The following is a 57,671-nucleotide window of genomic DNA, read 5'->3' as shown; positions in this document are numbered from 1 at the left end:
CCGGCGGTGGAGATATGACGCGCCACAGAACGCGAATAACCAGCCCCATCATTAACAAAATGCCGATGCTTTTATGTAGTTCGGGTGCTTTGTGATACCAGCCATCGTAATAACTGAGCGTGACCATCCACAGACCTAAAGCAAACATGCCGTAGACAATTATTGCGCTTAGCCAATGTAAGGCCACAGATATAACACCATAGCGTTCAGGGGTATTTGTGAATGACATAAGTACATCCGAAACGAATTTGCAAGAGAAATAAGATGGCGTGTTGGAGAATGAATTGCAACACAAAAATAACAAACAAAATGATATTTATTGTTATTTTCAATAATTTTGAATTAATAATGAAAGAATCTTCATAAGTTTAGTGGGTTCAGCATCAGGGATGTCTGATGAATGCTGTAGAGGCAGGAAGAATCTTATTCAATTTTTCACGACAAATGAAAGGGAGGTTAAATATTTGTCAGTTTATGTCAGTTCTGAAGGACTAAAAATAAAACACGTAGATCAGGTCCATAATTGCCAACAATCCCCAGAGAAAAAGATAAAGCATCAGATGCTCGCGAATATTATTGATGAGATAGTTCACTAACCGACGCATTAAATACCCTTGTAAAAATGGCCTCATTCTGGAGGCCGTAATGATGATTATTGAAAGCGGGAAAGCCTGAATGGCGTCAAATCAAAATCGCTTTTTTTGTCTTGCGCAAAATCGGCGGCTATTTCCCCTAAAACTGACGCAAATTTAAAACCGTGCCCACTCAGACCAGTAATGAGTAGTGTATTATCGTGGCCGGGTAAGGTATCGATAATAAAATCTTCATCAGGCGAATTATCATAGGTGCAGGCAGCGCCGTACAGGCAGCAGCCGATACCCGGCAACACATTGCGCAAGAACGGGAAGGCTTCCGACCCATCACTGGCCACTTCCGCAAACGGAACACGTTCATCCGCTGAATGGATAACCTGGCCTCCGTTATGTTTGCCAATCTTCAACGCGTCGTTTTCTGCCGGAAAACCATAATATTGATCGCCATTGGGCAGTTCACCGGTAAACGCCGGGAATTTATTTTTCACGCTATAGCGGCCATCGGCCTGATACCAGGCAAATACTTTGCGTACGGGCTGGACAGGCAGCTCCGGGAGCAGGTCTTTTACCCATGTTCCCGCGCAGACGATCGCTTTTTTCGCCTGGTACTCACCGTCAGCCGTTTCAATAGTTACGCCATCATCGTCATGACGAATTGCGGTGACCGGGCAGTTGAACAGCTGCGCACAGCCAGCTTCCTGCGCCAGTTGGATCCAGGTTTTAATCGCCAGTTCGCTGCGTAAAAAGCCGGAATCAGTCTCAAATAAGCCGATGTAGTTGTCCGGTACGCGTATTTCTGGCCAGCGGGCCATAATCCCTTGCGCATCGAGCTTTTCAATGTTGAGTTGCCACTGTTCTGCGCTGTGGGCGACGTTGGTGAGAAATGCGGAGTCAGCCGGGCCAAGGTTAATGACGCCAGAGCGTACAAAAATGGGATCATCTTCGTTGTGGCGGGCGAGCTCATCCCACAGCGCTTGTGCGCGGAGGACCAGCGGGACATACTTTTCGCCTTCACCATAAGCATGGCGAATTAATCGCGTATCGCCGTGGTGGCTGCCGTGTTGATGCGGTGGCATATGGGCGTCGGTCATTAGCACGTTTAAACCGGCGCGGGTGGCATAATACCCGGCGGCAGCGCCTACGGAACCGCTGCCAATAATGATGAGATCGTATTTCATTTTTTTCTCTCTGCTCTCATGGTTTAAGCAGAGTAATTAACTGAATGCAGATATACAACCCAGAAATGGTAAAGGCACCAGTGAGGTGCCTTTTGGGTGGATGGTCATGTCATGTTAATGACGCCGATACTCGTTTACCTGGAAATCACCGGATTCAATTTTGGCGATTCCTGCTTCTAATATCGAAATAAATTGTCTGGCAACATCAGTGGTTAACCAGAGTGTCTGACCAACTTCAGTCCCTTCCTGCTCGGACTTATTTGGGGTCTGGTAGTGCAAACGCAACATCAGCGCATCATAGCTATCAACGGTGCTGATGTCCCACCCTACGAGCGGATGAGTCTGAATGACTTCATTATTTTTTTCCATCATGGCCCCCTAAATCGTGTTACTAGACAACGTTATTCGAGGTTCAATGCGTTTTTATCTGAAGCAACTTCAGTATACCAACAAGTAAGGGTATTCACCGAATTTTTAAAGAGGGGAGCAGATAAATTTCTGCTTTTAAGATTTATATGAACAATAAAACAGCATGTTATTCATATTTTTTTAGCATATTGTACAATTATTTTGTGGAAGTGTAGAAATTTTGTACTCACACTTATTAAGTCAAATAAAAAAGCCGGGGCGACCCGGCAAAAACAAAAATTACTGCATATTATTCGCTGACAAACCAGTCATCGGCGCTTTCCCAGGTTTCCTGGAGAATTTCGCTAATGCGCTGTTTATCTTCTTTGGTCGCGCCAATAACCGATAAATTATTCGCTGCGGCATAACGTACTGATACGTGGCCTTCATTATCAGGAAACGCATACTGAATACGGCGGGAAAGTTCACCTGCCAGGGCGTCAATAGCCCCGGCTGGTAATGGAGAAGTTTTCGCTATGGTGACTTCAATTCGCATAATAGCCCCCTGTTGAATATACTGGTTATTTATACAGGTAAAATAGCCTAATGACAACAGGTAGCTACGATTTTTATTGTTTAACGGACCAGCGTACCGTTTCTCCGGCGAGGAATGGCACTAGCGTGTCATCAGTCAGTGCAATGCTTTCAGCAACCTGCTGCTCTTCGCGTACCAGTTCGATGAATGTGTCGTTGACCGGCAAACCATAGAACTGCGGGCCGTTTACAGAACAGAATGCTTCAAAGTGCTGCAGAGCATTCATCTCTTCAAAGACGGTAGCGTAACTGCCCAGCGCGGTTGGAGCATTGAAGCAGCCCGCGCAGCCGCAGCTGCTCTCTTTGCGATGACGTGCATGTGGCGCAGAATCCGTTCCGAGGAATACACGATTAAAACCGCTGGCGACCAGTTCACGCAATGCCTGTTGGTGAATATTGCGTTTGAGGATTGGTAGACAATACAGATGCGGACGCACGCCACCAACCAGCATATGGTTGCGGTTGAACATCAGATGCTGCGGAGTGATGGTGGCAGCCAGCCGTTCATTTCCGTCACGGACATAGTCGGCAGCATCTTTGGTGGTGATGTGCTCAAAAACGACTTTCAGCGCAGTCAGGCGCTGGCGCAGCGGTTCCATCACGCTTTCTATAAAGCGCGCTTCACGATCAAAAATGTCGATATCTGCATGTGTCACTTCACCATGCACCAGTAGCGGCATACCGATTTTTTCCATGCGCTCAAGTACCGGCATGATTGCGTCCACCGACGTCACGCCATGGCTGGAGTTAGTGGTTGCGTTTGCAGGGTAAAGTTTTGCAGCGGTGAACACGCCTTCGTTAAATCCACGCTCCAGCTCATCAGGGTTCAGCGAATCTGTTAAATAACAGGTCATCAGCGGGGTGAAATCATGCCCGGCAGGTATGGCGTCAAGAATACGCTGGCGATACGCCATAGCAGCCTCAACCGTTGTCACGGGGGGAGCCAGGTTGGGCATTATGATAGCCCGTCCATAAATTCCGCTGGTATACGGCACGACAGTTTTTAACATGTCGCCATCGCGGAGGTGAAGGTGCCAGTCGTCTGGGCGGCGGATCTTTAATACCTGGGATGGTGTAGTCATTAATCTCTATGCTCCGGCTGAGGGGTGTTTTTGCCGGACACAAAGGATAAGCGGAAACGTTTTCCTTTGCACGAAAAATAAGGGGCGCGAATGCGCCCTCGTGATTAATCAGTAAACGGAATGACGATTTCGCCTGGCTTCACTTCAATACCTTTCGCCAGTTTCTTCGCCATTGCTTCCCCCTTGCTGCCATCTTCGCGCAGGACGTAAGCAGGTTGTTGGTTAAAGTAATTGCGTAAAGCCTGGTTCAAATAGGGGAGCAACGTTTGTATCAGTGTTTGCATTTTTTCCGGTTGTACCGTCGCATCGACTACTTCCATCTCTTTCAGGAAGATCGCGCCTTTTTCTTTATTAAACACGGGCAGCGCTTTCAGCTTCAGTTTCATGGTCGCTTTCTGGCTACCGAACAGGGAGTTCATGTCCAGATTGGCGTCTCCGGTTAGGGTAACCTTATTCGGCTCTTCGCGACCAATTTGGCAGGCCAGGTTTGTCAAAACAATATGGGCGTCAGCCACGCCGGGCAAACCGATATCTTTTGAGAAATTATTATGTTTCGCAAGCGACTGGTTAATTTCTTGTTCGGTGATGGTGTATTGGGTGAGTTGATTACAGCCAACGAGCAGACCACTGATGATCAATGCAGCGGCAAATAAAAACTTGTTCATGGTAGTCCTCGACATGAAATCTGCGTCAATATCCTGACACAACGCAGCATGTGTCATCAGCGATAAACTCGCCAGCAGAAAAAACTGAAAACGGCGGCAACCTGCGAATACAGGCTGCCGCGGCGGGTCAGGATTAAATCGCCATAGACGATAACAAATTGATTTGTGTTTGTTTCGCCATGTTATCGCGGTAATCAGCAACGCGGCTTGGCCAGTTAATTCCGGCTACCAACGTCAGATTTCGTAGCAGTGGAAATAGTTGGATATCATCTTCCGAAAGTTCGCCATTCACGGCGTTCGGTTTGACGATAAGTTTGTCCAGCATACGTAAATCATCGCTGATATTCTTAATCAGACCGTCAGAGTGGGCCAGCAGGTCGGCAAAATTACCCGCGCTGGCCTCTTTCTTGTCAACGAAATATTTGTGCGCGGCGGGAGTGGAAAACTCATCAAATGCCGATTTGGCAAAACGCGGCAACAATAGTTTGTTGGCGTAGCCATTGACCTTGCGCAGCCATTCTTCAATGGCAGGGGAACGTTTGCCGGTCAGTAACGGTTTGCCGTCGAGTTTATCGACATAGTGAACGATGTCCATGCTTTCTGGCATATAGCGGCTGTCATCTTTTTGCAGAATGGGAACCTGTTTTTGACCGATCATCCGGGTGGGTGTTTCTGCGTCGTCGTTGAGCAGAACATGTAATTCGACGGGGATATTTTTCAGGCCGAAAATCATGCGGGCTTTGAGGCAGTAAGGGCAGTGATCGTAAATGTATAGCTTCACGTGACTCCTCCATTTGGCTGTCAGTTCACTTTCAGTATGGAGGAGTCAGAGGGGAGTATCAAATCAGGCGTCGCGTTCCAGCAAACGACGCGCGGCGCGTTTCTGGCTAAACTGCCAACCCAGCGTAAGGAAAGTGAAGATGCCAATAATGCCCAGCATCATCCACGGAAGCTCTGGTTGGTGCGCCGATTTGCCCAGGTCAAACAACCAGCCGCCACCGATATAACCAATAGCGCCGCCAATCGCCAGACCCAGACGGCTAAACCCCATATAGCTGCCGCGTGCTTTTGCGTCTGCCAGCGAAGCACTTAAGGTTTCACGCGCAGGCTCGGCAATGATTGACCCGATATAAAACAGACAAATCAGGGTGAAAAGTTGTTGCAGGCCGCTGACCATGCCCACCGGCATCATGCTTAATGACATTATCAACAAACCAGTCATCAACCGATGTTCCAGACGAAAATGCTTTTCACTCCAGCGGGCGATAGGGTAGAGCAACGTTAACGACAGACACGCTTCAATGGCATACATCCATTTAACGGCAGAGGGGGCGCCTGCGACGTCGTTGACCATAATTGGCAGCATCAGCATCACTTGTACAGCCAGCATGTAGTAACCCGCCAGTGTCAGGACATAGGTGACAAAACGCTTGTCACGCATCACGCGGGTCATGCCTTCGCGAACGGGCGTGCGTATGGTGGAGAGTTTCCATGCCGGTAACAGCCAGGCATTAAACGCCGCACACAGCACAAACAAAACTGCCCCTGTGGCGCAGACCAGGCGAAAGTCGTATTGCAACAGCCAGCTTCCCAACAATGCGCCAATGACCGCACCGGCACTGTCCTGCATCATCAACAGCGAGAAAAAACGACCACGCTGCTGTGGACGGATTAATTTTACCACCAGCGCCGAACGCGGAGGGTCAAATAACGTGCCGCCGAGTCCCGAGAGCAGGCAAGAAAACCACAGCAGCCACGGTTCGTGGGCGATACCCATCGTGGCGAATCCGGCGGCTCGCATTAGCATACCGATGACAATCATCGGTTTGGCGCCAAAGCGGTCGGCAATTGCGCCGCCGAAAATACCCAGACCTTGCTGAATAAACTGGCGTAGACCAAGGGCAATACCAACCATGACGGCGGCCCAGCCCATTTGATCGACGAAGCGGATAGAGATCAGCGGGAAGACAACAAAGAACCCCAGCACGACCAGCATATTATCGATGAGCAGGAAATATTTACCCAGGTTCCTCGCCTGCGACACGCGGGACATTTCCCCTCCCGGGAAATAAAAGATGAGCACTTTCTATTCTGCATTGCCGCTACGACTTTTCCCATCACTTTGGGGACAATATTTTTTTATCAAAACGTCGCTTTGATAGAGAGTTTTTATCAAATATGTGAATAATGCAGGAAATGGCATTTGGGACTTTTCACAGGGTCTGGTTGCGCAGGTATAGTAATACTTACAGCGTATTAAAGACGTTATGGGAAGGAGTAGGTATAGAATGTTTGGCTATCGCAGTAACGTGCCAAAAGTGCGCTTAACCACAGACCGACTGGTCGTGCGTCTGGTGCATGATCGTGATGCCTGGCGTCTGGCGGATTATTACGCAGAGAATCGCCATTTCCTCAAGCCCTGGGAGCCAGTGCGCGACGAAAGCCACTGCTATCCATCAGGCTGGCAGGCCAGGCTAGGGATGATTAACGAATTTCATAAACAAGGCTCAGCTTTCTACTTTGGCTTATTCGACCCGGAAGAAAAAGAGATTATTGGCGTTGCCAATTTTTCCAATGTTATTCGCGGCTCTTTTCATGCCTGCTATCTTGGCTATTCGATCGGGCAAAAATGGCAGGGCAAAGGACTCATGTTTGAAGCCCTGACCGCTGCCATTCGTTATATGCAACGCACCCAACATATTCATCGTATTATGGCCAACTATATGCCGCACAATAAACGCAGTGGCGATTTGCTGGCGCGGCTGGGTTTTGAAAAAGAAGGCTATGCGAAAGACTATCTGTTGATTGATGGACAATGGCGCGATCACGTACTGACGGCATTAACCACCCCAGACTGGGCGCCTGGCCGCTAAGGAGAATCTCATGAAATATCAACTTACTGCTCTGGAAGCCCGCGTGATTGGCTGCTTGCTGGAAAAACAGGTGACCACGCCGGAGCAATACCCGCTCTCAGTCAATGGTGTAGTAACGGCCTGTAATCAGAAAACGAACCGTGAACCGGTTATGAATCTGAGTGAATCTGAAGTGCTGGAGCAGCTGGATAATCTGGTCAAACGTCATTATCTACGCACGGTGAGCGGTTTTGGTAATCGGGTCACCAAATATGAGCAACGTTTTTGTAATTCAGAATTTGGCGATCTGAAACTGAGCGCCGCAGAAGTGGCGTTAATCACTACGTTGTTATTGCGTGGTGCCCAGACGCCGGGTGAACTGCGCAGCCGCGCCGCACGAATGTATGAATTCAGCGATATGGCTGAAGTTGAGTCGACGCTGGAACACCTGGCGAATCGCGAAGATGGTCCTTTTGTGGTGCGTCTGGCCCGAGAACCAGGTAAGCGCGAAAGTCGCTACATGCATCTTTTCAGTGGTGAGGTTGAGGATCAGCCGACGGTAACGGATACGTCAAACGCGGTTGACGGTGATTTACAGGCACGCGTCGAAGCTCTGGAAATCGAAGTGGCTGAACTGAAACAGCGTCTTGATTCGTTGCTGGCCCATCCGGGAGATTAAAGTGAAAAAATTACGTATCGGCGTAGTGGGATTGGGCGGTATTGCACAAAAAGCGTGGTTACCGGTGCTGGCGGCAGCATCTGACTGGACGTTACAAGGTGCGTGGTCGCCTACGCGTGCGAAAGCCCTGCCAATTTGTGAAAGCTGGCGCATTCCTTATGCCGATTCGTTATCCAGCCTTGCTGCCAGTTGCGATGCGGTTTTTGTGCATTCCAGCACCGCCAGCCACTTTGACGTGGTCAGTACGTTACTCAATGCAGGGGTACATGTCTGTGTCGATAAACCGCTGGCAGAAAATTTGCGCGATGCTGAACGGCTGGTGGAACTGGCGGCGCGGAAAAAACTGGCGTTGATGGTCGGTTTTAACCGTCGCTTCGCACCACTCTACGGTGAGTTAAAAACGCAACTCGCACCCGCTGCCTCGCTAAGAATGGATAAACATCGTAGCAATAGCGTCGGGCCACACGATCTTTATTTCACGTTGTTGGATGATTATCTGCATGTGGTGGATACCGCGCTATGGTTGTCGGGCGGCAAAGCCTCTCTGGATGGCGGTACGCTATTGATTAACGACGCTGGTGAAATGCTATTTGCCGAGCACCATTTTTCGGTCGGCCCTTTGCAGATCACCACCTGTATGCATCGCCGTGCCGGAAGTCAGCGTGAAACTGTGCAGGCCGTGACTGATGGTGCGCTCATCAACATTACGGATATGCGTGAATGGAGTGAGGAGCGCGGGCAGGGCGTAGTACATAAACCAATTCCAGGTTGGCAGAGTACTCTTGAGCAACGTGGATTTGTCGGATGTGCGCGGCACTTCATTGATTGCGTGCAAAATCAGACCGTTCCACAAACCGCCGGAGAACAGGCAGTGCTGGCGCAGCGTATCGTTGACAAGATCTGGCGCGATGCGATGAGTGAATAAACCCTGTAACATCTGGCGGTAGCAATTCATCATAATCTAGGTAGACTATTCGCCTCTTTCAGTGCCTGCCTTGCAGGCGTTTTGCTCGTGGGTCTGGATTAGAACACCGATGAATTTATTAAAATCGCTGGCCGCCGTCAGCTCGATGACCATGTTTTCGCGTGTGCTTGGCTTCGCACGTGACGCAATTGTCGCCAGAATCTTTGGCGCAGGGATGGCAACCGACGCCTTTTTCGTCGCTTTTAAACTTCCTAACTTGTTACGCCGTATCTTTGCCGAAGGGGCATTTTCCCAGGCATTTGTACCGATTCTGGCAGAATATAAAAGCAAGCAGGGTGAAGACGCCACGCGGGTCTTTGTCTCTTATGTTTCTGGTCTGCTGACACTCGCGCTGGCGGTTGTGACGGTCGCTGGCATGCTCGCCGCACCGTGGGTGATCATGGTGACTGCGCCAGGCTTTGCTGACACTGCCGACAAATTTGCCCTGACCAGCCAGCTACTAAAGATTACCTTCCCCTATATCTTGCTGATCTCCCTGGCGTCGCTGGTGGGAGCGATTCTGAATACGTGGAACCGCTTCTCGATCCCCGCGTTTGCACCAACACTGCTTAACATCAGCATGATTGGTTTCGCGCTGTTTGCCGCGCCGTATTTTAATCCTCCGGTGCTGGCTCTGGCATGGGCCGTAACCGTGGGTGGTATCCTGCAACTGGTTTATCAACTGCCACATCTGAAGAAGATCGGCATGCTGGTTTTGCCACGCATTAACTTTCACGATGCCGGGGCAATGCGGGTAGTGAAACAGATGGGACCGGCGATCCTTGGCGTCTCTGTGAGCCAGATCTCCTTAATCATCAACACCATTTTTGCCTCGTTTCTTGCCTCTGGCTCTGTATCGTGGATGTACTACGCCGACCGCTTAATGGAGTTTCCGTCCGGTGTCCTGGGCGTGGCACTTGGCACTATTTTGCTGCCGTCGCTGTCGAAAAGTTTTGCCAGCGGCAATCATGATGAATACAACCGTTTGATGGACTGGGGGCTGCGCCTTTGCTTTCTATTAGCGCTGCCGAGCGCGGTGGCGTTGGGCATTCTTTCAGGTCCGTTAACCGTTTCGCTGTTCCAGTACGGTAAATTTACCGCCTTTGATGCGCTGATGACCCAGCAGGCATTAATTGCCTACTCGGTGGGGTTGATTGGCCTGATTGTCGTGAAAGTGTTGGCTCCAGGCTTTTATTCCCGCCAGGACATTAAAACGCCAGTGAAAATTGCCATCGTTACGCTGATTTTGACGCAATTGATGAACCTGGCGTTTATCGGTCCATTGAAACATGCCGGACTGTCGCTCTCCATTGGCCTGGCGGCGTGTTTGAATGCCTCGCTGCTTTACTGGCAGTTGCGTAAGCAGAAAATCTTTACCCCGCAACCGGGCTGGATGGCGTTTCTGTTGCGTCTGGTGGTGGCGGTAGTGGTGATGTCTGGCGTGCTTTTAGGGATGTTACATATCATGCCGGAGTGGTCATTGGGGTCCATGCCCTGGCGTTTACTGCGTCTGATGGCGGTTGTTGTTGCGGGTATTGCTGCCTATTTTGCCGCACTGGCGGTGCTGGGCTTTAAAGTCAAAGAGTTTGCCCGCCGGACGGTGTAACAATGCATTCCGGCCTGCACTGCAGGCCGGAGATAATTTTTAGATCGAAATCTTTTTACTTCCACGATGGGGTGTTGATGTCTGATCGTTCGCCCCGTACAGCGTCGGTTCCTGATGCGGCTTCAACATTTCCAGCGCCTGTTGATTGCGCTCAATCTGTCCTTCCAGTAACCAACCGTTATGTTGATTCATTTGGCGTAGTTGCTGCGTTTTTACAGTAATTTCCTGCCAGCGTTGGTTTATATCAACGCTATTTGCTGCATTGGGGGCTTTTCTGCGTAACGGTTCGAGGTAATCCAGCGTAGCCAGCAGGGCGCTTTTATTTATCGGCAAGGGGGCGGGGAGTGGTTTATAAGGATATTTTGGCTTTGCCATAAAAAACTGCACCTTAATCAGTTGGGTGTCCAACTTTTGGGGGGCAGTCCAGTTACCAGGGCTTTTTTACTTTGAGCTAATTATCACTCAACAGGTTGCGGGCGCGCAGGAGCGGCAGAGGCATGATGCGTTGCTGTATGACCACCTGCGGCACCTTTACCTTCGAAGGCAAAAGTAGGGCGCTGCCAGTCACTGTGACGCGGTGCTTCGGGAACATATTCCGGAGCAGGAGCGCGTGTCATTGGCGAGGTAGCATGGTTATGCTCGACAGCTATCTCAGGTTCAATAGCGGCTACCGTTTCAACTTCTGCTGCGACTTCAGCAACGACTGGTGCGGCAGGTTCAGCAACCACAACCTCGGTAGTTTCGGCAACTTCTTCAATATCTGCCGTCTCTTCCTGTGGTTCAACCACTGGTTCTACGTGTTCTGCAACTTCCTGGGCTACGGCAACATCAGCCTCGGTAATCACCTGTGGCTGTTCAGTTACCGAGGTGGCAATCACTTCAGGATGCGTCGTTTCAACCACTTCTGGTTGCGGTTCGGCAACCTGAACGGGGGCTTCTACGACTTCAGCCACTTCTTCAACAACCGGTGCGCTAATCACAGGTTCGACAGCTGCGACGACAGGAACCTCAGTCACCATCGGCAGCGCTTGTACTTCTTCCTGTTCGCGCAGCACTTCAACCTGTACATCTTGTGGACGTACAATTGGATAGCGGATACAGACTTTGCCAGAGGCCAGTTCCGGAGACGCGCACGCTACGGTCAACGGCATGGGTGACTGGGTAGGATAACGCTCGTCACGATAACGACGACGACGCTGACCACTCACGCGCAGGTGACGAGGTGAGCGGCGAGAACGACGCGGCATGCCACCGTTGTCACGGTTATCGGCATTGTGCTCTTCTTGCTGTTCCGGCGCAGTTTGCGCTATGACTGGCAGCGGGACTTTCACCAGTTCTGTGCGCGGGGCTGGCGCTTCCTGGACAACTGGTTCGGCAGCGGCAGTTTCTTCAACCACTGGTGCGGCTACCGCTTCTTCGGCTACGCTTTGCTCGTAACGCACTTTCTGATTGAGCTGACGCTGTTTACGACGCGGCTGAACTGGACGTACACGTTCTTCCTGGTCGTTTTCCTGAACAGATTGCTCTTCAACATTCAGCGCCTTCGCTTCTTGTTGCACCTGACGTTTATCATCGTTACGGCGGCGGCTACGTTCACGACGCGGCGCTTGCTGCTCGTCGGTGGTACGTGCTTTTTCTGTTACCTCAGCCTGCTGACGGCTCTCACGCGTCTCAGTCGTCTGCTGCTGTGCCTGGCGACGATTACGACGGTTTTCTTCGCGATTATCGCTGCCTTCAGTACGTTCGCTACGGGTGTCGCGGCGCTCATTACGGTCACGGCGATTGTTCTGACGAGGCTTGCGACGATCCTGTTGACGTTCCGGTTTCGCTTCTGCTTTCGGTGCTGGTTGCTCGATCGGTTTGGTTTCTTCATCACCGCTGAACAGCGCTTTCAGTGCGCCGAAGAAGCGGCTCAACAGACCTGGTTGTGCAGGAGCTGCTGGTGTTGCTGGTGCAGCTTTAGGCGCTGGGGCTACGACAGGCGCGGCAGGTTCTGTTGGGGTTGGCGCTGGCGGCACATCCGGCATGGCAAAGGTTGCCAGTGCAGGCTGTTCCGGACGCTTACGTTCAGCGAACTCTTCTTCAGACGGCAGCGCCATCGCTTCTTCATGCAGCTTCGGCAGCATGTAGCTTAAGGTTGGAGTTTCTTCCCCTTTACGCACGCGCAGCACATGGTAGTGCGGGGTTTCCATCTGATCGTTTGGCACAATCACACAGCGCACGCCGTCCTGACGAGTTTCAATCGCATTCACCGCTGAACGTTTTTCATTCAGCAGGTAAGACGCGATTGGCACAGGAACAATGGCGTGGACCTCCTGAGTGTTCTCTTTCAGCGCTTCTTCTTCGATCAGACGCAGAATAGAGAGCGACAGGGATTCGTTGTCACGCACGGTGCCAGTACCGGAGCAGCGCGGGCAGACGTGATGGCTGGACTCGCCCAGAGACGGACTCAGGCGCTGACGAGACATTTCCAGCAGGCCAAAGCGGGAAATATGGCTGATTTGAATACGCGCACGGTCCTGACGCACTGCTTCACGCAGACGGTTTTCTACCGCACGCTGGTGGCGTACTGGCGTCATGTCGATGAAGTCGATAACAATCAGGCCGCCGAGGTCACGCAGGCGAAGCTGACGAGCAATCTCATCGGCAGCTTCGAGGTTGGTGTTAAACGCGGTTTCTTCGATATCGCCGCCGCGAGTCGCACGTGCGGAGTTGATGTCGATGGCCGTTAACGCTTCGGTGCTGTCGATAACAATGGAACCACCGGACGGCAGGCGGACTTCACGCTGGAAGGCAGACTCGATCTGCGATTCGATCTGGTAGTGGCTGAACAGCGGGATCTCACCAGTGTACAGTTTGATTTTGCTGCTAAAATCCGGGCGACCTAATGCAGCGATATGCTGACGCGCCAGTTCGAGCACTTTCGGGTTATCAATCAGGATTTCGCCGATGTCCTGACGTAAGTAATCGCGGAATGCGCGAACGATTACGTTGCTCTCCTGATGAATCAGGAACGGAGCAGGGCGGCTTTCAGCGGCTTTTTTGATGGCTTCCCAGTGTTTCAGACGGAAGCTTAAATCCCATTGCAGCGCCTCAGCGGATTTGCCGACGCCAGCGGTGCGCACGATAAGCCCCATGCCTTCCGGCAGTTCAAGGCTTGCCAGTGCTTCTTTTAATTCGGTACGGTCATCGCCTTCGATACGGCGAGAAATGCCACCTGCGCGCGGGTTGTTCGGCATCAGAACCAGATAGCTACCCGCCAGGCTGATAAAGGTGGTTAATGCCGCGCCTTTGTTGCCGCGCTCTTCTTTATCGATCTGAACAATGACTTCCTGACCTTCACGCAACACATCTTTAATGTTGGGACGACCATGAGCACTGTAGTTAGCAGGGAAATATTCGCGGGCAATTTCTTTTAGTGGGAGGAAACCGTGACGTTCAGCGCCATAATCAACAAAAGCAGCTTCCAGACTCGGTTCAATGCGGGTGATTTTACCTTTGTAGATGTTTGCCTTTTTCTGTTCGTGTCCTGGACTTTCGATATCCAGATCATACAGACGCTGCCCATCTACAAGGGCAACGCGCAACTCTTCCTGCTGAGTTGCGTTGATTAACATTCTTTTCATCGTAACTTACTCATTATTCTTACATTGACGACTAAGCTGCGGGCAAAGTGACGCCTTTCCGGGTGTGAACCGATGGCCTCGTGTCTAGTCGCGTCGCCAACCTCACGGTTATCGTCAGCTCAAAGAGGCGCAGAGTGTCGGTTGCCCGTTTTTCATGCGGAAAAACAGCGCAATTATCAAAGAAACAGACTGGGTATTACTCTCCAGAAATATTTCCATCTACCGGTAAGGACTGCAACCCGCAGCCCGCTAACTGCCTGAAAGATCAATACGTCTTACGCCATTGCTGCGTGGATGATCGGTCGGGCAAAATGGGTTATTCCGTAAAATTTCTTGTTTTAACAAGGATGGACACGGAAACGCTCTCATTATTCCACTGCAAGCCTTGTCATAGCAAGATGACTTTTACCATTTATCACCCGCTTACTCACGGTTTTTTCACTTCTTGCTGGTGATTGGTTTAATAACCATCAATAAAGTGATCACGTAGTGAAGTAATAAGGTGCAAAACTAAATATAAGCATAGAAAAATGAGTGGCGCGAATCCTGTTGGCTAATTAGAATCGCCCACCATGAAAACAGAGACTCCATCCGTAAAAATTGTTGCTATCACTGCTGACGAAGCGGGGCAACGTATCGACAACTTTTTGCGTACCCAATTGAAAGGCGTACCAAAAAGTATGATTTACCGTATTTTGCGTAAAGGCGAAGTGCGGGTGAACAAAAAACGTATTAAGCCTGAATATAAGCTCGAAGCAGGTGATGAGGTGCGTATACCACCGGTTCGCGTTGCTGAGCGGGAAGAAGAGGCTGTTTCGCCACATCTGCAAAAGGTGGCGGCGCTGGCAGACGTCATCTTATATGAAGATGACCATATCCTGGTGCTGAATAAACCCTCCGGCACGGCGGTACATGGTGGTAGTGGTTTAAGCTTCGGTGTTATCGAAGGTTTACGGGCGTTGCGCCCGGAAGCGCGGTTCCTCGAACTGGTACATCGTCTCGACCGGGACACGTCAGGTGTGTTGCTGGTAGCAAAAAAACGTTCGGCGTTGCGTTCTCTGCATGAGCAATTACGTGAAAAGGGGATGCAAAAAGATTACCTGGCGCTGGTGCGCGGTCAGTGGCAGTCGCATGTGAAGAGCGTACAAGCGCCGTTGCTGAAAAATATTCTGCAAAGCGGCGAACGTATTGTGCGTGTGAGTCAGGAAGGTAAACCGTCGGAAACACGCTTTAAAGTGGAAGAACGCTATGCATTTGCCACCCTGGTGCGTTGTAGCCCGGTAACTGGGCGTACTCATCAGATCCGTGTGCATACACAGTATGCGGGGCATCCGATTGCCTTTGACGATCGCTACGGTGACCGTGAATTTGACAGACAGCTCACTGAAGCTGGCACGGGGTTAAATCGTCTGTTCCTGCACGCCGCAGCGTTGAAATTTACCCATCCGGGAACCGGTGAGGTGATGCGCATTGAAGCGCCGATGGATAACGCACTGAAGCGTTGTTTGCAGGTGCTGAGAAATACGAAATAACCCCCTCGGCGGATTCACTTCCGCCGTCTAATCTCCCCCTCATCGTTTTTTCCCCGTCGCTGCTTCGTGTAGTTAAGGTGACCCCGCGCATAGTTTGCCAAAAATAGGGAAGACTCCCTATGCAAAATAGTAAGAACGCCTGCTTTCCCTCACCATGTTTTTTTGTTACATGTTTGATAAATAAGGAATTATTTTTTATGTTCACTCTGCCATTGAAGAAGCAGTAGAGGCAAAGATGAACAAGATCAAAGGATAACCCTCGTTCATCAGGTTTTTTTTATCCTGAAAGCTGAATCGTTTTGGCTATGAGCGAATGCACAGAGATCAGGTGATGAATAACTTTCGGCGTTTATTGCTCATTCTCTTAGGCCCGACAATTTTTGTCGCCTCGGTCCTGCTGTTCTCGCATGATCTGAGCGTGTCGGGTGCCCAAGCGATTGGCATATTGCTGTGGATGATTTTCTGGTGGGTGACCAGGCCGGTCCACGTTGCTGTGACCAGCTTGCTGCCGATAGTGATTAACGCACTGCTGAATATTGTGCCGATGAGCAGCATCACGATGCAGTATTTTTCAGATAGCATCATCCTGATTCTTGGCTCGGGGCTACTGTGCCTGCCTTGGGCACTCGTCGGTCTCGACCGCCGGGTGGCGTTAAAGGTGTTGTCGTTGATCGGTCCATCGATGAAATCGCAGGTAACGGTGTGGTTTTTAGCCAGCATTGTCACTTCGACCATCTTTCCTAACGTGATGGTATGTGCGCTGTTTACCCCCATTGCCGTCGCCATGTTGGCGGCCTCAGGCTATGACGATATTTCCAACTGTAAACCGGCGGTTCCGATTTTGCTGGCTATCGGCTGGGGTGTCGGTATTGGCGGTGTAGGTAGTCCGCTGGGTGGAGCGATGAATCTGGCGGCGATTTCAATTCTGCAAGACAAAATTGGTCACGAGTTTATGTATATAGACTGGCTGATTCGCATGGGACCGTTCTTTATTCTGATCTCGCTGGTGAGCCTCGGCTGTATGCTGCTGATGCCACTGGAGATCAAAAGACTGGATGGTACGCGTGACTGGTTTCAGAAACAGTATCATCAACTAGGACCGATGACGCGGGATGAAAAAATATGCGCCGTGCTATTTTTTATTGGGCTGCTGGGCGCGTTTACCCGCCCACTGTATGCCTCGTTATTTCCTGCACTGTCGCCTGCCTACCTTTATCTGATCCTCGGATCGATCTGTTTTGTGATTACCTCAGCAAATAAAGGACCGTTGTTGACATGGGAGCTTGCAGAAAAAGAGACCATGTGGGGAATGCTAATCCTCTTCGGTGGAGGACTAGCCTTGGGGAAACTGATTAATGACTCCGGTGCCAGCGTTGGTATCGCTAACCTGATTACCCGCCTGTCGCTGGACGGCGGGTTACTGACCATCGTGGCGTTCGCCATTCTGGGGCGTCTGCTGTCGGAAACCACCAACTCCACGGCATCAGCGGCGGTGATTCTGCCAATAGTGTTGGGGTTTACCAGTGCGCAGGGGCTTAACCCGATTCCGTACTGGTTTATCACCGTGATGGCGTTTAACGCAGAGTTTATGTTGCCGATTAGTGTAAGGGCGATTCCGGTCTCCTACGGTCTTGACGCACGGAAGATGCTTAAAGGCGGCTTCGTGATGGCAGTGGTGCATATCGTGATGGTGGTTGTGGTCGGTTATGCCTGTATGACTTGGTGGCCAACTTTTAGCCATCTCAACGATTTTGTGGGTTAAAACATTTAATAATACAGTAAGGTGAGGGGATGTGATGAAAGGCTTTAACTTTAAAATTCCGCAAAATATCGAGTTCGGTATCGGCAGCTTAAAAAAACTGCCGACTATTCTGGCAGAGAATAATTCCGACCATGTTTTTTTGATTTCCGACCGCGGGCTGGCGAGCTTGGGGGTGGTCAAAAAAATCGAAGATATTATTGCGGCGGCGGGGATTCGCTATACGTCGTGGCTTGACGTGCTACCGAACCCGACCGTGGATATCGTTAATAACGCGACCGCAGCATACCAGCAGTGCGGTGCCACTAGTATTGTCGCGCTTGGTGGCGGCAGCTCGATGGATGTCGCTAAAGCGGTTGGCGTGCTGGCGAACTACGGCGGTAGTATTACCGACTATGAAGGCAGCAATAATGTTCCTGGTCCGATTGTGCCAATGATTGCCATTCCGACCACTGCGGGGACCGGCAGCGAAGTCACTGCTTCGTCGGTGATTACCGATGAAGCGCGAAACTATAAGCTGTCGGTTATCAGCTATGAGATCCTGCCGAAATATGCGCTATTAGATCCAGAATTGATCATGACTGCGCCAGCTTCAATTGCCGCCGCCTGCGGGATCGATGCGCTGATTCATGCTATTGAAGCCTATCTTTCGACCAACGCGTCGCCGTTTACCGATGCGATGGCAGAAAAAGCAATGCAACTGATCGGCGGCAGTCTTCGTCGGTTTATCGCCAACCGTAAAGATGAGTCTGCAGCCTGCGATATGATGTTGGGTAGTACTTTCGCTGGGATTGCCTTTGCCTGGGCGCGTTTGGGTAACGTGCATGCTATGAGCCATCCGGTGAGTGCTTTTTTCCACGTTCCACACGGTGTCGCTAATGCGATTTTATTGCCAACTGTGTTGGAATATAACGCGTTGGCCGATCGTGGCCGTTATAAAACTATTTTTAATTATATTCGCGAAGGTCATGAACTCGTCGCTGAATTCACACCACAAATGCTTGTTAACGAAGTCCGTAAATTAAATAAAGATTGCGGTATTCCACCATCATTATCTGCCGTTGGTGTAAAAGCCGACGCGATTGCGGATATGGCCAGAGACGCCATGAAAAGCGGTAACGTACTTGTAAACCCCCGCCAGTCAACGTTAAATGATATTATTCATCTGTATAATGAAGCGTTGTAATTATTCGATGTGAATTTAACAAGTGGCCGCTTAAATAGATTAAGCGGCTTTAAACATAATCAGATTGTAAACCATGTAAAATGTTATATCTTTACTGAAAAATGAATAGCGCAGGAACGGCGATTATGTTTAATCTGAAAAGGAATGCCATATATTCATTAAGGAAATGGCTATGAGTGATTATCAAAATGTGGATCAGGTGGACTTTTTTTCTGAAATGTCCGAACGACAAATTTCAGCGCGTGAATTTTTCAGTAGCGTCCTTATTGATGCGATTGAACGGAATTTCGGCTTTAAAAAAATACTCATCTCCTATTTTGATACTCAGGGTAAATTTCTTTCATGGGTAAACTGGAATGGTGTAATGCCCGACAGCGAAGAGCACCCTTATCGCAAGTTTGTTGCCAATGATGTGGTTCGCCATGTTTTGCACCAGGATGCGGTGGACGATCACCTTACCTATTTCAACGTGATACCTCGATTGTATAAATCAACTATAGTGATTAACAGCTTGGACTATGAATACTCGGGCTACGTTCGCTTTCTGGAGGAAAATTTTCAACAGCACTACAGCGTCACCATGGCGTTTGGTATCAATGCCTATATTCAGGTGGCTTTTTTTAAGGGCCGCGATGCGGGGGATTTCAGTGAAGAGGAAATGGCAACACTAAATAAAATCTATGTTTACGTGGCTAATTCATATAAAAACTTCAAAAAGCATGAACAGGTGCGTATCATTTCGAACATTCAAAATGAAATTATATCTTCAGGCGAGAAAGCCTATCTGGTGACGGATGATTTTATGCATATCATGAGTTACAACGTGGTAGCGCAGGAGTATCTCAAAGATATTCTCGGGTCTTCAATTACTGAGCAAATTAGCAGCAATAAACCTTGTAACTGGTTGCCCTTTTTATTGGGCAATGAAAGCGAAAGCACAATAACGAATCGTGTGCAAACGCGAATAATAAAAAATTACATCTTTAAAATATACACCTATGATCAGCGATATTCTAACGGTATCATCGATACCTATCATTGGATCACGATTTCAAAAAAAGAGGAGGGCAAGACGACAGACTACGGTAGAGTAAACTTACCCTTAACGCAGGCCGAACAAAAAGTGGCCGCTTTGATGTATAATGGCATGACCTATCAGGCCATCGCTGATGAGCTGGTAATAAGCTATCACACAGTGAAAAAACACATTCAAAATATCTATGTGAAGTGTGGCGTAAATAGCCGATTCCAACTCTATAAGTGGTTGGAAGATAAATAGGAAAAATAGGGAGAACTCCCTATAAAAATAGTAAGAGTAGCCGCTTTTTTTACACGTTCATTCTACGATACCCTATATTCATAGGGATGCTGAAAGTAAATATTAGTGCATGTGAATAATATTTTGCATGCGTGATGTTATTTTATATGAATATTTCAGGATGACGGGTATGAATCAGTTGCCAGTTGAGGGTATTATTTTTAATGTCCAGCGTTTCACGATCCATGATGGACCGGGAATGCGCACTGAATTATTTCTGAAGGGCTGCCCACTGCGCTGCGATTGGTGCAGCAATCCTGAAAGTTTGAAACCCTATGTGCAGTTAGGTGTTTATAAAACGAAATGCGTTTCGGTGAAAAAATGCGGCGCATGCTTAGAGGTTTGTCCTCAGTCCAATGTATTAAACTTCACACGTGGTAAACTCACGACGATCAACCGTAGCCTGTGCGATAATTGCATGGCTTGCCAGGAAGTTTGCCCTTCAGATGCGATAAAAGTTTGGGGTAAACCCATGTCCGTCGCCGCCTGTATGGATGTCATTCGTAAAGACAAAGGCTATTACGAACGCTCTGGCGGTGGCGTCACCGTATCCGGTGGCGAGCCTCTGCTACAAACAGAATTTGTCATAGAGCTGTTTAAAACCTGCAAAAGCGAGGGCATTCAAACCTGCCTTGAATCCTCTCTATTTGTTGACTGGAAAAAGGTCAGCTCGGTTCTACCCTATACTGACATTATTATTTCCGATATTAAGCATATGGACTCACAAGTCCATAAAATGTACACGCATGCGCCTAATAATAAGATCCTCTCTAATCTAAAAAAACTCGCCGCGCAGCAACGGGAGATTATTTTACGTATTCCCGTCATTCCCCATGTCAATGACGATATGGGGAATATTGAAGCCACAGCTGATTTTATTCTTAATGAAATGAACGGACGCATTCGCACCTTACAGTTGCTCAGTTTTATGCGTCTTGGGGAAGAAAAATACCAATCATTAGGCATTCCTTACGAAATGCAGGACGTGAAACTCAACCGTCGTTCATTCCAGAAACACATCCAGAAAATAGCCGAATATTTTAACCAGCGCGGCATTCATTGCGTGGTGGGGACAAAGGAAAAATAACTGTTTTTATTTTAAGCTTATAAAGGATAACCGTTATGAAAGAGCATCATACCACAGCCTGTGGTACGCAGGCGTTTGACCAGACCTATAGCTTGGGGTATCAGGTTAATCACGAAGACTGGTCGCCGTTTCCGCGCGTTAATCATTTGCGCCAGACGTTCCTCGACAGACCGTATGAAATTGACGTTGAACGTCTGCGTTTGGTCACTGAGGCGTATAAGCAGCATGAAGATGCGCCGCGCAAGTTAAAATGCGCCTACGCATTTGAAAATATTCTGCTGAACAGCAAGCTGTATATATATGACGAAGATTTGATCCTCGGTGAAATTGCCGCTCCGGCTAAAGCGTCGCCGATTTATCCTGAGTTTTCGGTCAGTTGGATCATCAATGAAATTCTGCACTCACCATTTGAAGAACGCGCTAACGATCAGTTTTATATCCGTAACGACGAAGAGCGCCAAGAAATTGTCGAGCTGTGCCGTTACTGGGAGGGCAAAACGGTTGACGACCTGATCAACAGCCGTCTCGAAAAAGATCAAACCAAAGGCTCTGAGGTGGGGGAGAAAATCTTTCAAACCAACCTTTACCACTATGCTGGTGCCGGACATCTGGCAATTGATTATGCGTGTTTGATGAAAGTGGGCTACAACGGGCTGATTGCCAACGCTGAGGCTGGGCTGCAAAAGCTGAGCAAACGCGATCCGGAATATGGTGATAAGCGTGATTTTTATCAGGCGATGATTATTGAGCTGGAGGCGGCAAAAAAATACATTCTCCGCTACGCTGCGCTGGCGCACCAATATGCTGAAAAAGAGGCTAACCCGCAACGTAAGCAAGAACTGACTACCATGGCGCTCAACTGCCAGCAGATCGCAGGCGGCGCACCGCAAACCTTCTGGCAGGCGTTACAGTTGTTTAATTTCGCTACCACCCTGATTCAGATCGAAAGTAACGGTCACTCTATCTCTTATGGTCGTATGGACCAGTGGCTGTATCCATGGTATGCGGCGGATATGCAGAACAACACTATCAGCAAAGCGTTTGCGCTGGAGCTGATTGAAGTGCAGTACGTCAAAATGAACAACCCGACCAAGCTGAAAGACAAAGGCACAGTGGCGGTCCGTAATGGTCGTGGCTTTGGTGGTGAGAGTTTGACGCTGGGTGGCGTTGACCGCGATGGTAACGATGCTACCAACGATCTCACCATGCTAATGCTGGAAGGTTCGGCGCATACGCGAATGATGAATCCGTGGGTGTGTGTGCGCATGCACGAGAACACGCCTTACGAGTTAAAAATTAAGACCGTGGAATGTATCCGCGCAGGTTATGGGCATCCGAAGATTTTCAACGATGCACCGTCGATCAAAGGCATGATGCGCAAGGGCATGACGCTGGAAGAGGCGCGCGATTACTGCGTTGTTGGCTGTGTTGAGCTGGACCTGGCAGGTAAAGAGTACGGCTGGCATGACGCTGCTTACGTTAACACACCGAAAATGATGGAGATGGTACTTAACGGCGGCCGTAGCCTGAGTACCGGCGAGCAGTTGGGGCCAGATACTGGCAGCCTTGACACCTATCAGAACTTTGATGAGGTGCTGGTCAGTGTCGATAAACAGTTTGAGTACTGGACAGATCAAATGTGCAGCAGCCTGAACATTATCGATAACGCCCACCGTACGTTAAAACCGGTGCCGTATGTCTCTGCATTCTATGAGGACTGCATGGCTTCAGGGAAAGACCTGACCGAAGGTGGCGCTAAATACAACGGTATTGCGCCGCAAGCGGCGGGTATGGCGACCTGTGCCGACAGCCTGGCGACCATCAAACAACTGGTGTTTGATGAGCAGCGCCACAGCGGCGCACAACTGCTGCAAGCGGTAAAGGATAACTGGGTCGGTCACGAGAAATTGTACGCGCTGGTCAACAGCTCTAAAGTACATCACTACGGCAACGATGTTGATTATGCCGACGATCTATTCAAGTTTATGTTCGAGTGCTATTGCCGTCACATCAGTGGGCGTAAAACGCCGCGCGGTGGCGAGTTTAGTCCTGGTGTGTATTCGGTGAACGCTAACGTTGGCATGGGGTTGAATACCAATGCTTCCGTTGATGGACGTAAGAAGTTCGAACCTATCTCCGACAATATGGGGCCGGTACACACCGACGGCGGCTCCCATGATATCAATGGTCCGACGGCCCTGGTCAATTCCCTGACTAAAGTCGATCACAGTCTCGCAACTAACGGCACTCTAATGAACCTTCGCTTCCCCCAAGAAGCCGTCGCTGGCGTCGAAGGGCGGGATACCCTAGTGAGCTTTATTGACGAGTACATCGCCAAGCAGGCTATGCACGTCCAGTTCAATATCATGAGTTCGGCGACGATGCGCGCAGCGCAGAAAAAGCCGGAGGATTACAAAGATATGCTGGTGCGTGTAGCCGGATACAGTGCCTATTTTGTTGAACTGGGCAAACCTCTGCAAAAAGATCTGATTCAGCGTACTGAGCTGCATTTCTAAGACTTTTGTTGCTAACCAAAGCGGGCGCAGAGCGTTCGCTTTCTAGTGCCTGGTTGGCCTAGGCGAGATATCCAGGGCGGATAGAATGACTTTTAATCTTGATTTTGTACTTGTCGGTTTGATGCAAATTGTTGGCTTTTTTGTTCAAGGGTGCACCGGTTTTGGTTGTACGGTGATTGCGGCATCGGTGACCAACGGCTTGTTGGGCACTTCAGTTGGGGTGCCGTATGGCACGGTGATCACACTGCCGTTCCTCTATTTTCTGGCGGTGAAAACGTGGCGTGACGTTTCTTGGCGCGATCTCGGAAAAATTGTGGCACTGTGCGTGCCGGGAATTTTAATCGGCAACTACCTGTTTTACACCATTAGTCCCAACGTGGCGAAGATATGCATTGGCGCAATGGTGACGATTATTGCGGTGATGAATATTTATAAGCATATCGTCAACCCGATGATTTTTAAAAAGGTTGAGGCGGCTAACGCTCCTGATACGCTGGCGAGTAAGTGCTTTCGCTACGGCTGCCTGATTCTAGGCGGCATCGTCCACGGCGCGTTCACCATCGGTGGGCCGCTGATTACCGTCTATACTATTGAGGCTGTTAAGGAAAAAGAGAAATTCCGTAATACCATGAATATGGTTTGGGTGGTCTTTAATACCTGGAACGCCTTCAATCAGTACCGCAATGGGGCATTTACGGCGCACCTGGGCAGCGCGTTGACCATTGGTTTTCCGATGGCGGCTATCGGCTTCTTCCTCGGAATGGCCTTTTTGCAACGCATCAAAAAAGAAACCTTCCTGCGCATTGTCTACCTGGTGCTGTTGTTCGTTGGCGGCAATATGCTAATCACCAGCCTGATGGCAGTTGCTTGAGTTAACTCCCCCTCGGGTACTATGTGCTGAGGGGGAGGACTCTTTTGTGCTATCAGCAATGTCATGTACTGTACTCACACAGCGGGTTAACCCCTTCCTGACGCAGCATTTGGCACAGTGCAATCAACGGTAGCCCAACCAACGTATTCGGGTCGCGGCCTTCGAGACGCTCAAACAGCGAGATGCCTAACCCCTCGCTTTTGAAACTGCCTGCGCAATTTAGCGGGCGCTCTTTCCGAACGTAGTGGTTTATTTCTTGTTCAGTCAGATGGCGAAAATGGACGTCGAAAGGCTCGCATTCAGTTTGTAACTGACCGGTAACAGAATTATAAAGTGCCAGGCCGGTATAAAAGGTCACAATATTGCCACTGGCTTTCTTTAATTGTTTACGCGCATTTTCTTCCGTGTGCGGTTTACCCGTTATTTCGCCATCCAGTACGCAAACTTGGTCAGAACCAATAATCAGGTGATGAGGATAACGTTCGGTCAGCGCCTGCGCTTTCGCTTGCGCCAGACGTAGCACCAGATGGCGCGGTGATTCAGTGGGGAGGGGGAGTTCGTTTACCTCGGGCGCGACGCAGGTGAAAGGCATGCCGAGTTTCTCTAACAGCATGCGGCGGTATGGCGAAGTTGAAGCTAGAATAAGTTCAGGCATAATTTTTTAAGTAAACTATAGCGAATTAGATTGCGACATTTTAAACTACACGCCGCAATGTGTGCGAATTATTGGCAAAAGGCAACCACAGGCTGCCTTTTTCTTTGACTCTATGACGTTACAAAGTTAATATGCGCGCCCTATGCAAAAGGTAAAATTACCCCTGACTCTCGATCCGGTTCGTACGGCTCAAAAACGCCTTGATTACCAGGGTATTTATACTCCTGATCAGGTTGAGCGCGTCGCCGAATCTGTAGTCAGTGTGGACAGTGATGTGGAATGCTCCATGTCGTTCGCTATCGATAACCAACGTCTCGCGGTGTTAAACGGCGATGCGAAGGTGACGGTAACGCTCGAGTGTCAGCGTTGCGGGAAGCCGTTTACTCATCAGGTCTACACAACGTATTGTTTTAGTCCTGTGCGTTCAGACGAACAGGCTGAAGCACTGCCGGAAGCGTATGAACCGATTGAGGTTAACGAATTCGGTGAAATCGATCTGCTGGCAATGGTTGAAGATGAAATCATCCTCACCTTACCAGTAGTTCCGGTGCATGATTCTGAACACTGTGAAGTGTCCGAAGCGGACATGGTCTTTGGTGAACTGCCTGAAGAAGCGCAAAAGCCAAACCCATTTGCCGTATTAGCCAGCTTAAAGCGTAAGTAATTGGTGCTCCCCGTTGGATCGGGGATAAACCGTAATTGAGGAGTAAGGTCCATGGCCGTACAACAGAATAAACCAACCCGTTCCAAACGTGGCATGCGTCGTTCCCATGACGCGCTGACCGCAGTCACCAGCCTGTCTGTAGACAAAACTTCTGGTGAAAAACATCTGCGTCACCACATCACTGCCGACGGTTATTACCGCGGCCGCAAGGTCATCGCTAAGTAATCACGCATCTGCGTGATGAAGCTTAGTGAGGATTTTCCCCAGTTCCCTGGGGAAAGACCAAACCGGGCGGCGACGATACCTTGACACGTCTAACCCTGGCGTTAGATGTCATGGGAGGGGATTTTGGCCCTTCCGTGACAGTGCCTGCAGCATTGCAGGCACTGAATTCTAATTCGCAACTCACTCTTCTTTTAGTCGGCAATCCCGACGCCATCACGCCATTACTTGCTAAAGCTGACTTTGAACAACGTTCGCGTCTGCAGATTATTCCTGCACAGTCAGTTATCGCCAGTGATGCCCGGCCTTCGCAAGCTATCCGTGCCAGTCGAGGTAGTTCAATGCGCGTGGCCCTGGAGTTGGTGAAAGAAGGTCGAGCGCAAGCCTGTGTCAGTGCCGGTAATACCGGGGCGCTGATGGGGCTGGCAAAATTATTACTCAAGCCCCTGGAGGGGATTGAGCGCCCGGCGCTGGTAACGGTATTACCGCATCAGCAAAAGGGTAAAACGGTGGTCCTCGACTTAGGGGCCAACGTCGATTGTGATAGTACAATGTTGGTGCAATTTGCCATTATGGGCTCGGTCCTGGCTGAAGAGGTGGTGGAAATTCCCAATCCTCGCGTGGCGTTGCTCAATATTGGTGAAGAAGAAGTAAAGGGTCTCGACAGTATTCGGGATGCCTCAGCGGTGCTTAAAACAATCCCTTCTATCAATTATATCGGCTATCTTGAAGCCAATGAGTTGTTAACTGGCAAGACAGATGTACTGGTTTGTGACGGCTTTACAGGAAATGTCACGTTAAAGACGATGGAAGGTGTTGTCAGGATGTTCCTTTCTCTGCTGAAATCTCAGGGGGAAGGGAGAAAACGGTCGTGGTGGCTACTGTTATTAAAACGTTGGCTACAAAAGAGCCTGACGAGGCGATTCAGTCACCTCAACCCCGACCAGTATAACGGCGCCTGTCTGTTAGGATTGCGCGGCACGGTGATAAAAAGTCATGGTGCAGCCAATCAGCGAGCTTTTGCGGTCGCGATTGAACAGGCAGTGCAGGCGGTGCAGCGACAAGTTCCTTTGCGAATTGCCGCTCGCCTGGAATCTGTATACCCAGCTGGTTTTGAGCTGCTGGACGGTGGCAAAAGCGGAACTCTGCGGTAGCAGGACGCTGCCAGCGAACTCGCAGTTTGCAAGTGACGGTATATAACCGAAAAGTGACTGAGCGTACATGTATACGAAGATTATTGGTACTGGCAGCTATCTGCCCGAACAAGTGCGGACAAACGCCGATTTGGAAAAAATGGTGGACACCTCTGACGAGTGGATTGTCACTCGTACCGGTATCCGCGAACGCCACATTGCCGCGCCAAACGAAACCGTTTCAACCATGGGCTTTGAAGCGGCGACACGTGCAATTGAGATGGCGGGCATTGAGAAAGACCAGATTGGCCTGATCGTTGTGGCAACGACTTCTGCTACGCACGCTTTCCCGAGCGCAGCTTGTCAGATTCAAAGTATGCTGGGCATTAAAGGTTGCCCGGCATTTGACGTTGCCGCAGCCTGCGCAGGTTTCACCTATGCATTAAGCGTAGCCGATCAATACGTGAAATCTGGGGCGGTGAAGTATGCTCTGGTCGTCGGTTCCGATGTGCTGGCGCGCACCTGCGATCCAACAGATCGTGGGACTATTATTATTTTTGGCGATGGTGCGGGCGCTGCGGTGCTGGCTGCCTCTGAAGAGCCGGGAATCATCTCCACCCATCTGCATGCCGACGGTAGCTATGGTGAATTGCTGACGCTGCCTAATGCCGACCGTGTGAATCCAGAGAATTCAATTCATCTGACGATGGCGGGCAACGAAGTCTTCAAGGTTGCGGTAACGGAACTGGCGCACATCGTTGATGAGACGCTGGCGGCGAATAATCTTGACCGTTCTCAACTGGACTGGCTGGTGCCGCATCAGGCGAACTTGCGCATCATCAGCGCAACGGCGAAAAAACTCGGCATGTCGATGGACAATGTCGTGGTGACGTTGGATCGCCACGGTAATACCTCTGCGGCCTCTGTCCCGTGCGCGCTGGATGAAGCTGTACGTGACGGACGCATTAAGCCGGGGCAGTTGGTTCTGCTTGAAGCCTTTGGCGGTGGATTCACCTGGGGCTCCGCGCTGGTTCGTTTCTAGGATAAGGATTAAAACATGACGCAATTTGCATTTGTGTTCCCTGGACAGGGTTCTCAAACCGTTGGAATGCTGGCTGATATGGCGGCGAGCTATCCCATTGTCGAAGAAACGTTTGCTGAAGCTTCTGCAGCGCTGGGCTATGACCTGTGGGCGCTGACCCAGCAGGGGCCAGCTGAAGAACTGAATAAAACCTGGCAAACCCAGCCAGCACTGCTAACTGCATCTGTTGCGCTGTACCGCGTATGGCAGCAGCAGGGTGGTAAAGCGCCAGCGATGATGGCAGGCCACAGCCTGGGGGAATACTCCGCGCTGGTTTGCGCTGGGGTGATTGATTTCGCTGATGCGGTGCGTCTGGTTGAGATGCGCGGGAAGTTTATGCAAGAAGCCGTACCGGAAGGAACGGGTGCTATGGCGGCAATCATCGGTCTGGATGATGCGTCTATTGCGAAAGCGTGTGAAGAAGCGGCAGAAGGTCAGGTCGTTTCTCCGGTAAACTTCAACTCTCCTGGACAGGTGGTTATTGCCGGTCATAAAGAAGCGGTTGAGCGTGCTGGCGCGGCCTGTAAAGCTGCGGGCGCAAAACGCGCACTGCCGTTGCCAGTGAGCGTACCGTCTCACTGTGCACTGATGAAACCGGCAGCCGACAAACTGGCAGTAGAATTAGCGAAAATCACCTTTAACGCACCAACAGTTCCTGTTGTGAATAACGTTGATGTGAAATGCGAAACCAATGGTGATGCCATCCGTGACGCACTGGTACGTCAGCTGTATAACCCGGTTCAGTGGACGAAGTCTGTTGAATACATGGCAGCGCAAGGCGTACAACATCTCTATGAAGTCGGCCCGGGCAAAGTGCTTACTGGCCTGACGAAACGCATTGTCGACACCCTGACCGCCTCGGCGCTGAACGAACCTTCAGCGATGGCAGCGGCGCTCGAGCTTTAAAAGAGGAAAATCATGAATTTTGAAGGAAAAATCGCACTGGTAACCGGTGCAAGCCGCGGAATTGGCCGCGCAATTGCTGAAACGCTCGCAGCCCGTGGCGCGAAAGTTATTGGCACTGCGACCAGTGAAAATGGCGCTCAGGCGATCAGTGATTATTTAGGTGCTAACGGCAAAGGTCTGATGTTGAATGTGACCGACCCGGCATCTATCGAATCTGTTCTGGAAAAAATTCGCGCAGAATTTGGTGAAGTGGATATCCTGGTTAATAATGCCGGTATCACTCGTGATAACCTGTTAATGCGAATGAAAGATGAAGAGTGGAACGATATTATCGAAACCAACCTTTCATCTGTTTTCCGTCTGTCAAAAGCGGTAATGCGCGCTATGATGAAAAAGCGTCATGGTCGTATTATCACTATCGGTTCTGTGGTTGGTACCATGGGAAATGGCGGTCAGGCCAACTACGCCGCGGCGAAAGCGGGCTTGATCGGCTTCAGTAAATCACTGGCGCGCGAAGTTGCGTCACGCGGTATTACTGTAAACGTTGTTGCTCCGGGCTTTATTGAAACGGACATGACACGTGCGCTGAGCGATGACCAGCGTGCGGGTATCCTGGCGCAGGTTCCTGCGGGTCGCCTCGGCGGCGCACAGGAAATCGCCAACGCGGTTGCATTCCTGGCATCCGACGAAGCAGCTTACATCACGGGTGAAACTTTGCATGTGAACGGCGGGATGTACATGGTCTGACCGCGATTTGCACAAAATGCTCATGTTGCGCGCAGTCTACGTGGTTATGAGTAATAATTAGTGCAAAATGATTTGCGTTATTGGGGGGTAAGGCCTCAAAATAACGTAAAATCGTGGTAAGACCTGCCGGGATTTAGTTGCAAATTTTTCAACATTTTATACACTACGAAAACCATCGCGAAAGCGAGTTTTGATAGGAAATTTAAGAGTATGAGCACTATCGAAGAACGCGTTAAGAAAATTATCGGCGAACAGCTGGGCGTTAAGCAGGAAGAAGTTACCAACAATGCTTCTTTCGTTGAAGACCTGGGCGCGGATTCTCTTGACACCGTTGAGCTGGTAATGGCTCTGGAAGAAGAGTTTGATACTGAGATTCCGGACGAAGAAGCTGAGAAAATCACCACCGTTCAGGCTGCCATTGATTACATCAACGGCCACCAGGCGTAAGTGAACATCTCCAGGCGGTCGTTCGACCGCCTGAGTTTTATCTTTTTGTCCCACTAGAATCATTTTTTCCCTCCCTGGAGGACAAACGTGTCTAAGCGTCGTGTAGTTGTGACCGGACTGGGCATGTTGTCTCCTGTCGGCAATACCGTAGAGTCTACCTGGAAAGCTCTGCTTGCCGGTCAGAGTGGCATCAGCCTAATCGACCATTTCGATACTAGCGCCTATGCAACGAAATTTGCTGGCTTAGTAAAGGATTTTAACTGTGAGGACATTATCTCGCGCAAAGAACAGCGCAAGATGGATGCCTTCATTCAATATGGAATTGTTGCAGGCTGGCAGGCCATGCAGGATTCTGGCCTTGAAATAACGGAAGAGAACGCAACCCGCATTGGTGCCGCAATTGGCTCCGGGATTGGCGGCCTCGGATTGATCGAAGAAAACCACTCATCTTTGATGAACGGTGGTCCACGTAAGATCAGCCCATTCTTCGTTCCGTCAACGATTGTGAACATGGTGGCAGGTCATCTGACTATCATGTATGGCCTGCGTGGCCCAAGCATCTCTATCGCGACCGCCTGTACTTCCGGCATGCACAACATTGGCCATGCTGCGCGTATTATCGCGTATGGCGATGCTGACGTGATGGTTGCAGGTGGCGCAGAGAAAGCCAGTACGCCGCTGGGCGTTGGTGGTTTCGGCGCGGCGCGTGCATTATCTACCCGCAATGATAACCCGCAAGCGGCGAGCCGCCCGTGGGATAAAGAGCGTGATGGTTTCGTACTGGGCGATGGTGCCGGTATGCTGGTACTTGAAGAGTACGAACACGCGAAAAAACGCGGTGCGAAAATTTACGCTGAACTCGTCGGCTTTGGTATGAGCAGCGATGCTTACCATATGACGTCACCGCCAGAAAATGGCGCAGGCGCAGCACTGGCAATGGTAAATGCTCTGCGTGATGCAGGCATTGAAGCGAGTCAGATTGGCTACGTTAACGCGCACGGTACTTCTACGCCGGCTGGCGATAAAGCTGAAGCGCAGGCGGTGAAAACCATCTTCGGTGAAGCTGCAAGCCGTGTGTTGGTAAGCTCCACGAAATCTATGACCGGTCACCTGTTAGGTGCGGCGGGTGCAGTAGAGTCTATCTACTCCATCCTGGCGCTGCGCGATCAGGCTGTTCCACCGACCATCAACCTGGATAACCCGGATGAAGGTTGTGATCTGGATTTCGTACCGCACGAAGCGCGTCAGGTCAGCGGAATGGAATACACTCTGTGTAACTCCTTCGGCTTCGGTGGCACTAATGGTTCTTTGATCTTTAAAAAGATCTAAATTGTCATTACCCACCCTTATAAAAGGTCCGCTTGCGGGCCTTTTTTCTTAGTTTTTATTCCGACTTGTTCCGTAGTGAACATGCTGCCACACTAACAATCCTCTGATAAGGAGCCGGTATGTTCTTAATTAACGGTCATAAACAGGAATCGCTGGCAGTTAGCGATCGGGCAACGCAGTTTGGTGATGGTTGTTTTACTACCGCCAGAGTCATCGACGGTAAAGTCAGTTTGTTATCGGCGCATCTCCAGCGACTACAGGATGCTTGTCAGCGGTTGATGATTTCCTGTGACTTCTGGCGTCAGCTTGAACGAGAGATGAAAACGCTGGCAGCAGAACAGCAGAATGGTGTGCTGAAAGTCGTGATCAGTCGCGGTAGCGGCGGGCGAGGGTACAGCACATTGAACAGCGGACCGGCAACGCGGATTCTCTCCGTTACGGCTTATCCTGCACATTACGACCGTTTGCGTAACGAGGGAATGACGTTAGCGCTAAGCCCGGTGCGCCTGGGGCGCAATCCTCATCTTGCAGGGATTAAACATCTTAATCGACTTGAGCAAGTATTGATCCGCTCTCATCTTGAGCAGACAAACGCCGATGAGGCGCTGGTCCTTGACAGCGAAGGGTGGGTTACGGAATGCTGTGCGGCTAATTTGTTCTGGCGGAAGGGCAACGTAGTTTATACACCGCGCCTGGATCAGGCAGGTGTTAACGGCATTATGCGACAATTCTGTATCCGTTTACTGGCACAATCCTCTTATCAGCTTGTCGAAGTGCAAGCCTCTCTGGAGGAGGCGTTGCAGGCAGATGAGATGGTCATTTGTAATGCGTTAATGCCAGTGATACCCGTACGTGCCTGTGGCGATGTCTCCTTTTCGTCAGCAACGTTATATGAATATTTAGCCCCACTTTGTGAGCGCCCGAATTAGTCATGAAAAAAGTGTTATTGATTATCTTGTTATTGCTGCTGGTACTGGGTATCGCCGCTGGTGTGGGCGTCTGGAAGGTTCGTCATCTTGCCGACAGCAAATTGCTTATTCAAGAAGAGACGATATTTACCCTGAAGCCAGGGACCGGACGTCTGGCGCTCGGTGAACAGCTTTATGCCGATAAGATCATCAATCGGCCACGAGTTTTTCAATGGCTGCTGCGTATCGAACCGGATCTTTCTCACTTCAAAGCCGGGAGCTACCGCTTTACACCACAGATGACCGTACGCGAGATGCTGAAGTTGATGGAAAGCGGTAAAGAGGCACAGTTCCCGCTGCGGCTGGTAGAAGGGATGCGTCTGAGCGATTACCTCAAGCAATTACGTGAGGCCCCGTATATCAAGCACACGCTGAGCGACGATAAGTACGCTACCGTGGCACAGGCACTTGAACTGGAAAACCCAGATTGGATTGAAGGTTGGTTCTGGCCAGACACCTGGATGTATACCGCCAACACCACAGATGTCGCGTTACTCAAGCGAGCGCACAAGAAAATGGTGAAAGCGGTCGATAGCGCCTGGGAAGGGCGTGCGGATGGTCTGCCCTATAAAGATAAAAACCAGCTGGTGACGATGGCATCAATTATCGAAAAAGAAACCGCCGTTGCCAGCGAACGCGCTCAGGTTGCCTCGGTATTTATCAACCGTTTACGTATTGGTATGCGTCTGCAGACCGACCCGACAGTGATTTACGGGATGGGAGAGCGTTATAATGGCAAACTTTCTCGTGCAGACCTGGAAACGCCGACAGCGTATAACACCTATACCATTACCGGTTTGCCGCCAGGTGCGATAGCTACGCCGGGGGCAGATTCGCTGAAGGCTGCTGCGCATCCGGCAAAAACGCCGTATCTCTATTTTGTGGCCGATGGTAAAGGTGGCCACACGTTTAATACCAATCTTGCCAGTCATAACAAGTCTGTTCAGGATTATCTGAAAGTGCTTAAGGAAAAAAATGCGCAGTAAGTATATCGTCATTGAGGGGCTGGAAGGCGCAGGCAAAACTACCGCACGTAATGTGGTGGTTGAGACGCTCGAGCAACTGGGTATCCGCGACATGGTTTTCACTCGGGAACCTGGCGGTACGCAACTTGCCGAAAAGTTAAGAGGCCTGGTGCTGGATATCAAATCGGTAGGCGATGAGGTCATTACCGATAAAGCCGAAGTTCTGATGTTTTATGCCGCGCGCGTTCAACTGGTGGAAACGGTTATCAAACCTGCGCTGGCTAACGGCACCTGGGTGATTGGCGACCGCCACGATCTCTCCACTCAGGCGTATCAGGGCGGTGGACGTGGTATTGACCAACATATGTTGGCAACGCTGCGTGATGCTGTTCTCGGGGATTTTCGCCCCGACTTAACGCTCTATCTCGATGTTACCCCGGAAGTTGGCTTAAAACGCGCCCGCGCGCGCGGCGAGCTGGATCGTATTGAGCAAGAGTCTTTCGATTTCTTTAATCGCACTCGCGCCCGCTATCTGGAACTGGCAGGACAAGATAAAAGCATTCATACCATTGATGCCACCCAGTCGCTTGAGGCCGTCATGGATGCAATCCGTACTACCGTGACCCATTGGGTTAAGGAGCAGAACGCATGAGATGGTATCCATGGTTACGACCTGATTTCGAAAAACTGGTAGCCAGCTATCAGGCCGGAAGAGGTCACCATGCGCTACTCATTCAGGCGTTACCTGGCATGGGCGATGATGCTTTAATCTACGCTCTGAGCCGTTATTTACTCTGCCAACAACCGCAGGGCCATAAAAGTTGTGGTCACTGTCGTGGATGTCAGTTGATGCAGGCTGGCACACATCCCGATTATTACACCCTGGCTCCCGAAAAAGGGAAAAATGCGCTGGGCATTGATGCGGTACGTGAAGTCACCGAAAAGCTGAATGAGCATGCACGCTTAGGTGGTGCAAAAGTTGTTTGGGTAACCGATGCGGCATTACTGACCGACGCCGCGGCTAACGCATTGCTGAAAACGCTTGAAGAGCCACCAGCAGAAACCTGGTTTTTCCTTGCTACCCGCGAGCCAGAACGTTTACTGGCAACATTACGTAGTCGTTGTCGGTTACATTACCTCGCGCCGCCGCCAGAACAATACGCCGTGACCTGGCTTTCACGCGAAGTGACAATGTCACAGGAAACATTACTTGCTGCACTGCGCCTAAGCGCTGGTTCGCCGGGCGCGGCACTGGCGTTGTTTCAGGGCGATAGCTGGCAGGCTCGTGAAACATTATGTCAGGCTCTGGCATATAGCGTGCAATCGGGCGACTGGTATTCGCTGCTGGCGGCCCTTAATCATGAACAAGCTCCGGCGCGTTTGCACTGGCTGGCAACGTTGCTGATGGATGCGCTAAAACGCCATCATGGCGCTGCGCAGATGACCAATGTTGATGTGCCGGGCCTTGTCGTCGAACTGGCAACCCCGCTTTCTCCTTCGCGCCTGCAAGCTATACTGGGGGATGTTTGCCACATTCGTGAACAGTTAATGTCTGTCACAGGCATCAACCGCGAACTTCTCATCACCGATCTTTTACTGCGTATTGAGCATTACCTGCAACCGGGCGTTGTGCTACCGGTTCCTCATCTTTAAGAGAGACATCATGTTTTTAGTCGACTCACACTGCCATCTCGATGGTCTGGATTATGAATCTTTGCATAAGGACGTGGATGACGTTCTGGCGAAAGCCGCCGCACGCGATGTGAAATTTTGTCTGGCAGTCGCCACAACATTACCGGGTTATTTACACATGCGGGATCTGGTAGGCGAACGTGACAACGTCGTATTTTCTTGTGGCGTGCATCCGCTCAACCAGGATGATCCCTACGATGTAGAAGATTTACGCCGTCTGGCGGCAGAAGAGGGTGTTGTTGCGCTGGGTGAAACCGGGCTGGATTATTATTACACGCCGGAAACTAAGGTACGTCAGCAAGAGTCCTTCATCCATCATATCCAGATTGGTCGTGATCTGAACAAGCCGGTTATCGTCCACACCCGTGACGCCCGCGCCGATACGCTGGCAATTCTGCGCGAAGAAAAAGTGACGGATTACGGTGGCGTACTACACTGTTTTACAGAGGACAGAGAAACGGCGGGCAAATTACTGGATCTTGGATTTTACATCTCCTTTTCCGGCATAGTGACCTTCCGTAATGCGGAGCAACTGCGCGATGCCGCGCGTTATGTCCCCCTGGATCGGCTACTGGTCGAAACTGACTCGCCTTACCTTGCACCGGTACCTCATCGAGGAAAAGAGAATCAACCTGCGATGGTTCGTGATGTTGCAGAGTACATGGCTGTGTTGAAAGGTGTTGCCGTTGAAGAACTGGCGCAGGTAACCACCGATAACTTCGCCCGTCTGTTTCACATCGACGCTTCCCACCTACAATCCATCCGTTGAATGAATTTTTTTAAAGCTCGTAATTAATGGCTAAAACGAGTAAAGTTCACCGCCGAAAATTGGGCGGTGAATAACCATGTTTGAAATATTGTGACATATGTTTTATCAAAATGTGCAACTTCTCCAATAACCTGAAGTTGAAACGTGATAGCCGTCAAACAAATCGGTACTGAATTATTTTACTCTGTGTAATAAATAAAGGGCGCTTAGATGCCCTGTACACGGCGAGGCTCTCCCCCCTTGCCACGCGTGAGAACGTAAAAAAAGCACTCATACTCAGGAGCACTCTCAATTATGTTTAAGAATGCATTTGCTAACCTGCAAAAGGTCGGTAAATCGCTGATGCTGCCGGTATCCGTACTGCCTATCGCAGGTATTCTGCTGGGCGTCGGTTCCGCGAATTTCAGCTGGCTACCCGCCGTTGTATCGCATGTTATGGCAGAAGCAGGCGGTTCCGTCTTTGCAAACATGCCATTGATTTTTGCGATCGGTGTCGCCCTCGGCTTTACCAATAACGATGGCGTATCCGCGCTGGCCGCGGTTGTTGCCTATGGCATCATGGTTAAAACCATGGCCGTAGTTGCGCCACTGGTACTGCATTTACCTGCTGAAGAAATCGCCTCTAAACACCTGGCGGATACTGGCGTACTCGGGGGGATCATCTCCGGTGCGATCGCAGCGTACATGTTTAACCGTTTCTACCGTATTAAGCTGCCTGAGTATCTTGGCTTCTTTGCCGGTAAACGCTTTGTGCCGATCATTTCTGGTCTGGCTGCCATCTTTACTGGCGTAGTGCTGTCTTTCATCTGGCCACCGATTGGTACTGCAATCCAGACCTTCTCTCAGTGGGCTGCTTACCAAAACCCGGTAGTTGCGTTTGGCATTTATGGTTTCATCGAACGTTGCCTGGTACCGTTTGGTCTGCACCACATCTGGAACGTACCTTTCCAGATGCAGATTGGTGAATACACCAACGCAGCAGGTCAGGTTTTCCACGGCGACATTCCGCGTTATATGGCGGGTGACCCGACTGCGGGTAAACTGTCAGGCGGCTTCCTGTTCAAAATGTACGGTCTGCCAGCTGCTGCAATTGCTATCTGGCACTCTGCTAAACCAGAAAACCGTGCGAAAGTGGGCGGTATCATGATCTCCGCGGCGCTGACCTCGTTCCTGACCGGTATCACCGAGCCGATCGAGTTCTCCTTCATGTTCGTTGCGCCGATCCTGTACATCATCCACGCGATTCTGGCAGGTCTGGCATTCCCAATCTGTATTCTTCTGGGGGTGCGCGACGGTACGTCGTTCTCGCACGGTCTGATCGACTTCATCGTTCTGTCTGGTAACAGCAGCAAACTGTGGCTGTTCCCGATCGTCGGTATCGGTTATGCGATTGTTTACTACACTATCTTCCGCGTGCTGATTAAAGCACTGGATTTGAAAACGCCGGGTCGTGAAGACGCGACTGATGATGCAAAAGCGACAGGTACCAGCGAAATGGCACCGGCTCTGGTTGCTGCATTTGGTGGTAAAGAAAACATCACTAACCTCGACGCATGTATTACCCGTCTGCGCGTCAGCGTTGCTGATGTGTCTAAAGTCGATCAGGCTGGGCTGAAGAAACTGGGCGCAGCGGGCGTAGTGGTTGCTGGTTCTGGTGTTCAGGCGATTTTCGGTACTAAATCCGATAACCTGAAAACCGAGATGGATGAGTACATCCGTAACCACTAATCCGTAAGGCGTTGGGGAGACTAAGGCAGCCAGATGGCTGCCTTTTTTACAAGTGTTATTCAGAATTGATACGTGCCGGTAATGCTGAAATTACGCGGTGCGCCGTAGACGATAGAACCTTCCACGTTGGTATCGTAGGTTTTGTCAAACAGGTTATTGACGTTTCCCTGCAACGAGAAGTTTTTCGTCACCTGGTAGCGGGTGAAGAGATCCACCAGCGCGTAGCTACCTTGCTCGGCGCGGAAGGTGCCATACGGTGTCACTGTGTCGGTATACACGCGATTTTGCCAGTTAACACCACCGCCAACCGTCAACTCGGGCATGACAGGCAACCGATAGCTGGTGAACATTTTAACTGTGGTGCGTGGCAGATTAGGATTAACGGCGTTTCCTTCGTTATCTTCTGCAATATAGCGCGTTGCGCCAAACGTCAGCTGCCAGTTGTCGGTAATTGCACCGTTGAGTTCAAATTCCACACCTTTACTGACTGTCCCATCCACCGCTTTATAGGCGGTTTCTCCGTTGCTACCGGGGATAGGTGTACCGGTGGACTGGGCGACGTTATCCTGCTCAATACGGAAGATGGCTAACGTGGTGGTCAGACGGCTATTCATCCAGTCCGATTTCAGACCCAGCTCGTAGTTGTTACCGGTGATCGGCGCCAGATATTTGCCCGAACTGTCGCGATCTTTTTGTGGCTGAAAAATAGAGGTATAGCTGGCGTAGGTCGACCAGTTGTCATTGATGTCAAACACCAGACCAGCATAAGGCGTGGTGTGATTTTTCTCCATACTGTAAGTCAGCGTATCAACCCGCCAGTTGGTATAACGTGCGCCGAGGATCAGGTGCAATGGATCGGCAAGGGTGACACGGGTGGCGGCATATACCGATTTCATATGGGTGGTATCGTCCTGCGCCAGGCTCTGTGGTGACCAGTTGGTTTGTGGAAAATTGCCATTAAAGTTGTAGAAACTGCCAATTTCATCCGAGAAGATGTTGGCCCATGAGCTGAAGTAACGATTGTTTTGTTTGCTGTAACTGCCACCAAACATTAGATTGTGCTGACGACCAAACAATTCATAACTACCGTCAGCGAACAAATCCAGCGCATCAACTTTACGTTTGCCACTGTTCCAACCGGTGCCGCCGACATAATCAAAACCTGGCCCATAATTACTGTATGGCCCGACCAGCATACCATCCGCTTTGTTTACATAGGCATCGACATACATCATTTTGCTGTCAAATTCGACTTCGGAGTGGGTGGCATTCAGCGTCGCTTGCCAGGTCTCAGCAAACCGCTGCTTCAGGGTCATAAAGACCTTGTTGATCTCTTTATCGTTGTACGCCCAGTCAGGTGCGGTACTGCGCGCGCGATCGTAACTGTTGCTGCTGCCATCAGTATTCCAGCGCGGTAAACCGCCCCAGGTTGGGCTATTAACATCAATGCGCTGATATTCGTAACCGGCTGAAAGCGTTGTAAGATCGCCTAAATCAGCATCGACAATGCCGGAGAAGAAGGTTTTTTCACTGTTGTAGCGATCCAGCCATGAGTCGTTATTCTGGTAGCCGCCGACAATTCGTGCGCGGATTTTACCATCTTCGGTTAGTGGGCTTTGTAAATCCACCACATACCGTTCTTTGTTCCAGCTACCGTATTCTGCTGAGATATCGCCTTTAAATTCACGACTGGTCGCGTGTTTTCGCACCATATTAATTGCCGCAGATGGATTACCCGTACCTGTCATGAGTCCTGTCGCGCCACGCACCACCTCTACACGTTCAAATAGAGCCATATCAGAAAGTGCGTCGCCCAGATTCCAGCGCGATTCAAAATAGGTGGGGATACCATCAACCATATAGTTATCGATCTGGAATCCGCGGGAATAATAAAGAACGCGATCGGAATCTGCCTGACTTTTGCTGATCCCCAGCGTGTTTTCCATCACTTCGCCCAGCGTTTGTAACTGCTGATCTTCCATCCGCTGCTGGCTAACAATGGTGACCGACTGAGGAATATCACGTTGAGTCATCTGCATTTTGGTACCCGCAGAGGTAGACGTTACGCTGTAATCATTTTCGTCATCATCTGGAGCAGTTGCTGACCCCTCAACAATCACCGTTTCTTCAGTGGCTGGTGCGGCAAAAGCGGTGGAAGGTAATAGTGCCAGTGCTATGCAGGCGGCAAGCAGTGACGGTTTGGTGGTAGCTTGATGTTGATTATCCCTGCTAAATTGTGTCGAAAGCATTTGAAATCTCTTGGTTTATATTGTCGTCAGACTCACTCCGGAAGGGGGGATGAGTGGTTATATTTAGTGTGCTAATAGTTTTGCACGCAAACGCAAATGAGAAATATACGCATTCATGTTTATTGTGTAAACCAAACAAAGAATGTCTTTTCAGCGCATTCGAAGGCAGAAATGGAAATAATGGCGATATATGCGGCAGCAAAACGATTTTTTGCTTAAGAAATCGTGAGTTAAGGTTGAAAGAGCAGGTTTAACTCGACCATACTCTATACTCGCAGTGTGGCGCGGCGTAGCATGGCGCAACGCATGGCTATTTGAAAAAGGAAAATGTCGTGGCAGAAGAAACTATATTTAGCAAAATTATTCGTCGTGAGATCCCCTCCGATATCGTCTACCAGGATGATCTGGTAACGGCGTTTCGCGATATTTCGCCGCAAGCGCCAACGCATATTCTGATTATTCCGAATATCCTCATTCCTACCGTGAACGACGTGTCAGCTGAGCACGAGCAGGCGCTAGGGCGTATGATCACGGTAGCAGCAAAAATCGCTGAGCAAGAAGGCATTGCCGAAGATGGCTATCGTCTGATCATGAACACCAACCACCATGGTGGACAAGAGGTGTATCACATCCATATGCACTTGTTGGGTGGCCGTCCGCTGGGGCCAATGCTGGCGCATAAAGGTCTGTAACGATGAGAAAAGGATGCTTTGGGCTGGTGTTTCTGGCGCTGTTACTGCTGGTAGGTTGTCGTTCACATCCGGAAATTCCGGTGAATGATGAACAATCGCTGGTGATGGAGTCATCTTTACTGGCTGCGGGCATCAGTGCAGAAAAGCCTGTGCTTTCGACGTCTGATATTCAACCTTCAGCATCCTCAACGCTTTATAACGAAAGGCAAGAACCCGTTACCGTTCATTATCGTTTTTACTGGTATGACGCCAGAGGGCTGGAGATGCATCCTCTGGAAACGCCACGCAGCGTTACCATTCCCGCACATTCGGCGGTAACGCTGTATGGCAGCGCCAATTTTCTGGGGGCGCACAAAGTCAGACTTTATCTATATTTGTAAGGGGTGAATCTTGATGACTAAAATGAGTCGCTACGCCTTGATTACTGCGCTGGCGATGTTTCTCGCCGGGTGTGTGGGGCAACGAGAGCCTGCTCCGGTAGAAGAAGTGAAACCCGCGCCGGAACAACCTGCCGAGCCACAACAGCCTGTACCTACGGTGCCATCGGTGCCGACGATCCCGCAGCAGCCAGGGCCAATTGAGCACGAAGATCAAACAGCACCGCCTGCGCCGCATATTCGCCATTATGACTGGAATGGCGCAATGCAGCCGATGGTCAGTAAGATGCTTGGGGCTGATGGCGTGACTGCAGGTAGCGTCCTGTTGGTTGATAGCGTTAACAACCGTACTAACGGTTCGCTGAATGCCGCAGAAGCGACCGACACGCTGCGAAATGCACTGGCTAATAACGGTAAATTTACCCTGGTTTCTGCCCAGCAGCTGTCGATGGCTAAGCAACAGTTAGGTTTGTCGCCGCAGGACAGTTTAGGCACCCGTAGTAAAGCCATAGGCATTGCCCGCAATGTCGGCGCTCATTACGTGCTGTACTCCAGCGCCTCTGGCAACGTCAACGCTCCGACCCTACAAATGCAGCTGATGCTGGTGCAGACGGGCGAAATTATCTGGTCAGGTAAAGGTGCCGTTTCGCAGCAATAATTCCATCACGCGCGATGAATTGCTGTCGCGCTTTTTCCCGCAGTTTCATCCCGTTACGACGTTTAATAGTGGGCTTAGCGGCGGGAGTTTTCTCATTGAACATCAGGGTCAGCGTTTTGTTGTACGTCAGCCGCACGATCCTGATGCGCCGCAGTCCGCATTCTTACGCCAGTATCGGGCTTTATCACAATTACCCGTATGCATTGCACCGAAGCCACATTTATATCTCCGTGAATGGATAGTGGTTGACTATCTGCCCGGCGAGGTAAAAACGCATTTGCCGGATACCAACGAACTGGCAGGCTTGCTGTATTATCTACATCAACGACCGCGTTTTGGCTGGCGAATAACGCTGTTGCCGTTACTGGAACTGTACTGGCAGCAAAGCGATCCGGCGCGGTGGACCGCGGGGTGGCTGCGAATGTTAAAACGTCTGCGCAAAGCGCGGGAACCACGGCCTTTACGTTTAAGTCCATTGCATATGGATGTCCATGCCGGAAATTTAGTGCATAGCGTGTCAGGGTTAAAACTCATCGACTGGGAGTATGCCGGAGATGGTGATATCGCGCTGGAACTGGCGGCGGTGTGGGTGGAAAATAGTGACCAGCACCGGCAATTGGTCAATGACTATGCCGTGCGCGCGAAGATTAATCCGACGCAATTATGGCGTCAGGTCAGGCGCTGGTTTCCCTGGCTGCTGATGTTGAAAGCAGGGTGGTTTGAGTACCGCTGGCGACAAACCGGCGATCAACAATTTATCAGGCTGGCCGATGACACCTGGCGGCAGCTATTAATAAAACAATAAGGAGAGCAGTGTGGGTCCAGTAATGTTGGATGTCGAAGGTTACGAACTGGACGCGGAAGAGCGTGAAATACTGGCGCATCCGCTGGTGGGAGGGCTGATTCTCTTTACGCGTAACTATCATGATCCTGCCCAGTTACGTGAACTTGTGCGCCAGATCCGCGCAGCTTCGCGTAATCATCTGGTGGTGGCGGTGGATCAGGAAGGTGGACGTGTGCAGCGTTTTCGTGACGGTTTTACCCGCTTGCCGGCGGCGCAATCATTCGCTGCGCTGTCAGGAATGGAAGAAGGTGGCAAGCTGGCGCAGGAGGCAGGTTGGTTGATGGCCAGCGAAATGATCGCCATGGATATTGATATCAGCTTTGCGCCAGTGCTGGACGTTGGGCATATCAGCGCGGCGATTGGCGAGCGTTCTTATCATTCCGATCCCGAAAAAGCCCTGGCAATCGCCAGGCAGTTCATTGATGGTATGCATGAAGCCGGAATGAAAACTACCGGCAAACACTTCCCTGGACACGGCGCAGTAACGGCAGACTCACACAAAGAGACGCCGTGCGACCCACGTCCGCAAGCGGAGATTCGCGCTAAAGATATGTCGGTCTTCAGTTCCTTAATCCGCGAAAATAAACTCGACGCCATTATGCCTGCACATGTGATCTACAGTGATGTTGATCCGCGTCCGGCGAGCGGCTCTCCTTACTGGCTGAAGACCGTTTTACGTCAGGAACTGGGTTTTGACGGCGTGATTTTCTCTGACGATTTATCGATGGAAGGTGCCGCGATTATGGGTAGTTATGCCGAACGCGGGCAGGCATCACTGGATGCGGGTTGCGATATGATCCTGGTCTGCAATAATCGTAAAGGGGCCGTCAGCGTGTTAGATAATCTGTCACCGATCAAGGCAGAACGTGTTACACGTTTGTATCATAAAGGTTCATTTTCGCGACAGGAACTGATGGACTCGGCTCGCTGGAAAGCGATCAGCAGCCGTCTGAATCAGTTACATGAACGCTGGCAGGAAGAGAAAGCAGGTTACTAACCCTGGCTTATGTGAGGAAGCGATGATTATCTATTTACACGGTTTTGACTCTAACAGTCCGGGTAACCACGAGAAAGTCTTACAATTGCAGTTTATTGACCCGGATGTACGCTTGATAAGCTACAGTACGCGGCATCCGAAACATGATATGCAGCATCTGCTCAAAGAAGTGGACAAAATGTTGCAACTGAACGTCGATGAGCGTCCGCTGATTTGCGGCGTTGGTCTGGGTGGATACTGGGCAGAGCGGATTGGTTTTCTTTGCGATATTCGTCAGGTGATCTTCAACCCTAATTTGTTCCCTTATGAGAACATGGAAGGCAAGATTGATCGCCCGGAAGAGTATGCCGATATTGCCACTAAGTGTGTGACCAACTTCCGCGAGAAGAATCGCGATCGTTGTCTGGTGATTTTGTCGCGTAATGATGAAGCGCTTAACAGCCAGCGGACATCTGAAGAATTGCATCATTATTACGAGATTGTCTGGGACGAAGAGCAGACGCACAAATTCAAGAATATTTCCCCGCATTTGCAGCGCATTAAGGCGTTCAAAACCCTCGGGTAAATGCCCTCGTCGCATCAGGTAACCTTGCCGTACCTGATGCGCCCCGGATTCTGTCGCTCGGAAAAGGCATTCACGCCGCATCCGACAGTCGTGCATTAATAGCTGATGCGCATCTTATCAGGCCGACCAAACGCCCTCGATATACGCTGCACCCTGTATCTCTCTTCCTTGGTTGCACAAATAATAAACAATAAATTCTGTTTTTTGATCTCACTCGGTAAAACAGCCTATCTTTTCAGCAACAAAACTTGATTAGCATCAATTTTGGTATGACCAATGCACCATTCATGTTATTCTCAATAACGAAGAACATTTTCATTGCTGTAACCTGTTGTTAATTAAGAGCTATGATGATAACTATTAATTAACAATTGGTTAATAAATTTAAGGGGGTCACGTTGACTACGCCATTGAAAAAAATTGTGATTGTCGGCGGCGGTGCTGGTGGACTGGAAATGGCGACACAGCTGGGGCATAAGCTGGGACGCAAGAAAAAAGCCAAAATTACGCTGGTAGACCGTAACCACAGCCACCTGTGGAAACCGCTGCTGCACGAAGTGGCGACTGGCTCGCTTGATGAAGGCGTCGATGCGTTGAGCTATCTGGCTCATGCGCGCAATCATGGTTTCCAGTTCCAGCTGGGGTCCGTAATTGATATTGATCGTGAAGCGAAAACAATCACTATTGCAGAGCTACGCGACGAGAAAGGTGAACTGCTGGTTCCGGAACGTAAAATCGCCTATGACACTCTGGTAATGGCGTTGGGTAGCACCTCTAACGATTTCAATACGGCAGGCGTTAAAGAGAACTGCATTTTCCTCGATAACCCGCACCAGGCGCGTCGCTTCCACCAGGAGATGCTGAATCTGTTCCTGAAATACTCTGCCAACCTGGGCGCGAATGGCAAAGTGAACATTGCGATTGTCGGCGGCGGCGCGACGGGTGTCGAACTCTCCGCTGAATTGCACAATGCCGTCAAGCAACTGCACAGCTACGGTTATAAAGGCCTGACCAACGAAGCCCTGAACGTAACGCTGGTAGAAGCGGGCGAACGAATTTTGCCTGCATTGCCGCCACGTATCTCTGCTGCGGCCCATAATGAGTTAACGAAACTGGGCGTTCGCGTGCTGACGCAAACCATGGTCACCAGTGCAGATAAAGGCGGCCTGCACACGAAAGATGGCGAATATATTGAGGCTGATCTGATGGTGTGGGCCGCAGGGATCAAAGCGCCAGACTTCCTGAAAGATATTGGTGGTCTCGAAACCAACCGTATCAACCAGCTGGTGGTGGAACCGACGCTGCAAACCACGCGCGATCCAGACATTTACGCTATTGGCGACTGCGCGTCATGCCCGCGTCCGGAAGGGGGCTTTGTTCCACCGCGTGCACAGGCCGCACACCAGATGGCGACCTGTGCAATGAACAACATTCTGGCGCAGATGAACGGTAATCCGCTGAAAAATTATCAGTATAAAGATCACGGTTCGCTGGTATCGCTGTCGAACTTCTCAACAGTCGGTAGTCTGATGGGTAATCTGACTCGTGGATCAATGATGATTGAAGGGCGTATTGCGCGCTTTGTGTATATCTCGCTGTACCGAATGCATCAGATTGCGCTACATGGTTACTTTAAAACCGGATTAATGATGCTGGTGGGGAGTATTAACCGCGTTATTCGTCCGCGTTTGAAGTTGCATTAATCGACGTACACTGGCGGATGTGGCGTAAACGCTTTATCCGCCCTTGGGGAACAGTGCGATCGATAGGCCTGATAAGATGCGTTAAGCGTCGCATCAGGCATCCCTTCAGATTCTTCTGAATCCCTCAGTTTTTCCTGTTCTTCCCGCGCTTTTCATCTTCTGTCTGATAGCTGCTTTTCTCCTTCGCTTGCATGATTGGCATAATTGCAAAGAAGGAGGTGTTCCCGTGAATAAATCAATGTTGGCGGGTATCGGGATTGGTGTCGCGGCTGCGCTGGGCGTAGCCGCAGTGGCCAGTCTGAACGTGTTTGAACGTGGCCCGCAATACGCTCAGGTTGTGTCTGCAACCCCAATCAAAGAAACGGTTAAAACACCGCGTCAGGAGTGTCGCAACGTCACAGTGACCCATCGTCGACCGGTGCAGGATGAAAATCGTATTACCGGGTCGGTGCTCGGCGCTGTTGCTGGCGGCGTGATAGGGCATCAGTTTGGTGGTGGTCGCGGTAAAGATGTCGCCACTGTTGTGGGGGCGCTGGGGGGGGGATATGCCGGTAACCAGATCCAGGGCTCTCTTCAGGAAGGCGATACTTACACTACCACGCAACAGCGTTGTAAAACGGTGTATGACAAGTCAGAAAAAATGCTCGGTTATGATGTGACCTATAAGATTGGCGATCAACAGGGCAAAATCCGCATGGACCGCGATCCGGGTACGCAAATCCCGTTAGATAGTAATGGGCAACTGATTTTGAATAACAAAGTATAACAAGGCTGTATTCTGCAATTTAGCCCCTCATTCGCTCAGGCTGAGGGGCTTTTTTTTGTGTTTTATTTCATCAGTTCGGGCCATAAACGCAAAGCAGTTCGGGCAATCTGCATCAGTTTTTCCAGCGATGCACCTTCGCGTGCACTGATCGACATCCCCTGAATAATACAATTAAGGAATTCAGCCAGATGCGTCACGTTACAGTGGGCCGGAATTTCCCCGCGCGCCTGTCGTTGACATAAAAACTGCTGCAAAGTGCGCTCTTGCATCGCGTGGCGTGATTTCAACGTATTGGCGATATCTCCTGAATCCGGGGAGAGCGTGGTGCAGTTGTTGATCATAAAGCAGCCAGCCGGGGTGTCTTTGCTGGTAAAGCAGCTGGCGATGGCAGCGAAATAGTCAGCCAGAGCAGACTCCACGCTTTTCTCTTCACAAAACAGCTGTGCTTCATGTTTAGCAGCAAAGCGATCAATATAGCGGTCGAGTACGGCGCGGAATAACCCCTCTTTGTTGGTAAATTCTGCGTATAGCGTGGGCGCTTTGGCTCCGGTCGCTTCGACGAGGTCCGCAAGAGAAGTCGCTTCATAACCGTGCTGCCAGAACAATTTCATGGCCTTATCAAGCGCGGTGTCCCTGTCGAACACTTTTGGGCGGCCACGGCTTTTTTTTACACATTGTGTTGAGTCAGTTGCCATGATGCCGTTGTACCTGGTGACTGTGAATGAAAGGTTATTATAAAAATAATCACCTCCGTTCACCAGTCCAGAGCCCATAAAAATAATTGCTTTCTATTTAACTGAAATTTAAAGATTTTTAAATTAATTAATGATTGTTATAAAAAACATCTTGTATGTGACGCAGATCACATCTATCATTTAGTTATCGATCGTTAAGTAATTGCTTGCGACGTCATTCATCTGCATAAGGCCACTATTATGAAAAACGTAAAAACCCTCATCGTTGCGGCGATTTTAAGCTCCATGTCATTTGCCAGCTTTGCGGCTGTCGAAGTTCAGTCAACGCCAGAAGGGCAACAAAAAGTAGGTACTATCAGTGCTAACGCGGGGACAAATCTGGGATCTCTGGAAGAGCAGCTGGCGCAAAAAGCGGATGAGATGGGCGCAAAATCTTTCCGTATTACTTCTGTAACCGGTCCGAATACCCTCCATGGAACAGCAGTAATTTATAAATAAGCATTAACCCTCATTAGTGCCTGCTACTGCTGATTTTTTTCCCCGCGACATGCTGTGTCGCGGGGATTTTTTTATCCGGAATTTACAGAGTTGGTGGGTTTACTTGATGGCGGTGGACATCCACCGGCATCCCGGAACGCACATCCATTACATGCTGCATCACTTCAGCGTCAGTTTGCGCGGCATCTTTAAATGATTGCATTGCACTGTTTAGCGTAATGGGTAGCAGCTGCGGGTCGTCATCAATCTTTTCGGACAGCGGCTGATGCACTTCAACCAGACGTGCACCATTTGGTTCGGCAGAGACTTTAATCGGGGTGTTGATGATATTCACTTTAGTACCTGGCGTGACCTGGCTGAATAGTGTTTTGATATCGTCATCACGCAGACGAATACAGCCAGAACTTACCCGCATGCCAATGCCGAAATCGGCGTTCGTACCGTGAAGCAAATAAACGCCGCCATAGGCCGCCAGGCGAATCGCATGATGGCCCATCGGGTTATCTGGTCCTGCGGGAACTACAGCCGGAAGCATGGATGGTGACTGTGTCGGATAGTGCAGGGAAGTGCAAAAGATTTGTAAATGTTGCAGATGGGGGCGCAGAAACGCCCCCGATCTAACCATTAAGCGATCGCGTTCTCTTCCAGTTCACGCATAAACTGGCGAACCCATTCGATACGTGCTTTCCGCTCGCTCAAATCCTGAATAAACTTCAGGCGCGTCGGGCCATCAAGGCGGTAATGCTGCGGCTGTTTTTGCAGCAACCCAATCAGCCAGGCTGGATTCACGTGATTTTTCTCGGCAAATTCGATCACGCCGCCTTTCTCATTACCTTCCAGCTTCCTGATCCCCAGTTTCTGCGCTTGCTGGCGCAGACGGGCAATATCCAGCAGGGTACGCGCCGGATCTGGCAACAGGCCGAAGCGATCGATAAGCTCGACTTTGATCTCTTCCAGTTCGTTTTCCGTTTTGGCGCTGGCAATTCGTTTATAGAACGACAAACGCGTATTCACGTCAGGGATGAAATCATCTGGCAATAGCGACGGCATCCGCAGCTCGACTTCTGTTTGCTGGCTGGTGAGATCTTCCAGCGACGGCTCGCGTCCGGCTTTCAGCGCATCGACGGCGTTTTCCAGCAACTCCATATACAGCGAGAAACCGATGGTTTCCATCGACCCGCTTTGTTCTTCGCCAAGCAGTTCACCGGCACCGCGGATCTCCAGATCGTGCGTTGCCAGCGCAAAACCTGCACCGAGATCTTCCAGCGAAGCAATTGCTTCAAGACGTTTTTGCGCATCGGTCGTCATCGCTTTTGGATGCGGCGTCAGCAACCATGCATATGCCTGATGATGCGAACGTCCGACGCGACCGCGCAACTGGTGAAGCTGCGCCAAACCGAAGTGATCCGCGCGTTCAATGATAATGGTGTTGGCGGTAGGGATGTCGATCCCGGTTTCGATAATGGTGGTACAAACCAGCACGTTGAAACGTTGATGATGGAAATCATTCATCACCCGTTCCAGCTCACGCTCACGCATCTGCCCGTGACCGATGGCAATCCGCGCTTCTGGCACCAGTTCTGCCAGCCGGTCGGCGGCTTTCTGGATGTTTTCCACATCATTGTAGAGATAATAAACCTGACCCCCGCGCAAAATTTCACGCAGAATCGCCTCCCGGACCACCTGACTGTCATACTCACGGACAAAGGTTTTGACCGCCAGACGACGGGCGGGCGGTGTGGCAATAATCGACAGATCGCGCATTCCGCTCATCGCCATATTCAGCGTACGTGGGATCGGCGTAGCGGTAAGCGTCAGAATATCCACGTTCGCCCGCATCGCTTTAATGCGCTCTTTATGACGCACCCCGAAGCGGTGTTCTTCATCGACAATCAGCAAGCCTAAATCTTTAAACTTGACGTCATTTTGCAGCAGTTTGTGCGTACCGATCAGAATATCGATTTTCCCTTCCGCCACTTCCGCAAGGATTTGCGTCTGCTCTTTGGCGCTGCGGAAACGGGAGATCATTTCGATACGTACCGGCCAGTTGGCGAAACGGTCACGGAAGTTGTCGTAATGCTGCTGCGCGAGAAGGGTGGTAGGCACCAGCACCGCCACCTGCTTGTGGTTATCTACTGCCAGGAAAGCGGCGCGCATCGCCACTTCTGTTTTACCAAAGCCAACATCGCCGCACACCAGACGATCCATTGCCAGCGGCTGGCACATATCGCTAAGTACTGCGTTAATGGCCTGCGCCTGATCCGGCGTGGTTTCAAACGGGAAACTGTCACAGAACAATTGATACTGCTCGCGATCGTGTTTAAACGCGAAGCCCTCTTTGGCTGCGCGTTGCGCGTAGATATCCAGCAATTCAGCCGCCACATCACGCACTTTTTCTGCCGCTTTTTGCCGCGCGCGTGACCATGCATCGCCGCCAAGTTTATGCAGCGGGGCATTTTCTTCTGCACCTCCCGCGTAACGGCTAATCAGATGCAGTGACGATACCGGAACATACAATTTGGCGTCGTTGGCATAGGTGAGCATCAAATACTCGCCGGTAATGCCGCCCGCTTCCAGCGTGGTCATTCCTGCATAGCGCCCGACGCCGTGCTCCAGATGGACCACCGGCTGACCAATATGCAGCTCCGCAAGATTACGGATCAGCGTATCGGGGTTGATGGCGCGCCGTGAGTCCTGACGACGACGGGCAACGCGTTCACCGAGCAGATCGCTTTCACAAATCAGCGCCAGATTACGTACAGTATCGACAAAACCATGCTCTGCTGCGCCAATCATCAGATAACGCCCGCGTTCGCTGGCCTCATCGAGACGCATAATACGTTGCGGGGAAATTTTAATTCGCGCGAGCAGTTCACCCAGCGCTTCACGGCGACCTTCACTTTCTACCGAGAACACCACCGGGCCGTCGAAAGACTCGAGGAACTTGCGCAGCGCGTCCAGCGGCGATTTTTGTTGTGCCTGAATGGCCAGATCTGGCAGCGTCTGAAAACCTAAATTGATATTCGCTGCTTTTGTCGGTAAATGTTCTGTTTTTAACTGCACGCGAGGCCAGTTTTTCAGCTCTGAGAAGAGCTCCTCCACCCGCAGCCAAAGCGATTGTGGTGGCAGTAGTGGGCGCATCGGGTCGACGCCGCGATTCTCAAAACGCGCCAGCGTATCTGCCTGGAAACGTTCGGCACTGTTTTCCAGATCGCCAGTATTCACCAGCAATGTATTGGCAGGGAAATAACTGAACAGCGGCGGCAGCGGTTCGCTGAAGAATAGCGGCTGCCAGTACTCGATCCCGGCAGGCAATGTGCCTTTACTCACTTGCTGGTAAATATGTTCCGGATCGCGTTTTACTTCGAAGGTATCGCGCCACTGACTGCGGAACAGCTCAATCGCCGCTTTATCGGTGGGGAATTCGTGTGCGGGTAGCAGATTGATCGCTTCTACTTCTTCCAGCGTACGCTGGCTATCAACGTCAAATACGCGCAGGCTATCGATTTCATCATCAAAGAAATCAAGACGATAGGGCAAGTCGTTGCCCATCGGGAAAAGATCCAGCAACGCGCCGCGCGTGGCGTATTCGCCGTGTTCCATCACCTGATCAACATGGCGATAACCGGCGCTGTCCAGTTGGGTTCGCAATGCATCTCGTGACAGGCGCTGACCTTTTTTCATCACCAGCGCATGACCGTGGAGAAAACTGTGTGGGCAAACGCGTTGCATAAGCGTATTCACCGGAACAATCAGTACGCCGCGCTGCATCGTTGGTAGCTGATAAAGGGTGGAAAGACGCGAAGAGATAATGTCCTGATGAGGCGAAAAACTGTCGTAAGGGAGGGTTTCCCAGTCAGCCAGATTCATTACCATCTGGTCGGTGAACTGGCTGATTTCATCATGCAAACGCAGGGCATTTTGCATATCTGGTGCAATAAGCACCACCGGTCCGGCGTGACGTTCGGCAATTTCTGCCACCAGCGTCGCACAGGCAGCGCCGGTTAACTCGCCCAGCAGACGCTGCTCACCCGCTTTGACGGGCAGCGTATAACGATATTGTTCAGGCATAACGGTTGTCAGATTCTCGTTAGGGTATGCCGCAACATAGTGGGGCATATCTCTGATAAGCAATGTTGTTCATTATCCGTAATCGACATGGTTTAGCAAATTGATAAAACAGTTTCATGAGCACCACAATCGACAATAGCAGTGAAACATTAAACAACAAGGTACTTTAGCCGATTGATTTACGGGGGCTTTTCACATTAGCCCTGACGATCACTTACCGTTCAGACGTTTACCCATCTTGCTTTCGCTTATATACTCGTGTCTTTGCTACAGCAACCAGACGGATTTCATGTACCAACCTGTCGCTCTATTTATTGGCCTGCGTTACATGCGTGGGCGTGCAGCGGATCGCTTCGGTCGTTTCGTCTCCTGGCTTTCTACCATCGGCATTACCCTCGGGGTGATGGCGCTGGTCACTGTATTGTCAGTGATGAACGGCTTTGAGCGCGAGCTGCAAAACAACATCCTTGGCCTGATGCCACAGGCAATTCTCTCTTCTGAGCATGGCTCTCTTAACCCGCAGCAACTCCCGGAAACGGCAGTCAAACTGGATGGCGTTAACCGCATCGCACCTGTCACTACCGGTGATGTTGTACTGCAAAGCGCACGCAGCGTGGCGGTCGGGGTGATGCTGGGTATCGACCCGGCACAAAAAGATCCACTAACGCCGTATCTGGTCAATGTGAAACAAGCTGACCTCGAGCCGGGTAAATATAATGTCATCCTCGGCGAACAACTTGCCTCACAGTTGGGCGTCAATCGCGGTGATCAAATCCGCGTGATGGTGCCATCTGCCAGCCAGTTCACGCCGATGGGTCGTATTCCAAGTCAGCGCCTGTTCAATGTGATTGGTACTTTTGCCGCTAACAGTGAAGTCGATGGCTATGAAATGCTGGTGAATATTGAGGATGCCTCGCGTCTGATGCGTTATCCGGCAGGCAATATTACCGGCTGGCGTTTGTGGCTGGATGAGCCGCTGAAAGTGGATTCTTTAAGCCAGCAAAAACTGCCTGAAGGCAGCAAATGGCAGGACTGGCGTGACCGTAAAGGCGAGTTGTTCCAGGCCGTACGCATGGAAAAAAATATGATGGGCTTACTGCTGAGCCTGATTGTCGCCGTTGCGGCGTTTAACATTATTACGTCGCTGGGGCTGATGGTGATGGAGAAGCAGGGCGAAGTAGCGATTTTGCAAACGCAAGGCTTAACTCCGCGACAAATCATGATGGTCTTTATGGTACAAGGGGCCAGCGCCGGGATTATCGGTGCAATCCTCGGAGCGTCGTTTGGCGCACTGCTTGCCAGCCAGTTGAATAATCTGATGCCGATAATCGGCGTCCTGCTTGATGGTGCGGCACTGCCGGTCGCTATCGAACCTTTACAGGTCATTGTTATTGCGCTGGTGGCGATGGCTATCGCGCTGCTCTCTACGCTTTACCCTTCATGGCGCGCTGCCGCCACTCAACCCGCTGAGGCTTTACGTTATGAATAAGATCCTGTTGCAATGCGACAACCTGTGCAAACGCTATCAGGAAGGCAGTGTGCAAACCGATGTGCTGCACAATGTCAGTTTCAGCGTGGGCGAAGGTGAAATGATGGCGATTGTCGGTAGCTCTGGTTCTGGTAAAAGCACCTTGCTGCACCTGCTGGGCGGGCTAGATACGCCAACCTCCGGCGATGTGATCTTTAACGGTCAGCCTATGAGCAAACTGTCTTCGGCGGCGAAAGCAGAACTGCGCAACCAGAAGCTGGGCTTTATTTATCAGTTTCACCATCTGCTGCCGGATTTCACCGCGCTGGAAAACGTCGCCATGCCGCTGCTGATTGGCAAGAAAAAGCCCGCTGAAATCAACAGCCGAGCGTTGGAAATGCTAAAAGCGGTGGGGCTGGAGCATCGAGCGAACCACCGCCCGTCAGAGCTTTCTGGTGGCGAACGCCAGCGTGTGGCGATTGCCCGTGCGCTGGTCAATAACCCGCGTCTGGTACTGGCAGATGAACCTACCGGTAACCTTGATGCGCGTAACGCCGACAGCATCTTCCAGTTGCTTGGGGAGTTGAATCGCTTGCAGGGCACCGCCTTTTTGGTGGTGACTCACGACCTGCAACTGGCGAAACGCATGAGCCGCCAGTTAGAAATGCGCGATGGTCGTTTGACGGCAGAATTGAGCCTGATGGGGGCAGAGTAATGGCGATGCCTTTATCGTTATTAATTGGCCTGCGTTTTAGCCGCGGACGGCGACGTGGCGGCATGGTGTCGTTGATCTCCGTCATTTCTACCATCGGCATTGCCCTCGGCGTGGCGGTATTGATCGTCGGTTTAAGCGCGATGAACGGCTTTGAACGCGAACTGAACAATCGTATTCTGGCGGTGGTACCGCATGGCGAAATTGAGGCGGTGGATCAGCCGTGGACTAACTGGCAGGAAGCATTGGATAACGTGCAAAAAGTGCCGGGTATTGCCGCAGCTGCGCCGTATATTAATTTCACCGGACTGGTGGAAAGTGGCGCGAATCTGCGCGCAATTCAGGTTAAGGGCGTTAACCCGCAACAGGAGCAGCGTCTGAGCGCATTACCCTCATTTGTCCAGAGGGATGCCTGGCGCAATTTTAAAGCGGGTGAGCAGCAGATTATTATCGGCAAAGGTGTGGCAGATGCGCTGAAAGTGAAGCAGGGGGATTGGGTGTCGATTATGATCCCCAACTCGAATCCCGAGCATAAACTGATGCAGCCAAAACGTGTGCGTTTGCACATTGCCGGTATTTTGCAGTTGAGTGGCCAACTCGATCACAGTTTTGCCATGATCCCGCTGGCAGATGCTCAGCAATATCTTGATATGGGTTCCAGCGTGTCAGGTATTGCCCTTAAAATGACGGATGTTTTCAACGCCAATAAGCTGGTACGCGATGCGGGTGAAGTGACCAACAGCTATGTTTATATTAAAAGCTGGATTGGTACTTACGGCTATATGTATCGCGATATCCAGATGATCCGTGCCATTATGTATCTGGCGATGGTACTGGTGATTGGCGTGGCCTGTTTCAACATCGTCTCCACCTTAGTGATGGCGGTGAAAGACAAGAGTGGCGATATCGCAGTATTAAGAACGCTGGGGGCGAAAGATGGCTTAATTCGCGCCATCTTTGTCTGGTATGGATTGTTGGCAGGGCTGTTCGGCAGCCTGTGTGGTGTGATTATCGGCGTAGTGGTTTCACTGCAACTTACCCCGATTATTGAGTGGATTGAAAAGTTGATCGGCCATCAGTTCCTCTCCAGCGATATCTATTTTATTGATTTCCTGCCATCGGAATTGCACTGGCTGGACGTCTTCTACGTACTGGTCACAGCATTGTTGCTGAGTCTTTTGGCAAGTTGGTATCCTGCGCGGCGCGCCAGTAATATTGACCCTGCGAGAGTCCTTAGCGGCCAGTAAAGGCAGTACATTAAAACAAGGAGCGGCAATGTATTACGGGTTTGATATTGGTGGAACGAAAATTGCGCTAGGTGTGTTTGATAGCGGTCGGCAGCTACAGTGGGAAAAGCGGGTGCCGACACCGAGTGACAGCTATGACGCATTTTTAGATGCAGTGTGTGATCTGGTGGCCGAAGCTGACCAGCGTTTTGGTTGTAAAGGTTCTGTCGGCATCGGTATTCCTGGAATGCCGGAAACAGAAGATGGCACACTTTATGCCGCTAATGTTCCCGCCGCCAGCGGTAAACCGCTACGTGCCGACCTGAGCGCACGTCTTGATCGCGATGTACGCCTTGATAACGATGCCAACTGTTTTGCCCTTTCTGAAGCCTGGGATGATGAATTTACTCAATATCCATTGGTGATGGGGTTGATTCTCGGCACTGGCGTTGGCGGTGGACTGATTTTCAACGGTAAACCAATTACCGGTAAAAGCTACATTACCGGCGAGTTTGGCCATATGCGTTTGCCGGTCGATGCGTTAACCATGATGGGGCTGGATTTCCCGTTACGCCGCTGCGGCTGTGGTCAGCATGGCTGCATTGAAAATTATCTGTCTGGTCGCGGTTTTGCGTGGCTGTATCAACACTATTATCATCAACCGTTGCAGGCTCCCGAAATTATTGCGCTTTATGATCAAGGCGATGAGCAGGCAAGGGCGCACGTTGAGCGTTACCTGGATTTATTAGCGGTTTGTCTGGGAAATATCCTGACCATTGTTGACCCTGACCTGGTGGTTATTGGGGGGGGGGTTATCGAATTTCCCGACGCTCACAACGCAACTGGTGGGTAGGCTTTCTCGTCATCTTTTACCTGTAGCTCGTGTTCCGCGCGTTGAACGCGCGCGCCACGGTGATGCGGGAGGAATGCGTGGTGCGGCCTTCCTACATCTAACCGATTAACAACAGAGGTTGCTATGCTGTCGCGTCGGGGTCATCGGTTAAGTCGTTTTCGTAAAAATAAACGCCGCCAGCGCGAGCGTTTGCGTCAGCGTATTTTTTTCAGAGATAAAGTGGTGCCGGAAGCAATGGAAAAACCAAGAGTGCTCGTACTGACAGGAGCGGGGATTTCTGCGGAATCAGGTATTCGTACCTTTCGCGCCGCAGATGGCCTGTGGGAAGAACATCGTGTTGAAGATGTGGCAACGCCGGAAGGTTTCGATCGCGATCCTGAACTGGTGCAAGCGTTTTATAACGCCCGTCGTCAACAGTTGCAGCAGCCAGACATTCAGCCTAACGCCGCGCATCTTGCGCTGGCTAAACTGCAAGATACTCTCGGCGATCGCTTTTTGCTGGTGACGCAGAATATTGACAACCTGCATGAACGCGCAGGTAATACCAATGTGATTCATATGCATGGGGAACTGCTGAAAGTACGTTGTTCGCAAAGCGGTCAGGTCCTCGACTGGACTGGAGACGTGACGCCAGACGATAAATGTCATTGTTGCCAGTTCCCGGCACCTTTGCGCCCGCATGTAGTGTGGTTTGGCGAAATGCCACTCGGCATGGATGAAATTTATATGGCGTTATCGATGGCCGATATTTTCATTGCTATTGGTACTTCCGGGCATGTTTATCCGGCGGCTGGGTTTGTCCATGAAGCGAAATTGCATGGTGCGCACACGGTTGAGCTAAATCTTGAACCGAGTCAGGTCGGTAATGAATTTGCCGAGAAATATTACGGCCCGGCAAGCCAGGTAGTGCCAGAGTTTGTTGAAAAGTTGCTGAAGGGGTTATAAAGCGGGAAAAATTTCCTGATGCGCTACGCTTATCAGGCCTACGAGGAAACGCAATTTATTGCATTTGCACGATGTTGTAGGCCGGATAAAGCGTTTACGCCGCATCCGGCATAATGCACGCGAACTTTACTGCCTCGTTTACCGCTTACTCGTCCATAGCAACGCGGCAATAAATGTACAGACACCTATCAACCTGGCCGTTAGTTATCATAATTAACCGTGGCTCGCGGGTGGTAAAAAGTAACAGAACACTTCCTTTTACATCGCTCATTGAAGATGATGCATGCGCCAGCATCGCTTTGCCATTTTGCCTGAGACTGGCTTCATTATTAATGTCGGGTAAAACTACAATAAACGGTGCAACTCCGGTTTGTTGGCGAAAAAGCTCGGCTTTACGCGCGATCTCTTCAGCATCTGGTACTCTGGCGTAGGGCGAAAGGCGACGACGGGATACCACGAACCATCTCTACCGACTCGGGAGGAATGACTGGAATGCCAGACAGAATCAACAATGATTCCTTCGGTATGAACGTAAGCGGCTCGTCAGAACCGTATTGATATTTACTGAGAGCTCAGATCAACTTTCCAGG

52 protein-coding genes and 5 pseudogenes (1 of these 57 running past the window's edge) are annotated in these 57,671 nt (G+C 50.6%); 39 read left to right on the top strand and 18 right to left on the bottom strand.

The annotated features are described in order from the left end of the window. The 9 genes from A7090_RS13005 to mdtH form a co-directional block, all read right to left on the bottom strand. Positions 1-229 carry the beginning of a cytochrome b gene (locus A7090_RS13005; RefSeq protein ID WP_105274337.1) on the bottom strand. It extends 338 nt beyond the left edge of the window, so the window shows 229 of its 567 coding nt (coding positions 1-229); its start codon is at positions 227-229; its stop codon lies off the left edge, out of view. Positions 230-491: 262 nt separating this feature from the next. Next, positions 492-605 (bottom strand): YceO family protein, encoded by a 114-nt coding sequence (locus A7090_RS13000; protein WP_001253739.1) that lies wholly within the window; start codon positions 603-605, stop codon positions 492-494. Positions 606-652: 47 nt separating this feature from the next. Then, positions 653-1,771 (bottom strand): N-methyl-L-tryptophan oxidase, encoded by a 1,119-nt coding sequence (gene solA / locus A7090_RS12995; RefSeq protein ID WP_105274336.1) that lies wholly within the window; start codon positions 1,769-1,771, stop codon positions 653-655. A 114-nt stretch (positions 1,772-1,885) separates the two neighbouring features. Next, entirely contained in the window at positions 1,886-2,140 is a 255-nt protein-coding gene (bssS, locus tag A7090_RS12990) for a biofilm formation regulator BssS (protein WP_000414438.1), read from the bottom strand. Between the two features lie 289 nt (positions 2,141-2,429). Next, positions 2,430-2,675 (bottom strand): DNA damage-inducible protein I, encoded by a 246-nt coding sequence (dinI, locus tag A7090_RS12985; protein WP_001217754.1) that lies wholly within the window; start codon positions 2,673-2,675, stop codon positions 2,430-2,432. A gap of 73 nt (positions 2,676-2,748) precedes the next feature. Further along, positions 2,749-3,795, bottom strand: coding sequence for a dihydroorotase (pyrC, locus tag A7090_RS12980; RefSeq protein WP_105274335.1), 1,047 nt, complete (start codon positions 3,793-3,795; stop codon positions 2,749-2,751). 104 nt (positions 3,796-3,899) lie between these two features. After that, on the bottom strand, positions 3,900-4,460 hold the full coding sequence (locus A7090_RS12975) for a lipoprotein (protein ID WP_105274334.1): 561 nt from the start codon (positions 4,458-4,460) through the stop codon (positions 3,900-3,902). A gap of 133 nt (positions 4,461-4,593) precedes the next feature. Further along, on the bottom strand, positions 4,594-5,241 hold the full coding sequence (grxB, locus tag A7090_RS12970) for a glutaredoxin 2 (protein WP_105274333.1): 648 nt from the start codon (positions 5,239-5,241) through the stop codon (positions 4,594-4,596). 63 nt (positions 5,242-5,304) lie between these two features. Further along, complete coding sequence (gene mdtH, locus A7090_RS12965) at positions 5,305-6,513, bottom strand: multidrug efflux MFS transporter MdtH (protein ID WP_105274332.1); 1,209 nt, start codon at positions 6,511-6,513, stop codon at positions 5,305-5,307. Between the two features lie 235 nt (positions 6,514-6,748). Between mdtH and rimJ the strand changes: the two genes are divergently transcribed. The 4 genes from rimJ (at position 6,749) to murJ (ending at position 10,561) form a co-directional block, all read left to right on the top strand. Beyond that, positions 6,749-7,333: a ribosomal protein S5-alanine N-acetyltransferase gene (gene rimJ, locus A7090_RS12960; RefSeq protein WP_105274331.1), complete on the top strand. Its 585-nt coding sequence runs from the start codon at positions 6,749-6,751 to the stop codon at positions 7,331-7,333. A 10-nt stretch (positions 7,334-7,343) separates the two neighbouring features. Then, positions 7,344-7,991 (top strand): YceH family protein, encoded by a 648-nt coding sequence (locus tag A7090_RS12955; RefSeq protein ID WP_105274330.1) that lies wholly within the window; start codon positions 7,344-7,346, stop codon positions 7,989-7,991. Between the two features lies 1 nt (position 7,992). Continuing rightward, on the top strand, positions 7,993-8,916 hold the full coding sequence (locus tag A7090_RS12950) for a Gfo/Idh/MocA family protein (protein WP_105274329.1): 924 nt from the start codon (positions 7,993-7,995) through the stop codon (positions 8,914-8,916). Positions 8,917-9,025: 109 nt separating this feature from the next. Beyond that, positions 9,026-10,561 (top strand): murein biosynthesis integral membrane protein MurJ, encoded by a 1,536-nt coding sequence (gene murJ / locus A7090_RS12945; RefSeq protein ID WP_105274328.1) that lies wholly within the window; start codon positions 9,026-9,028, stop codon positions 10,559-10,561. 39 nt (positions 10,562-10,600) lie between these two features. Here the strand turns inward: murJ and flgN are convergent. Both flgN and rne read right to left on the bottom strand, forming a co-directional pair. Then, positions 10,601-10,882: pseudogene (gene flgN / locus A7090_RS12940) on the bottom strand (flagellar export chaperone FlgN); the annotation flags it as partial. 137 nt (positions 10,883-11,019) lie between these two features. Then, positions 11,020-14,187: a ribonuclease E gene (gene rne, locus A7090_RS12935; protein ID WP_105274327.1), complete on the bottom strand. Its 3,168-nt coding sequence runs from the start codon at positions 14,185-14,187 to the stop codon at positions 11,020-11,022. A gap of 572 nt (positions 14,188-14,759) precedes the next feature. Here rne and rluC point away from each other — a divergent pair. The 7 genes from rluC (at position 14,760) to A7090_RS12895 (ending at position 24,456) form a co-directional block, all read left to right on the top strand. Then, the gene (rluC, locus tag A7090_RS12925; RefSeq protein ID WP_105274325.1) at positions 14,760-15,719 is read left to right on the top strand and encodes a 23S rRNA pseudouridine(955/2504/2580) synthase RluC; all 960 of its coding nucleotides are present in this window, start codon (positions 14,760-14,762) and stop codon (positions 15,717-15,719) included. Positions 15,720-16,032: 313 nt separating this feature from the next. Then, positions 16,033-17,481: an SLC13 family permease gene (locus A7090_RS12920; protein WP_342365295.1), complete on the top strand. Its 1,449-nt coding sequence runs from the start codon at positions 16,033-16,035 to the stop codon at positions 17,479-17,481. A 34-nt stretch (positions 17,482-17,515) separates the two neighbouring features. Beyond that, entirely contained in the window at positions 17,516-18,664 is a 1,149-nt protein-coding gene (locus A7090_RS12915) for an iron-containing alcohol dehydrogenase (RefSeq protein WP_105274323.1), read from the top strand. Positions 18,665-18,836: 172 nt separating this feature from the next. After that, a complete protein-coding gene (locus tag A7090_RS12910) occupies positions 18,837-19,943 on the top strand; it encodes a helix-turn-helix transcriptional regulator (protein WP_105274322.1) in 1,107 nt (368 codons plus the stop codon). 169 nt (positions 19,944-20,112) lie between these two features. Beyond that, positions 20,113-21,069, top strand: coding sequence for a (2S)-3-sulfopropanediol dehydratase activating enzyme (gene hpfH / locus A7090_RS12905; RefSeq protein WP_198599586.1), 957 nt, complete (start codon positions 20,113-20,115; stop codon positions 21,067-21,069). Positions 21,070-21,104: 35 nt separating this feature from the next. Continuing rightward, positions 21,105-23,585 (top strand): (2S)-3-sulfopropanediol dehydratase, encoded by a 2,481-nt coding sequence (gene hpfG, locus A7090_RS12900; protein WP_105274321.1) that lies wholly within the window; start codon positions 21,105-21,107, stop codon positions 23,583-23,585. A gap of 85 nt (positions 23,586-23,670) precedes the next feature. Beyond that, a complete protein-coding gene (locus A7090_RS12895; protein WP_105274320.1) occupies positions 23,671-24,456 on the top strand; it encodes a TSUP family transporter in 786 nt (261 codons plus the stop codon). Positions 24,457-24,517: 61 nt separating this feature from the next. On the opposite strand, the gene A7090_RS12890 is transcribed toward A7090_RS12895, so the two are convergent. Next, a complete protein-coding gene (locus A7090_RS12890) occupies positions 24,518-25,111 on the bottom strand; it encodes a Maf family protein (RefSeq protein WP_105274319.1) in 594 nt (197 codons plus the stop codon). Between the two features lie 142 nt (positions 25,112-25,253). Between A7090_RS12890 and yceD the strand changes: the two genes are divergently transcribed. The 14 genes from yceD (at position 25,254) to ptsG (ending at position 37,762) form a co-directional block, all read left to right on the top strand. After that, positions 25,254-25,775: a 23S rRNA accumulation protein YceD gene (gene yceD, locus A7090_RS12885; RefSeq protein WP_054250459.1), complete on the top strand. Its 522-nt coding sequence runs from the start codon at positions 25,254-25,256 to the stop codon at positions 25,773-25,775. A 51-nt stretch (positions 25,776-25,826) separates the two neighbouring features. Next, positions 25,827-26,000 (top strand): 50S ribosomal protein L32, encoded by a 174-nt coding sequence (gene rpmF / locus A7090_RS12880; protein ID WP_000290727.1) that lies wholly within the window; start codon positions 25,827-25,829, stop codon positions 25,998-26,000. Between the two features lie 80 nt (positions 26,001-26,080). Further along, positions 26,081-27,151 (top strand): phosphate acyltransferase PlsX, encoded by a 1,071-nt coding sequence (gene plsX / locus A7090_RS12875; protein WP_105274318.1) that lies wholly within the window; start codon positions 26,081-26,083, stop codon positions 27,149-27,151. A 67-nt stretch (positions 27,152-27,218) separates the two neighbouring features. Next, the gene (gene fabH / locus A7090_RS12870) at positions 27,219-28,172 is read left to right on the top strand and encodes a beta-ketoacyl-ACP synthase III (protein WP_000288132.1); all 954 of its coding nucleotides are present in this window, start codon (positions 27,219-27,221) and stop codon (positions 28,170-28,172) included. Positions 28,173-28,187: 15 nt separating this feature from the next. Continuing rightward, entirely contained in the window at positions 28,188-29,117 is a 930-nt protein-coding gene (gene fabD, locus A7090_RS12865; RefSeq protein WP_105274317.1) for an ACP S-malonyltransferase, read from the top strand. A 12-nt stretch (positions 29,118-29,129) separates the two neighbouring features. Beyond that, complete coding sequence (gene fabG / locus A7090_RS12860; protein ID WP_001008535.1) at positions 29,130-29,864, top strand: 3-oxoacyl-ACP reductase FabG; 735 nt, start codon at positions 29,130-29,132, stop codon at positions 29,862-29,864. A gap of 210 nt (positions 29,865-30,074) precedes the next feature. Continuing rightward, positions 30,075-30,311: an acyl carrier protein gene (gene acpP, locus A7090_RS12855; protein WP_000103754.1), complete on the top strand. Its 237-nt coding sequence runs from the start codon at positions 30,075-30,077 to the stop codon at positions 30,309-30,311. Positions 30,312-30,398: 87 nt separating this feature from the next. Continuing rightward, on the top strand, positions 30,399-31,640 hold the full coding sequence (fabF, locus tag A7090_RS12850; protein WP_105274316.1) for a beta-ketoacyl-ACP synthase II: 1,242 nt from the start codon (positions 30,399-30,401) through the stop codon (positions 31,638-31,640). A 119-nt stretch (positions 31,641-31,759) separates the two neighbouring features. Further along, complete coding sequence (pabC, locus tag A7090_RS12845) at positions 31,760-32,569, top strand: aminodeoxychorismate lyase (RefSeq protein ID WP_105274315.1); 810 nt, start codon at positions 31,760-31,762, stop codon at positions 32,567-32,569. 2 nt (positions 32,570-32,571) lie between these two features. Then, the gene (yceG, locus tag A7090_RS12840; RefSeq protein WP_105274314.1) at positions 32,572-33,594 is read left to right on the top strand and encodes a cell division protein YceG; all 1,023 of its coding nucleotides are present in this window, start codon (positions 32,572-32,574) and stop codon (positions 33,592-33,594) included. Continuing rightward, positions 33,584-34,225 carry a dTMP kinase gene (gene tmk / locus A7090_RS12835; RefSeq protein WP_105274313.1) on the top strand — a complete coding sequence of 214 codons (642 nt, stop codon included), beginning with the start codon at positions 33,584-33,586 and terminating at the stop codon, positions 34,223-34,225. Before yceG ends, tmk begins: the two co-directional genes overlap by 11 nt. After that, positions 34,222-35,226, top strand: coding sequence for a DNA polymerase III subunit delta' (gene holB, locus A7090_RS12830; RefSeq protein ID WP_105274312.1), 1,005 nt, complete (start codon positions 34,222-34,224; stop codon positions 35,224-35,226). Before tmk ends, holB begins: the two co-directional genes overlap by 4 nt. A gap of 10 nt (positions 35,227-35,236) precedes the next feature. Further along, a complete protein-coding gene (locus A7090_RS12825) occupies positions 35,237-36,034 on the top strand; it encodes a metal-dependent hydrolase (protein WP_105274311.1) in 798 nt (265 codons plus the stop codon). A 294-nt stretch (positions 36,035-36,328) separates the two neighbouring features. Next, a complete protein-coding gene (gene ptsG / locus A7090_RS12820) occupies positions 36,329-37,762 on the top strand; it encodes a PTS glucose transporter subunit IIBC (protein ID WP_105274310.1) in 1,434 nt (477 codons plus the stop codon). 59 nt (positions 37,763-37,821) lie between these two features. Here ptsG and fhuE read toward each other — a convergent pair whose 3' ends face one another. Beyond that, a complete protein-coding gene (gene fhuE / locus A7090_RS12815) occupies positions 37,822-40,011 on the bottom strand; it encodes a ferric-rhodotorulic acid/ferric-coprogen receptor FhuE (protein WP_105274309.1) in 2,190 nt (729 codons plus the stop codon). A gap of 332 nt (positions 40,012-40,343) precedes the next feature. Between fhuE and hinT the strand changes: the two genes are divergently transcribed. The 8 genes from hinT to A7090_RS12770 all read left to right on the top strand — a co-directional run bounded on the left by hinT (position 40,344) and on the right by A7090_RS12770 (position 46,613). Further along, positions 40,344-40,703, top strand: coding sequence for a purine nucleoside phosphoramidase (hinT, locus tag A7090_RS12805; RefSeq protein WP_105274307.1), 360 nt, complete (start codon positions 40,344-40,346; stop codon positions 40,701-40,703). A gap of 2 nt (positions 40,704-40,705) precedes the next feature. Continuing rightward, positions 40,706-41,083, top strand: coding sequence for a YcfL family protein (locus A7090_RS12800; protein ID WP_105274306.1), 378 nt, complete (start codon positions 40,706-40,708; stop codon positions 41,081-41,083). Positions 41,084-41,096: 13 nt separating this feature from the next. Next, a complete protein-coding gene (gene lpoB / locus A7090_RS12795; protein WP_105274305.1) occupies positions 41,097-41,738 on the top strand; it encodes a penicillin-binding protein activator LpoB in 642 nt (213 codons plus the stop codon). Continuing rightward, a complete protein-coding gene (thiK, locus tag A7090_RS12790; RefSeq protein ID WP_105274304.1) occupies positions 41,719-42,543 on the top strand; it encodes a thiamine kinase in 825 nt (274 codons plus the stop codon). Before lpoB ends, thiK begins: the two co-directional genes overlap by 20 nt. A 10-nt stretch (positions 42,544-42,553) precedes the next feature. Beyond that, entirely contained in the window at positions 42,554-43,579 is a 1,026-nt protein-coding gene (gene nagZ, locus A7090_RS12785) for a beta-N-acetylhexosaminidase (protein ID WP_105274303.1), read from the top strand. Positions 43,580-43,601: 22 nt separating this feature from the next. Continuing rightward, entirely contained in the window at positions 43,602-44,144 is a 543-nt protein-coding gene (ycfP, locus tag A7090_RS12780) for an alpha/beta hydrolase YcfP (RefSeq protein WP_000587933.1), read from the top strand. Positions 44,145-44,542: 398 nt separating this feature from the next. After that, positions 44,543-45,847, top strand: a complete 1,305-nt coding sequence (gene ndh / locus A7090_RS12775) for an NADH-quinone dehydrogenase (protein ID WP_105274302.1) — start codon at positions 44,543-44,545, stop codon at positions 45,845-45,847. Between the two features lie 226 nt (positions 45,848-46,073). Beyond that, on the top strand, positions 46,074-46,613 hold the full coding sequence (locus A7090_RS12770; protein WP_105274301.1) for a glycine zipper 2TM domain-containing protein: 540 nt from the start codon (positions 46,074-46,076) through the stop codon (positions 46,611-46,613). A 62-nt stretch (positions 46,614-46,675) separates the two neighbouring features. Here A7090_RS12770 and comR read toward each other — a convergent pair whose 3' ends face one another. Then, a complete protein-coding gene (gene comR / locus A7090_RS12765; protein ID WP_105274338.1) occupies positions 46,676-47,308 on the bottom strand; it encodes a TetR family copper-responsive transcriptional repressor ComR in 633 nt (210 codons plus the stop codon). Between the two features lie 240 nt (positions 47,309-47,548). On the opposite strand from comR, the gene bhsA reads away from it, so the two are divergent. Beyond that, positions 47,549-47,806 carry a multiple stress resistance protein BhsA gene (gene bhsA, locus A7090_RS12760; protein ID WP_105274300.1) on the top strand — a complete coding sequence of 86 codons (258 nt, stop codon included), beginning with the start codon at positions 47,549-47,551 and terminating at the stop codon, positions 47,804-47,806. Between the two features lie 82 nt (positions 47,807-47,888). Here the strand turns inward: bhsA and ldtC are convergent. Further along, a pseudogene (gene ldtC / locus A7090_RS12755) lies at positions 47,889-48,338 on the bottom strand (L,D-transpeptidase LdtC); the annotation flags it as partial. Positions 48,339-48,430: 92 nt separating this feature from the next. Further along, positions 48,431-51,877, bottom strand: coding sequence for a transcription-repair coupling factor (gene mfd / locus A7090_RS12750; RefSeq protein WP_105274299.1), 3,447 nt, complete (start codon positions 51,875-51,877; stop codon positions 48,431-48,433). 289 nt (positions 51,878-52,166) lie between these two features. Here mfd and lolC point away from each other — a divergent pair, with 289 nt between their 5' ends. From lolC to cobB, 5 genes and pseudogenes are all read left to right on the top strand, one after another. Continuing rightward, a complete protein-coding gene (lolC, locus tag A7090_RS12745) occupies positions 52,167-53,366 on the top strand; it encodes a lipoprotein-releasing ABC transporter permease subunit LolC (protein ID WP_105274298.1) in 1,200 nt (399 codons plus the stop codon). Next, complete coding sequence (gene lolD, locus A7090_RS12740) at positions 53,359-54,060, top strand: lipoprotein-releasing ABC transporter ATP-binding protein LolD (RefSeq protein ID WP_001033695.1); 702 nt, start codon at positions 53,359-53,361, stop codon at positions 54,058-54,060. Before lolC ends, lolD begins: the two co-directional genes overlap by 8 nt. Beyond that, positions 54,060-55,304: a lipoprotein-releasing ABC transporter permease subunit LolE gene (gene lolE, locus A7090_RS12735; protein ID WP_105274297.1), complete on the top strand. Its 1,245-nt coding sequence runs from the start codon at positions 54,060-54,062 to the stop codon at positions 55,302-55,304. Before lolD ends, lolE begins: the two co-directional genes overlap by 1 nt. 28 nt (positions 55,305-55,332) lie before the next feature. Beyond that, positions 55,333-56,245 (top strand): annotated as a pseudogene (gene nagK / locus A7090_RS12730) (N-acetylglucosamine kinase). A gap of 14 nt (positions 56,246-56,259) precedes the next feature. Continuing rightward, the gene (gene cobB, locus A7090_RS12725; RefSeq protein ID WP_105274296.1) at positions 56,260-57,081 is read left to right on the top strand and encodes a Sir2 family NAD+-dependent deacetylase; all 822 of its coding nucleotides are present in this window, start codon (positions 56,260-56,262) and stop codon (positions 57,079-57,081) included. A 187-nt stretch (positions 57,082-57,268) separates the two neighbouring features. On the opposite strand, the pseudogene A7090_RS12720 reads toward cobB, so the two are convergent. Beyond that, positions 57,269-57,484 (bottom strand): annotated as a pseudogene (locus A7090_RS12720) (hypothetical protein); the annotation flags it as partial. Next, positions 57,460-57,612 (bottom strand): annotated as a pseudogene (locus A7090_RS12715) (DUF3592 domain-containing protein); the annotation flags it as partial. The pseudogenes A7090_RS12715 and A7090_RS12720, both read right to left, overlap by 25 nt. Positions 57,613-57,671 lie beyond the last annotated feature (59 nt).

It is taken from the genome of Escherichia sp. MOD1-EC7003 (assembly GCF_002965065.1).
Lineage (GTDB): Bacteria > Pseudomonadota > Gammaproteobacteria > Enterobacterales > Enterobacteriaceae > Escherichia.
Note: the sequence above shows the minus strand (reverse complement) of the source record. Positions and strands in the feature narration are given on the sequence as shown.

Coding starts and splice junctions, on each gene's coding strand:
- A7090_RS13000 (WP_001253739.1), bottom strand. CDS start 605: ATGCGTCGGTTAGTGAACTATCTCATCAATAATATTCGCGAGCATCTG.
- solA (WP_105274336.1), bottom strand. CDS start 1,771: ATGAAATACGATCTCATCATTATTGGCAGCGGTTCCGTAGGCGCTGCC.
- bssS (WP_000414438.1), bottom strand. CDS start 2,140: ATGGAAAAAAATAATGAAGTCATTCAGACTCATCCGCTCGTAGGGTGG.
- dinI (WP_001217754.1), bottom strand. CDS start 2,675: ATGCGAATTGAAGTCACCATAGCGAAAACTTCTCCATTACCAGCCGGG.
- pyrC (WP_105274335.1), bottom strand. CDS start 3,795: ATGACTACACCATCCCAGGTATTAAAGATCCGCCGCCCAGACGACTGG.
- A7090_RS12975 (WP_105274334.1), bottom strand. CDS start 4,460: ATGAACAAGTTTTTATTTGCCGCTGCATTGATCATCAGTGGTCTGCTC.
- mdtH (WP_105274332.1), bottom strand. CDS start 6,513: ATGTCCCGCGTGTCGCAGGCGAGGAACCTGGGTAAATATTTCCTGCTC.
- rimJ (WP_105274331.1), top strand. CDS start 6,749: ATGTTTGGCTATCGCAGTAACGTGCCAAAAGTGCGCTTAACCACAGAC.
- A7090_RS12955 (WP_105274330.1), top strand. CDS start 7,344: ATGAAATATCAACTTACTGCTCTGGAAGCCCGCGTGATTGGCTGCTTG.
- murJ (WP_105274328.1), top strand. CDS start 9,026: ATGAATTTATTAAAATCGCTGGCCGCCGTCAGCTCGATGACCATGTTT.
- rne (WP_105274327.1), bottom strand. CDS start 14,187: ATGAAAAGAATGTTAATCAACGCAACTCAGCAGGAAGAGTTGCGCGTT.
- rluC (WP_105274325.1), top strand. CDS start 14,760: ATGAAAACAGAGACTCCATCCGTAAAAATTGTTGCTATCACTGCTGAC.
- A7090_RS12920 (WP_342365295.1), top strand. CDS start 16,033: ATGCACAGAGATCAGGTGATGAATAACTTTCGGCGTTTATTGCTCATT.
- A7090_RS12915 (WP_105274323.1), top strand. CDS start 17,516: ATGAAAGGCTTTAACTTTAAAATTCCGCAAAATATCGAGTTCGGTATC.
- A7090_RS12910 (WP_105274322.1), top strand. CDS start 18,837: ATGAGTGATTATCAAAATGTGGATCAGGTGGACTTTTTTTCTGAAATG.
- hpfH (WP_198599586.1), top strand. CDS start 20,113: ATGAATCAGTTGCCAGTTGAGGGTATTATTTTTAATGTCCAGCGTTTC.
- hpfG (WP_105274321.1), top strand. CDS start 21,105: ATGAAAGAGCATCATACCACAGCCTGTGGTACGCAGGCGTTTGACCAG.
- A7090_RS12895 (WP_105274320.1), top strand. CDS start 23,671: ATGACTTTTAATCTTGATTTTGTACTTGTCGGTTTGATGCAAATTGTT.
- A7090_RS12890 (WP_105274319.1), bottom strand. CDS start 25,111: ATGCCTGAACTTATTCTAGCTTCAACTTCGCCATACCGCCGCATGCTG.
- yceD (WP_054250459.1), top strand. CDS start 25,254: ATGCAAAAGGTAAAATTACCCCTGACTCTCGATCCGGTTCGTACGGCT.
- rpmF (WP_000290727.1), top strand. CDS start 25,827: ATGGCCGTACAACAGAATAAACCAACCCGTTCCAAACGTGGCATGCGT.
- fabH (WP_000288132.1), top strand. CDS start 27,219: ATGTATACGAAGATTATTGGTACTGGCAGCTATCTGCCCGAACAAGTG.
- fabD (WP_105274317.1), top strand. CDS start 28,188: ATGACGCAATTTGCATTTGTGTTCCCTGGACAGGGTTCTCAAACCGTT.
- fabG (WP_001008535.1), top strand. CDS start 29,130: ATGAATTTTGAAGGAAAAATCGCACTGGTAACCGGTGCAAGCCGCGGA.
- acpP (WP_000103754.1), top strand. CDS start 30,075: ATGAGCACTATCGAAGAACGCGTTAAGAAAATTATCGGCGAACAGCTG.
- pabC (WP_105274315.1), top strand. CDS start 31,760: ATGTTCTTAATTAACGGTCATAAACAGGAATCGCTGGCAGTTAGCGAT.
- yceG (WP_105274314.1), top strand. CDS start 32,572: ATGAAAAAAGTGTTATTGATTATCTTGTTATTGCTGCTGGTACTGGGT.
- tmk (WP_105274313.1), top strand. CDS start 33,584: ATGCGCAGTAAGTATATCGTCATTGAGGGGCTGGAAGGCGCAGGCAAA.
- holB (WP_105274312.1), top strand. CDS start 34,222: ATGAGATGGTATCCATGGTTACGACCTGATTTCGAAAAACTGGTAGCC.
- A7090_RS12825 (WP_105274311.1), top strand. CDS start 35,237: ATGTTTTTAGTCGACTCACACTGCCATCTCGATGGTCTGGATTATGAA.
- ptsG (WP_105274310.1), top strand. CDS start 36,329: ATGTTTAAGAATGCATTTGCTAACCTGCAAAAGGTCGGTAAATCGCTG.
- fhuE (WP_105274309.1), bottom strand. CDS start 40,011: ATGCTTTCGACACAATTTAGCAGGGATAATCAACATCAAGCTACCACC.
- A7090_RS12800 (WP_105274306.1), top strand. CDS start 40,706: ATGAGAAAAGGATGCTTTGGGCTGGTGTTTCTGGCGCTGTTACTGCTG.
- lpoB (WP_105274305.1), top strand. CDS start 41,097: ATGACTAAAATGAGTCGCTACGCCTTGATTACTGCGCTGGCGATGTTT.
- ycfP (WP_000587933.1), top strand. CDS start 43,602: ATGATTATCTATTTACACGGTTTTGACTCTAACAGTCCGGGTAACCAC.
- comR (WP_105274338.1), bottom strand. CDS start 47,308: ATGGCAACTGACTCAACACAATGTGTAAAAAAAAGCCGTGGCCGCCCA.
- bhsA (WP_105274300.1), top strand. CDS start 47,549: ATGAAAAACGTAAAAACCCTCATCGTTGCGGCGATTTTAAGCTCCATG.
- mfd (WP_105274299.1), bottom strand. CDS start 51,877: ATGCCTGAACAATATCGTTATACGCTGCCCGTCAAAGCGGGTGAGCAG.
- lolC (WP_105274298.1), top strand. CDS start 52,167: ATGTACCAACCTGTCGCTCTATTTATTGGCCTGCGTTACATGCGTGGG.
- lolD (WP_001033695.1), top strand. CDS start 53,359: ATGAATAAGATCCTGTTGCAATGCGACAACCTGTGCAAACGCTATCAG.
- lolE (WP_105274297.1), top strand. CDS start 54,060: ATGGCGATGCCTTTATCGTTATTAATTGGCCTGCGTTTTAGCCGCGGA.
- cobB (WP_105274296.1), top strand. CDS start 56,260: ATGCTGTCGCGTCGGGGTCATCGGTTAAGTCGTTTTCGTAAAAATAAA.